Source organism: bacterium Scap17, from assembly GCA_013376735.1.
Lineage (GTDB): Bacteria > Pseudomonadota > Gammaproteobacteria > Pseudomonadales > Halomonadaceae > Cobetia.
On the sequence record VINJ01000001.1, the window covers coordinates 3,395,414 to 3,453,084 of the forward strand.

At 63.1% G+C, this 57,671-nt stretch carries 50 protein-coding genes and 14 pseudogenes (2 of these 64 running past the window's edge); 10 read left to right on the forward strand and 54 right to left on the reverse strand.

Features of this window, described 5'->3' with window-relative positions; all coding sequences use genetic code 11:
* The 18 genes and pseudogenes from FLM52_14375 to FLM52_14460 form a co-directional block, all read right to left on the reverse strand.
* Positions 1-223, reverse strand: a pseudogene (locus FLM52_14375) (hypothetical protein); it reaches 428 nt to the left of the window's first position.
* A 63-nt stretch (positions 224-286) separates the two neighbouring features.
* Positions 287-937, reverse strand: a pseudogene (locus tag FLM52_14380) (hypothetical protein).
* A 63-nt stretch (positions 938-1,000) separates the two neighbouring features.
* A pseudogene (locus tag FLM52_14385) lies at positions 1,001-1,651 on the reverse strand (hypothetical protein).
* 63 nt (positions 1,652-1,714) lie between these two features.
* Positions 1,715-2,365, reverse strand: a pseudogene (locus FLM52_14390) (hypothetical protein).
* 63 nt (positions 2,366-2,428) lie between these two features.
* Positions 2,429-3,079, reverse strand: a pseudogene (locus tag FLM52_14395) (hypothetical protein).
* A gap of 63 nt (positions 3,080-3,142) precedes the next feature.
* Positions 3,143-3,793: pseudogene (locus tag FLM52_14400) on the reverse strand (hypothetical protein).
* Positions 3,794-3,856: 63 nt separating this feature from the next.
* Positions 3,857-4,507: pseudogene (locus FLM52_14405) on the reverse strand (hypothetical protein).
* A 63-nt stretch (positions 4,508-4,570) separates the two neighbouring features.
* A pseudogene (locus FLM52_14410) lies at positions 4,571-5,221 on the reverse strand (hypothetical protein).
* A gap of 63 nt (positions 5,222-5,284) precedes the next feature.
* Positions 5,285-5,935 (reverse strand): annotated as a pseudogene (locus FLM52_14415) (hypothetical protein).
* A 63-nt stretch (positions 5,936-5,998) separates the two neighbouring features.
* Positions 5,999-6,649, reverse strand: a pseudogene (locus FLM52_14420) (hypothetical protein).
* Between the two features lie 63 nt (positions 6,650-6,712).
* Positions 6,713-7,363 (reverse strand): annotated as a pseudogene (locus FLM52_14425) (hypothetical protein).
* Between the two features lie 63 nt (positions 7,364-7,426).
* Positions 7,427-8,077 (reverse strand): annotated as a pseudogene (locus FLM52_14430) (hypothetical protein).
* 63 nt (positions 8,078-8,140) lie between these two features.
* A pseudogene (locus tag FLM52_14435) lies at positions 8,141-8,974 on the reverse strand (adhesin).
* A gap of 825 nt (positions 8,975-9,799) precedes the next feature.
* Positions 9,800-12,985, reverse strand: a pseudogene (locus tag FLM52_14440) (adhesin).
* A 294-nt stretch (positions 12,986-13,279) separates the two neighbouring features.
* On the reverse strand, positions 13,280-15,367 hold the full coding sequence (locus tag FLM52_14445) for a DUF3488 domain-containing protein (protein ID NVN56941.1): 2,088 nt from the start codon (positions 15,365-15,367) through the stop codon (positions 13,280-13,282).
* Entirely contained in the window at positions 15,364-16,383 is a 1,020-nt protein-coding gene (locus FLM52_14450; GenBank protein ID NVN56942.1) for a DUF58 domain-containing protein, read from the reverse strand. The genes FLM52_14445 and FLM52_14450 overlap by 4 nt, the downstream gene beginning before the upstream one ends.
* The gene (locus tag FLM52_14455) at positions 16,380-17,309 is read right to left on the reverse strand and encodes an AAA family ATPase (GenBank protein ID NVN56943.1); all 930 of its coding nucleotides are present in this window, start codon (positions 17,307-17,309) and stop codon (positions 16,380-16,382) included. The genes FLM52_14450 and FLM52_14455 overlap by 4 nt, the downstream gene beginning before the upstream one ends.
* Before the next feature lie 118 nt (positions 17,310-17,427).
* Complete coding sequence (locus tag FLM52_14460; protein NVN56944.1) at positions 17,428-17,868, reverse strand: NUDIX domain-containing protein; 441 nt, start codon at positions 17,866-17,868, stop codon at positions 17,428-17,430.
* A gap of 394 nt (positions 17,869-18,262) precedes the next feature.
* Here FLM52_14460 and FLM52_14465 point away from each other — a divergent pair, with 394 nt between their 5' ends.
* Positions 18,263-18,814, forward strand: a complete 552-nt coding sequence (locus FLM52_14465; protein ID NVN56945.1) for a copper chaperone PCu(A)C — start codon at positions 18,263-18,265, stop codon at positions 18,812-18,814.
* Positions 18,815-18,969: 155 nt separating this feature from the next.
* Here the strand turns inward: FLM52_14465 and FLM52_14470 are convergent, their stop codons facing one another.
* Positions 18,970-19,581 carry a LysE family translocator gene (locus tag FLM52_14470; GenBank protein NVN56946.1) on the reverse strand — a complete coding sequence of 204 codons (612 nt, stop codon included), beginning with the start codon at positions 19,579-19,581 and terminating at the stop codon, positions 18,970-18,972.
* A 938-nt stretch (positions 19,582-20,519) separates the two neighbouring features.
* On the opposite strand from FLM52_14470, the gene FLM52_14475 reads away from it, so the two are divergent.
* Positions 20,520-20,765 carry a hypothetical protein gene (locus FLM52_14475; GenBank protein NVN56947.1) on the forward strand — a complete coding sequence of 82 codons (246 nt, stop codon included), beginning with the start codon at positions 20,520-20,522 and terminating at the stop codon, positions 20,763-20,765.
* A 626-nt stretch (positions 20,766-21,391) separates the two neighbouring features.
* Here the strand turns inward: FLM52_14475 and FLM52_14480 are convergent.
* The 19 genes from FLM52_14480 to FLM52_14570 all read right to left on the reverse strand — a co-directional run bounded on the left by FLM52_14480 (position 21,392) and on the right by FLM52_14570 (position 43,738).
* Positions 21,392-21,613, reverse strand: coding sequence for a hypothetical protein (locus tag FLM52_14480; GenBank protein NVN56948.1), 222 nt, complete (start codon positions 21,611-21,613; stop codon positions 21,392-21,394).
* A gap of 42 nt (positions 21,614-21,655) precedes the next feature.
* Positions 21,656-23,740 (reverse strand): hypothetical protein, encoded by a 2,085-nt coding sequence (locus FLM52_14485; protein NVN56949.1) that lies wholly within the window; start codon positions 23,738-23,740, stop codon positions 21,656-21,658.
* Positions 23,741-23,748: 8 nt separating this feature from the next.
* Entirely contained in the window at positions 23,749-24,150 is a 402-nt protein-coding gene (locus FLM52_14490; GenBank protein NVN56950.1) for a hypothetical protein, read from the reverse strand.
* Positions 24,147-25,844: a hypothetical protein gene (locus FLM52_14495; GenBank protein NVN56951.1), complete on the reverse strand. Its 1,698-nt coding sequence runs from the start codon at positions 25,842-25,844 to the stop codon at positions 24,147-24,149. Before FLM52_14495 ends, FLM52_14490 begins: the two co-directional genes overlap by 4 nt.
* Positions 25,829-27,028 (reverse strand): hypothetical protein, encoded by a 1,200-nt coding sequence (locus tag FLM52_14500; protein NVN56952.1) that lies wholly within the window; start codon positions 27,026-27,028, stop codon positions 25,829-25,831. The genes FLM52_14495 and FLM52_14500 overlap by 16 nt, the downstream gene beginning before the upstream one ends.
* A gap of 76 nt (positions 27,029-27,104) precedes the next feature.
* Positions 27,105-30,482, reverse strand: a complete 3,378-nt coding sequence (locus tag FLM52_14505) for a hypothetical protein (GenBank protein NVN56953.1) — start codon at positions 30,480-30,482, stop codon at positions 27,105-27,107.
* A 29-nt stretch (positions 30,483-30,511) separates the two neighbouring features.
* Positions 30,512-30,910, reverse strand: a complete 399-nt coding sequence (locus FLM52_14510; GenBank protein NVN56954.1) for a hypothetical protein — start codon at positions 30,908-30,910, stop codon at positions 30,512-30,514.
* A gap of 32 nt (positions 30,911-30,942) precedes the next feature.
* On the reverse strand, positions 30,943-34,425 hold the full coding sequence (locus FLM52_14515; protein NVN56955.1) for a hypothetical protein: 3,483 nt from the start codon (positions 34,423-34,425) through the stop codon (positions 30,943-30,945).
* Positions 34,426-34,552: 127 nt separating this feature from the next.
* Entirely contained in the window at positions 34,553-35,305 is a 753-nt protein-coding gene (locus FLM52_14520; protein NVN56956.1) for a hypothetical protein, read from the reverse strand.
* Between the two features lie 52 nt (positions 35,306-35,357).
* The gene (locus FLM52_14525) at positions 35,358-35,852 is read right to left on the reverse strand and encodes a hypothetical protein (GenBank protein NVN56957.1); all 495 of its coding nucleotides are present in this window, start codon (positions 35,850-35,852) and stop codon (positions 35,358-35,360) included.
* A 21-nt stretch (positions 35,853-35,873) separates the two neighbouring features.
* Complete coding sequence (locus FLM52_14530; protein NVN56958.1) at positions 35,874-36,482, reverse strand: hypothetical protein; 609 nt, start codon at positions 36,480-36,482, stop codon at positions 35,874-35,876.
* 2 nt (positions 36,483-36,484) lie between these two features.
* Positions 36,485-36,802, reverse strand: a complete 318-nt coding sequence (locus tag FLM52_14535; protein NVN56959.1) for a hypothetical protein — start codon at positions 36,800-36,802, stop codon at positions 36,485-36,487.
* 4 nt (positions 36,803-36,806) lie between these two features.
* The gene (locus FLM52_14540; protein NVN56960.1) at positions 36,807-37,802 is read right to left on the reverse strand and encodes a major capsid protein; all 996 of its coding nucleotides are present in this window, start codon (positions 37,800-37,802) and stop codon (positions 36,807-36,809) included.
* Between the two features lie 109 nt (positions 37,803-37,911).
* A complete protein-coding gene (locus FLM52_14545; GenBank protein NVN56961.1) occupies positions 37,912-38,322 on the reverse strand; it encodes a head decoration protein in 411 nt (136 codons plus the stop codon).
* Between the two features lie 21 nt (positions 38,323-38,343).
* Positions 38,344-39,402, reverse strand: coding sequence for a Clp protease ClpP (locus tag FLM52_14550; GenBank protein ID NVN56962.1), 1,059 nt, complete (start codon positions 39,400-39,402; stop codon positions 38,344-38,346).
* Positions 39,403-39,411: 9 nt separating this feature from the next.
* Complete coding sequence (locus tag FLM52_14555) at positions 39,412-40,878, reverse strand: phage portal protein (GenBank protein ID NVN56963.1); 1,467 nt, start codon at positions 40,876-40,878, stop codon at positions 39,412-39,414.
* A 31-nt stretch (positions 40,879-40,909) separates the two neighbouring features.
* Complete coding sequence (locus FLM52_14560) at positions 40,910-41,149, reverse strand: phage tail protein (protein ID NVN56964.1); 240 nt, start codon at positions 41,147-41,149, stop codon at positions 40,910-40,912.
* A 32-nt stretch (positions 41,150-41,181) separates the two neighbouring features.
* Complete coding sequence (locus FLM52_14565) at positions 41,182-43,245, reverse strand: phage terminase large subunit family protein (GenBank protein ID NVN56965.1); 2,064 nt, start codon at positions 43,243-43,245, stop codon at positions 41,182-41,184.
* A complete protein-coding gene (locus FLM52_14570) occupies positions 43,238-43,738 on the reverse strand; it encodes a DUF1441 family protein (GenBank protein NVN56966.1) in 501 nt (166 codons plus the stop codon). Before FLM52_14570 ends, FLM52_14565 begins: the two co-directional genes overlap by 8 nt.
* A 388-nt stretch (positions 43,739-44,126) precedes the next feature.
* On the opposite strand from FLM52_14570, the gene FLM52_14575 reads away from it, so the two are divergent.
* Positions 44,127-44,348 carry a DUF2188 domain-containing protein gene (locus FLM52_14575; protein NVN56967.1) on the forward strand — a complete coding sequence of 74 codons (222 nt, stop codon included), beginning with the start codon at positions 44,127-44,129 and terminating at the stop codon, positions 44,346-44,348.
* A gap of 17 nt (positions 44,349-44,365) precedes the next feature.
* Here the strand turns inward: FLM52_14575 and FLM52_14580 are convergent, their stop codons facing one another.
* The 16 genes from FLM52_14580 to FLM52_14655 form a co-directional block, all read right to left on the reverse strand.
* Complete coding sequence (locus tag FLM52_14580) at positions 44,366-44,860, reverse strand: DNA-binding protein (protein ID NVN56968.1); 495 nt, start codon at positions 44,858-44,860, stop codon at positions 44,366-44,368.
* A gap of 178 nt (positions 44,861-45,038) precedes the next feature.
* Entirely contained in the window at positions 45,039-45,347 is a 309-nt protein-coding gene (locus FLM52_14585) for a hypothetical protein (protein ID NVN56969.1), read from the reverse strand.
* Positions 45,250-45,675, reverse strand: a complete 426-nt coding sequence (locus FLM52_14590; GenBank protein ID NVN56970.1) for a hypothetical protein — start codon at positions 45,673-45,675, stop codon at positions 45,250-45,252. The genes FLM52_14585 and FLM52_14590 overlap by 98 nt, the downstream gene beginning before the upstream one ends.
* On the reverse strand, positions 45,663-46,016 hold the full coding sequence (locus tag FLM52_14595; protein NVN56971.1) for a phage holin, lambda family: 354 nt from the start codon (positions 46,014-46,016) through the stop codon (positions 45,663-45,665). The genes FLM52_14590 and FLM52_14595 overlap by 13 nt, the downstream gene beginning before the upstream one ends.
* A gap of 44 nt (positions 46,017-46,060) precedes the next feature.
* Complete coding sequence (locus FLM52_14600; protein NVN56972.1) at positions 46,061-46,591, reverse strand: glycoside hydrolase; 531 nt, start codon at positions 46,589-46,591, stop codon at positions 46,061-46,063.
* A 286-nt stretch (positions 46,592-46,877) separates the two neighbouring features.
* Positions 46,878-47,156, reverse strand: a complete 279-nt coding sequence (locus FLM52_14605; GenBank protein NVN56973.1) for a hypothetical protein — start codon at positions 47,154-47,156, stop codon at positions 46,878-46,880.
* Between the two features lie 231 nt (positions 47,157-47,387).
* Positions 47,388-47,945 carry a hypothetical protein gene (locus FLM52_14610; protein ID NVN56974.1) on the reverse strand — a complete coding sequence of 186 codons (558 nt, stop codon included), beginning with the start codon at positions 47,943-47,945 and terminating at the stop codon, positions 47,388-47,390.
* Positions 47,946-47,980: 35 nt separating this feature from the next.
* Positions 47,981-48,517, reverse strand: coding sequence for a VRR-NUC domain-containing protein (locus FLM52_14615; protein NVN56975.1), 537 nt, complete (start codon positions 48,515-48,517; stop codon positions 47,981-47,983).
* A complete protein-coding gene (locus FLM52_14620) occupies positions 48,514-48,762 on the reverse strand; it encodes a hypothetical protein (protein ID NVN56976.1) in 249 nt (82 codons plus the stop codon). Before FLM52_14620 ends, FLM52_14615 begins: the two co-directional genes overlap by 4 nt.
* Before the next feature lie 232 nt (positions 48,763-48,994).
* Complete coding sequence (locus FLM52_14625; protein ID NVN56977.1) at positions 48,995-49,270, reverse strand: hypothetical protein; 276 nt, start codon at positions 49,268-49,270, stop codon at positions 48,995-48,997.
* Positions 49,271-49,343: 73 nt separating this feature from the next.
* Positions 49,344-50,087, reverse strand: coding sequence for a hypothetical protein (locus tag FLM52_14630; protein ID NVN56978.1), 744 nt, complete (start codon positions 50,085-50,087; stop codon positions 49,344-49,346).
* Complete coding sequence (locus FLM52_14635) at positions 50,029-51,009, reverse strand: hypothetical protein (GenBank protein ID NVN56979.1); 981 nt, start codon at positions 51,007-51,009, stop codon at positions 50,029-50,031. The genes FLM52_14630 and FLM52_14635 overlap by 59 nt, the downstream gene beginning before the upstream one ends.
* 52 nt (positions 51,010-51,061) lie before the next feature.
* The gene (locus tag FLM52_14640) at positions 51,062-51,277 is read right to left on the reverse strand and encodes a hypothetical protein (protein ID NVN56980.1); all 216 of its coding nucleotides are present in this window, start codon (positions 51,275-51,277) and stop codon (positions 51,062-51,064) included.
* Positions 51,278-51,318: 41 nt separating this feature from the next.
* Positions 51,319-51,639 (reverse strand): hypothetical protein, encoded by a 321-nt coding sequence (locus FLM52_14645; GenBank protein ID NVN56981.1) that lies wholly within the window; start codon positions 51,637-51,639, stop codon positions 51,319-51,321.
* 81 nt (positions 51,640-51,720) lie between these two features.
* Positions 51,721-52,215: a tellurite resistance TerB family protein gene (locus FLM52_14650; GenBank protein ID NVN56982.1), complete on the reverse strand. Its 495-nt coding sequence runs from the start codon at positions 52,213-52,215 to the stop codon at positions 51,721-51,723.
* Positions 52,216-52,277: 62 nt separating this feature from the next.
* A complete protein-coding gene (locus FLM52_14655) occupies positions 52,278-52,625 on the reverse strand; it encodes a helix-turn-helix domain-containing protein (protein NVN56983.1) in 348 nt (115 codons plus the stop codon).
* A 20-nt stretch (positions 52,626-52,645) separates the two neighbouring features.
* Here FLM52_14655 and FLM52_14660 point away from each other — a divergent pair, with 20 nt between their 5' ends.
* The 7 genes from FLM52_14660 to FLM52_14690 form a co-directional block, all read left to right on the forward strand.
* Positions 52,646-53,341 (forward strand): helix-turn-helix transcriptional regulator, encoded by a 696-nt coding sequence (locus FLM52_14660; protein ID NVN56984.1) that lies wholly within the window; start codon positions 52,646-52,648, stop codon positions 53,339-53,341.
* A gap of 170 nt (positions 53,342-53,511) precedes the next feature.
* The gene (locus tag FLM52_14665) at positions 53,512-53,979 is read left to right on the forward strand and encodes a hypothetical protein (GenBank protein ID NVN56985.1); all 468 of its coding nucleotides are present in this window, start codon (positions 53,512-53,514) and stop codon (positions 53,977-53,979) included.
* A 186-nt stretch (positions 53,980-54,165) separates the two neighbouring features.
* Entirely contained in the window at positions 54,166-54,441 is a 276-nt protein-coding gene (locus FLM52_14670; protein NVN56986.1) for a hypothetical protein, read from the forward strand.
* Positions 54,442-55,167: 726 nt separating this feature from the next.
* On the forward strand, positions 55,168-56,082 hold the full coding sequence (locus tag FLM52_14675; protein NVN56987.1) for a recombination-associated protein RdgC: 915 nt from the start codon (positions 55,168-55,170) through the stop codon (positions 56,080-56,082).
* A 17-nt stretch (positions 56,083-56,099) separates the two neighbouring features.
* Positions 56,100-56,387 (forward strand): hypothetical protein, encoded by a 288-nt coding sequence (locus FLM52_14680; protein ID NVN56988.1) that lies wholly within the window; start codon positions 56,100-56,102, stop codon positions 56,385-56,387.
* A gap of 25 nt (positions 56,388-56,412) precedes the next feature.
* Entirely contained in the window at positions 56,413-56,658 is a 246-nt protein-coding gene (locus tag FLM52_14685; protein NVN56989.1) for a hypothetical protein, read from the forward strand.
* A gap of 130 nt (positions 56,659-56,788) precedes the next feature.
* Positions 56,789-57,671 carry the 5' portion of a hypothetical protein gene (locus FLM52_14690; GenBank protein NVN56990.1) on the forward strand. The gene runs 629 nt beyond the window's last position, so 883 of the gene's 1,512 nt are visible here — the first part of the coding sequence; it begins with the start codon at positions 56,789-56,791; its stop codon lies off the right edge, out of view.

A 57,671-nucleotide genomic window follows, 5' to 3' on the forward strand; every position in this document is an offset into this window, starting at 1 on the left:
TATCCAGGCTGTCAGTGCTGCTCTGCCCGGTGATATCGGTGACCACGACGGTGAAGCTGTCGGTGATGTCGCCGGCAGTGTGATTCTCGGTCTCGCCATCCTCGACGTAGCTATAGGTCACGGTGCCCGTGTCGGCGTCATAGCCGGTCACGGTCAGGGTGCCTTCGTCGGTGGTGATCTCGACCGGCGTGGTGCTGGCGTCGGTGATGTCGATGCCACCGATGGTGACAGCGGCAACGCCGGCGGTGGCCGCGACCGTGAAGGTGTCGGTGACGGTGCCGCCGGTGGCTTCGGTGACCGACTGATCATCCAGTGAGGAGATCGTCGGTGCGCCATCGGTGGCGCCGTCGACGGTGATGGTCAGCGTGGTGCTGGAGGTATCGCCATCGGCATCAGTGATGGTGTAGCTGAAGACGTCGGTCAGTGACTCACCGTCGTCCAGCGACTGCACGGCCGGATTGGCATTGTCGAGCACGTAGCTGTAGCTGCCGTCGGCTTCGAGCGTCAGCGTGCCGTAGCTGCCGGTGACGACCGCAGCGGCATCTGCCGTGACGGCACTGCCGTCGACGTCAGTGACCGTGGTGGCATCCGCGCCAATGGTGTCGGCGGTGTCGTTGGCGCCGTCGATGACGTTGCCGTCGAGGGCCGTGGTGGTGTCTTCGCCGATGTTGCGCGCGTCAGCCTTGGCCTCCGGCGCGGTATCGAGGATCGCGATATCCAGGCTGTCAGTGCTGCTCTGCCCGGTGATATCGGTGACCACGACGGTGAAGCTGTCGGTGATGTCGCCGGCAGTGTGATTCTCGGTCTCGCCATCCTCGACGTAGCTATAGGTCACGGTGCCCGTGTCGGCGTCATAGCCGGTCACGGTCAGGGTGCCTTCGTCGGTGGTGATCTCGACCGGCGTGGTGCTGGCGTCGGTGATGTCGATGCCACCGATGGTGACAGCGGCAACGCCGGCGGTGGCCGCGACCGTGAAGGTGTCGGTGACGGTGCCGCCGGTGGCTTCGGTGACCGACTGATCATCCAGTGAGGAGATCGTCGGTGCGCCATCGGTGGCGCCGTCGACGGTGATGGTCAGCGTGGTGCTGGAGGTATCGCCATCGGCATCAGTGATGGTGTAGCTGAAGACGTCGGTCAGTGACTCACCGTCGTCCAGCGACTGCACGGCCGGATTGGCATTGTCGAGCACGTAGCTGTAGCTGCCGTCGGCTTCGAGCGTCAGCGTGCCGTAGCTGCCGGTGACGACCGCAGCGGCATCTGCCGTGACGGCACTGCCGTCGACGTCAGTGACCGTGGTGGCATCCGCGCCAATGGTGTCGGCGGTGTCGTTGGCGCCGTCGATGACGTTGCCGTCGAGGGCCGTGGTGGTGTCTTCGCCGATGTTGCGCGCGTCAGCCTTGGCCTCCGGCGCGGTATCGAGGATCGCGATATCCAGGCTGTCAGTGCTGCTCTGCCCGGTGATATCGGTGACCACGACGGTGAAGCTGTCGGTGATGTCGCCGGCAGTGTGATTCTCGGTCTCGCCATCCTCGACGTAGCTATAGGTCACGGTGCCCGTGTCGGCGTCATAGCCGGTCACGGTCAGGGTGCCTTCGTCGGTGGTGATCTCGACCGGCGTGGTGCTGGCGTCGGTGATGTCGATGCCACCGATGGTGACAGCGGCAACGCCGGCGGTGGCCGCGACCGTGAAGGTGTCGGTGACGGTGCCGCCGGTGGCTTCGGTGACCGACTGATCATCCAGTGAGGAGATCGTCGGTGCGCCATCGGTGGCGCCGTCGACGGTGATGGTCAGCGTGGTGCTGGAGGTATCGCCATCGGCATCAGTGATGGTGTAGCTGAAGACGTCGGTCAGTGACTCACCGTCGTCCAGCGACTGCACGGCCGGATTGGCATTGTCGAGCACGTAGCTGTAGCTGCCGTCGGCTTCGAGCGTCAGCGTGCCGTAGCTGCCGGTGACGACCGCAGCGGCATCTGCCGTGACGGCACTGCCGTCGACGTCAGTGACCGTGGTGGCATCCGCGCCAATGGTGTCGGCGGTGTCGTTGGCGCCGTCGATGACGTTGCCGTCGAGGGCCGTGGTGGTGTCTTCGCCGATGTTGCGCGCGTCAGCCTTGGCCTCCGGCGCGGTATCGAGGATCGCGATATCCAGGCTGTCAGTGCTGCTCTGCCCGGTGATATCGGTGACCACGACGGTGAAGCTGTCGGTGATGTCGCCGGCAGTGTGATTCTCGGTCTCGCCATCCTCGACGTAGCTATAGGTCACGGTGCCCGTGTCGGCGTCATAGCCGGTCACGGTCAGGGTGCCTTCGTCGGTGGTGATCTCGACCGGCGTGGTGCTGGCGTCGGTGATGTCGATGCCACCGATGGTGACAGCGGCAACGCCGGCGGTGGCCGCGACCGTGAAGGTGTCGGTGACGGTGCCGCCGGTGGCTTCGGTGACCGACTGATCATCCAGTGAGGAGATCGTCGGTGCGCCATCGGTGGCGCCGTCGACGGTGATGGTCAGCGTGGTGCTGGAGGTATCGCCATCGGCATCAGTGATGGTGTAGCTGAAGACGTCGGTCAGTGACTCACCGTCGTCCAGCGACTGCACGGCCGGATTGGCATTGTCGAGCACGTAGCTGTAGCTGCCGTCGGCTTCGAGCGTCAGCGTGCCGTAGCTGCCGGTGACGACCGCAGCGGCATCTGCCGTGACGGCACTGCCGTCGACGTCAGTGACCGTGGTGGCATCCGCGCCAATGGTGTCGGCGGTGTCGTTGGCGCCGTCGATGACGTTGCCGTCGAGGGCCGTGGTGGTGTCTTCGCCGATGTTGCGCGCGTCAGCCTTGGCCTCCGGCGCGGTATCGAGGATCGCGATATCCAGGCTGTCAGTGCTGCTCTGCCCGGTGATATCGGTGACCACGACGGTGAAGCTGTCGGTGATGTCGCCGGCAGTGTGATTCTCGGTCTCGCCATCCTCGACGTAGCTATAGGTCACGGTGCCCGTGTCGGCGTCATAGCCGGTCACGGTCAGGGTGCCTTCGTCGGTGGTGATCTCGACCGGCGTGGTGCTGGCGTCGGTGATGTCGATGCCACCGATGGTGACAGCGGCAACGCCGGCGGTGGCCGCGACCGTGAAGGTGTCGGTGACGGTGCCGCCGGTGGCTTCGGTGACCGACTGATCATCCAGTGAGGAGATCGTCGGTGCGCCATCGGTGGCGCCGTCGACGGTGATGGTCAGCGTGGTGCTGGAGGTATCGCCATCGGCATCAGTGATGGTGTAGCTGAAGACGTCGGTCAGTGACTCACCGTCGTCCAGCGACTGCACGGCCGGATTGGCATTGTCGAGCACGTAGCTGTAGCTGCCGTCGGCTTCGAGCGTCAGCGTGCCGTAGCTGCCGGTGACGACCGCAGCGGCATCTGCCGTGACGGCACTGCCGTCGACGTCAGTGACCGTGGTGGCATCCGCGCCAATGGTGTCGGCGGTGTCGTTGGCGCCGTCGATGACGTTGCCGTCGAGGGCCGTGGTGGTGTCTTCGCCGATGTTGCGCGCGTCAGCCTTGGCCTCCGGCGCGGTATCGAGGATCGCGATATCCAGGCTGTCAGTGCTGCTCTGCCCGGTGATATCGGTGACCACGACGGTGAAGCTGTCGGTGATGTCGCCGGCAGTGTGATTCTCGGTCTCGCCATCCTCGACGTAGCTATAGGTCACGGTGCCCGTGTCGGCGTCATAGCCGGTCACGGTCAGGGTGCCTTCGTCGGTGGTGATCTCGACCGGCGTGGTGCTGGCGTCGGTGATGTCGATGCCACCGATGGTGACAGCGGCAACGCCGGCGGTGGCCGCGACCGTGAAGGTGTCGGTGACGGTGCCGCCGGTGGCTTCGGTGACCGACTGATCATCCAGTGAGGAGATCGTCGGTGCGCCATCGGTGGCGCCGTCGACGGTGATGGTCAGCGTGGTGCTGGAGGTATCGCCATCGGCATCAGTGATGGTGTAGCTGAAGACGTCGGTCAGTGACTCACCGTCGTCCAGCGACTGCACGGCCGGATTGGCATTGTCGAGCACGTAGCTGTAGCTGCCGTCGGCTTCGAGCGTCAGCGTGCCGTAGCTGCCGGTGACGACCGCAGCGGCATCTGCCGTGACGGCACTGCCGTCGACGTCAGTGACCGTGGTGGCATCCGCGCCAATGGTGTCGGCGGTGTCGTTGGCGCCGTCGATGACGTTGCCGTCGAGGGCCGTGGTGGTGTCTTCGCCGATGTTGCGCGCGTCAGCCTTGGCCTCCGGCGCGGTATCGAGGATCGCGATATCCAGGCTGTCAGTGCTGCTCTGCCCGGTGATATCGGTGACCACGACGGTGAAGCTGTCGGTGATGTCGCCGGCAGTGTGATTCTCGGTCTCGCCATCCTCGACGTAGCTATAGGTCACGGTGCCCGTGTCGGCGTCATAGCCGGTCACGGTCAGGGTGCCTTCGTCGGTGGTGATCTCGACCGGCGTGGTGCTGGCGTCGGTGATGTCGATGCCACCGATGGTGACAGCGGCAACGCCGGCGGTGGCCGCGACCGTGAAGGTGTCGGTGACGGTGCCGCCGGTGGCTTCGGTGACCGACTGATCATCCAGTGAGGAGATCGTCGGTGCGCCATCGGTGGCGCCGTCGACGGTGATGGTCAGCGTGGTGCTGGAGGTATCGCCATCGGCATCAGTGATGGTGTAGCTGAAGACGTCGGTCAGTGACTCACCGTCGTCCAGCGACTGCACGGCCGGATTGGCATTGTCGAGCACGTAGCTGTAGCTGCCGTCGGCTTCGAGCGTCAGCGTGCCGTAGCTGCCGGTGACGACCGCAGCGGCATCTGCCGTGACGGCACTGCCGTCGACGTCAGTGACCGTGGTGGCATCCGCGCCAATGGTGTCGGCGGTGTCGTTGGCGCCGTCGATGACGTTGCCGTCGAGGGCCGTGGTGGTGTCTTCGCCGATGTTGCGCGCGTCAGCCTTGGCCTCCGGCGCGGTATCGAGGATCGCGATATCCAGGCTGTCAGTGCTGCTCTGCCCGGTGATATCGGTGACCACGACGGTGAAGCTGTCGGTGATGTCGCCGGCAGTGTGATTCTCGGTCTCGCCATCCTCGACGTAGCTATAGGTCACGGTGCCCGTGTCGGCGTCATAGCCGGTCACGGTCAGGGTGCCTTCGTCGGTGGTGATCTCGACCGGCGTGGTGCTGGCGTCGGTGATGTCGATGCCACCGATGGTGACAGCGGCAACGCCGGCGGTGGCCGCGACCGTGAAGGTGTCGGTGACGGTGCCGCCGGTGGCTTCGGTGACCGACTGATCATCCAGTGAGGAGATCGTCGGTGCGCCATCGGTGGCGCCGTCGACGGTGATGGTCAGCGTGGTGCTGGAGGTATCGCCATCGGCATCAGTGATGGTGTAGCTGAAGACGTCGGTCAGTGACTCACCGTCGTCCAGCGACTGCACGGCCGGATTGGCATTGTCGAGCACGTAGCTGTAGCTGCCGTCGGCTTCGAGCGTCAGCGTGCCGTAGCTGCCGGTGACGACCGCAGCGGCATCTGCCGTGACGGCACTGCCGTCGACGTCAGTGACCGTGGTGGCATCCGCGCCAATGGTGTCGGCGGTGTCGTTGGCGCCGTCGATGACGTTGCCGTCGAGGGCCGTGGTGGTGTCTTCGCCGATGTTGCGCGCGTCAGCCTTGGCCTCCGGCGCGGTATCGAGGATCGCGATATCCAGGCTGTCAGTGCTGCTCTGCCCGGTGATATCGGTGACCACGACGGTGAAGCTGTCGGTGATGTCGCCGGCAGTGTGATTCTCGGTCTCGCCATCCTCGACGTAGCTATAGGTCACGGTGCCCGTGTCGGCGTCATAGCCGGTCACGGTCAGGGTGCCTTCGTCGGTGGTGATCTCGACCGGCGTGGTGCTGGCGTCGGTGATGTCGATGCCACCGATGGTGACAGCGGCAACGCCGGCGGTGGCCGCGACCGTGAAGGTGTCGGTGACGGTGCCGCCGGTGGCTTCGGTGACCGACTGATCATCCAGTGAGGAGATCGTCGGTGCGCCATCGGTGGCGCCGTCGACGGTGATGGTCAGCGTGGTGCTGGAGGTATCGCCATCGGCATCAGTGATGGTGTAGCTGAAGACGTCGGTCAGTGACTCACCGTCGTCCAGCGACTGCACGGCCGGATTGGCATTGTCGAGCACGTAGCTGTAGCTGCCGTCGGCTTCGAGCGTCAGCGTGCCGTAGCTGCCGGTGACGACCGCAGCGGCATCTGCCGTGACGGCACTGCCGTCGACGTCAGTGACCGTGGTGGCATCCGCGCCAATGGTGTCGGCGGTGTCGTTGGCGCCGTCGATGACGTTGCCGTCGAGGGCCGTGGTGGTGTCTTCGCCGATGTTGCGCGCGTCAGCCTTGGCCTCCGGCGCGGTATCGAGGATCGCGATATCCAGGCTGTCAGTGCTGCTCTGCCCGGTGATATCGGTGACCACGACGGTGAAGCTGTCGGTGATGTCGCCGGCAGTGTGATTCTCGGTCTCGCCATCCTCGACGTAGCTATAGGTCACGGTGCCCGTGTCGGCGTCATAGCCGGTCACGGTCAGGGTGCCTTCGTCGGTGGTGATCTCGACCGGCGTGGTGCTGGCGTCGGTGATGTCGATGCCACCGATGGTGACAGCGGCAACGCCGGCGGTGGCCGCGACCGTGAAGGTGTCGGTGACGGTGCCGCCGGTGGCTTCGGTGACCGACTGATCATCCAGTGAGGAGATCGTCGGTGCGCCATCGGTGGCGCCGTCGACGGTGATGGTCAGCGTGGTGCTGGAGGTATCGCCATCGGCATCAGTGATGGTGTAGCTGAAGACGTCGGTCAGTGACTCACCGTCGTCCAGCGACTGCACGGCCGGATTGGCATTGTCGAGCACGTAGCTGTAGCTGCCGTCGGCTTCGAGCGTCAGCGTGCCGTAGCTGCCGGTGACGACCGCAGCGGCATCTGCCGTGACGGCACTGCCGTCGACGTCAGTGACCGTGGTGGCATCCGCGCCAATGGTGTCGGCGGTGTCGTTGGCGCCGTCGATGACGTTGCCGTCGAGGGCCGTGGTGGTGTCTTCGCCGATGTTGCGCGCGTCAGCCTTGGCCTCCGGCGCGGTATCGAGGATCGCGATATCCAGGCTGTCAGTGCTGCTCTGCCCGGTGATATCGGTGACCACGACGGTGAAGCTGTCGGTGATGTCGCCGGCAGTGTGATTCTCGGTCTCGCCATCCTCGACGTAGCTATAGGTCACGGTGCCCGTGTCGGCGTCATAGCCGGTCACGGTCAGGGTGCCTTCGTCGGTGGTGATCTCGACCGGCGTGGTGCTGGCGTCGGTGATGTCGATGCCACCGATGGTGACAGCGGCAACGCCGGCGGTGGCCGCGACCGTGAAGGTGTCGGTGACGGTGCCGCCGGTGGCTTCGGTGACCGACTGATCATCCAGTGAGGAGATCGTCGGTGCGCCATCGGTGGCGCCGTCGACGGTGATGGTCAGCGTGGTGCTGGAGGTATCGCCATCGGCATCAGTGATGGTGTAGCTGAAGACGTCGGTCAGTGACTCACCGTCGTCCAGCGACTGCACGGCCGGATTGGCATTGTCGAGCACGTAGCTGTAGCTGCCGTCGGCTTCGAGCGTCAGCGTGCCGTAGCTGCCGGTGACGACCGCAGCGGCATCTGCCGTGACGGCACTGCCGTCGACGTCAGTGACCGTGGTGGCATCCGCGCCAATGGTGTCGGCGGTGTCGTTGGCGCCGTCGATGACGTTGCCGTCGAGGGCCGTGGTGGTGTCTTCGCCGATGTTGCGCGCGTCAGCCTTGGCCTCCGGCGCGGTATCGAGGATCGCGATATCCAGGCTGTCAGTGCTGCTCTGCCCGGTGATATCGGTGACCACGACGGTGAAGCTGTCGGTGATGTCGCCGGCAGTGTGATTCTCGGTCTCGCCATCCTCGACGTAGCTATAGGTCACGGTGCCCGTGTCGGCGTCATAGCCGGTCACGGTCAGGGTGCCTTCGTCGGTGGTGATCTCGACCGGCGTGGTGCTGGCGTCGGTGATGTCGATGCCACCGATGGTGACAGCGGCAACGCCGGCGGTGGCCGCGACCGTGAAGGTGTCGGTGACGGTGCCGCCGGTGGCTTCGGTGACCGACTGATCATCCAGTGAGGAGATCGTCGGTGCGCCATCGGTGGCGCCGTCGACGGTGATGGTCAGCGTGGTGCTGGAGGTATCGCCATCGGCATCAGTGATGGTGTAGCTGAAGACGTCGGTCAGTGACTCACCGTCGTCCAGCGACTGCACGGCCGGATTGGCATTGTCGAGCACGTAGCTGTAGCTGCCGTCGGCTTCGAGCGTCAGCGTGCCGTAGCTGCCGGTGACGACCGCAGCGGCATCTGCCGTGACGGCACTGCCGTCGACGTCAGTGACCGTGGTGGCATCCGCGCCAATGGTGTCGGCGGTGTCGTTGGCGCCGTCGATGACGTTGCCGTCGAGGGCCGTGGTGGTGTCTTCGCCGATGTTGCGCGCGTCAGCCTTGGCCTCCGGCGCGGTATCGAGGATCGCGATGTCCAGGCTGTCAGTGCTGCTCTGCCCGGTGATATCGGTGACCACGACGGTGAAGCTGTCGGTGATGTCGCCGGCAGTGTGATTCTCGGTCTCGCCATCCTCGGCGTAGGTGTAGGTCACGGTGCCCGTGCCGGCGTCATAGCCGGTCACGTTCAGGACACCTTCATCGGTGGTGATCTCGACCGGATCGGCCTCGGTCGCGCCGGTGATGTCCGTGCCATTCACGGTGACGCTGGCGATGCCGGTATCCGCCTTCACCTGGAAGGTGTCAGTGACGGTGCCGCCGGTCGCCTCAGTGACCGACTGGTCATCCAGCGAGGTGATCGCCGGGACGCCGTCGGTGGACCCCACGACGGTGATGGTCAGCGTGGCAGTATCACTGTCGCCATCGGCGTCGGTGATCACGTAGGTGAACGTGTCTTCTTTCGTCTCGCCATCATTCAGCGACTGGACCGCCGGGCTGGTGGTGTCGAGCACATAGCTGTAGCTGCCGTCACTGTTGAGTGTCAGCGTGCCGTACGTGCCTTCGACCACGGCAGCGTCATCGGCCGTGACGGCATTGCCGTCAACACCGGTGACCGTCGTGGCATCCGCGCCCAGGGTATCGGCAGTATCGTTGTCGCCACTGATGACGTTGCCGTAGAGTGCCGTGGTGGTGTCTTCGTCGATGTTGCGCGCATCGTCATTGGCCGTCGGCGCGGTGTCGACGATCGCGATGTCCAGGCTGTCGCTGGTGCTCTGCCCGGTGATGTCGGTGACCACGACCGCGAAGCTGTCGGTGATGTCGCCGCCCGAGTGATCCTCGGTCTCGCCATCCTCGACGTAGCGGTACGTTACGGTGCCCGTATCGGCGTCATAGCCGGTCACGCTCAGGGTGCCTTCGCTCCCCTCGATGACCACCGGATCGGCCTCGGTCGCACCCGTGATGTCGACCGACGCATCCGCATCGACGCCAGCAATGGTGACCGTGGCAATCCCGGCAGTGGCGGCGACCGTGAAGCTGCCGGTGACGGTGTCGCCGGTGGCTTCGGTGACGCTGTTGTCGTCCGTGCCGCTGATGCCGCTGATGGTCGGCACGCCATCGGGCATACCGGTGATCAGGATGTCGACCGTGGTGGTCGAACCATCACTGAGCTCGACCACGAACGCCTGGCTGACAGTGTCACCTTCATTCAACCCCTGAACGACAGCGGCTTCGTTATTGAGGATGTAGGTCCACTCGCCAGCCTCGTTGACGCTAAAAGTGCCGTAATCATCGCTTTGCGTGCTAGCGACAACATCAGTACTTTCGACATCGACAAGCGCGCCGGAAGCTTCGGTAACGCCATCCTCCGTTACCTCTCCAGAATCGCCGCCAATCAGGGCGCCCACGTCGTTGCTGGTCGCGGTATTGCCGGCCGGATCGGTGACCGAGGCCTCAACGCTGTACTCGCCTTCGCTCAGCGGCGTCTCGGCGTCAACCGTATAGGTGCCGTTCTCGACGGTGGCGGTGACGGTCTGTTCGTTGCCGTCGCTGTCAGTGATGACCAGCGTGACGGTGCTGCCGTCTTCGGCATCGGTAGTGCCGACGATGGTCGGCGTGGTGTCGGAGGTCAGTGCCGGAGCATCGACGGTCAGCGCCGGCGCGCTTGCGTCGATCTCGCCCACGTCATTGCTGGTCGCGGTGTTGCCGGCCGGATCGGTGACCGAGGCCTCGACGCTGTATTCGCCTTCGCTCAGCGGTGTCTCGGCGTCAACCGTATAGGTGCCGTTCTCGACGGTGGCGGTGACGGTCTGTTCGTTGCCGTCGCTGTCAGTGATGACCAGGGTGACGGTGCTGCCGTCTTCGGCATCGGTAGTGCCGACGATGGTCGGCGTGGTGTCGGAGGTCAGCGCGGGGGCATCGACGGTCAGTGCCGGGGCGCTTGCGTCGATCTCGCCCACGTCATTGCTGGTCGCGGTGTTGCCGGCCGGATCGGTGACCGAGGCCTCAACGCTGTACTCGCCTTCGCTCAGCGGCGTTTCAGCGTCAACCGTATAGGTGCCGTTCTCGACGGTGGCGGTGACGGTCTGTTCGTTGCCGTCGCTGTCAGTGATGACCAGCGTGACGGTGCTGCCGTCTTCGGCATCGGTAGTGCCGACGATGGTCGGCGTGGTGTCGGAGGTCAGTGCCGGAGCATCGACGGTCAGCGCCGGCGCGCTTGCGTCGATCTCGCCCACGTCATTGCTGGTCGCGGTGTTGCCGGCCGGATCGGTAACCGAGGCCTCGACGCTGTATTCGCCTTCGCTCAGCGGTGTCTCGGCGTCAACCGTATAGGTGCCGTTCTCGACGGTGGCGGTGACGGTCTGTTCGTTGCCGTCGCTGTCAGTGATGACCAGGGTGACGGTGCTGCCGTCTTCGGCATCGGTAGTGCCGACGATGGTCGGCGTGGTGTCGGAGGTCAGCGCGGGGGCATCGACGGTCAGCGCCGGCGCGCTTGCGTCGATCTCGCCCACGTCATTGCTGGTCGCGGTGTTGCCGGCTGGGTCGCTGACCGAGGCCTCGACGCTGTACTCGCCTTCGCTCAGCGGTGTCTCGGCGTCAACCACGTAGGTGCCGTTCTCGACGGTGGTGGTGACGGTCTGTTCGTTGCCATCGCTGTCGGTGATGATCAGGGTGACGGTGCTGCCGTCTTCAGCATCGGTGGTACCGACGATGGTCGGCGTGGTGTCGGAGGTCAGTGCCGGAGCATCGACGGTCAGCGCCGGCGCGCTTGCGTCGATCTCGCCCACGTCGTTGCTGGTCGCGGTATTGCCGGCCGGATCGGTGACCGAGGCCTCGACGCTGTATTCGCCTTCGCTCAGCGGCGTTTCAGCGTCAACCGTATAGGTGCCATTCTCGACGGTGGCGGTGACGGTCTGCTCGTTGCCGTCGCTGTCAGTGATGACCAGGGTGACGGTGCTACCATCTTCGGCATCGGTGGTGCCGACGATGGTCGGCGTGGTGTCGGAGGTCAGAGCCGGAGCATCGACGGTCAGCGGCGTTTCCGCATCGATGGAATAGGTGCCATCTTCGACGGTGGCGGTGACGGTCTGTTCGTTGCCGTCGCTGTCAGTGATGACCAGCGTGACGGTGCTGCCGTCTTCGACATCGGTAGTGCCGACGATGGTCGGCGTGGTGTCGGAGGTCAGTGCCGGAGCATCGACGGTCAGCGCCGGCGCGCTTGCGTCGATCTCGCCCACGTCGTTGCTGGTCGCGGTATTGCCGGCCGGATCGGTGACCGAGGCCTCAACGCTGTACTCGCCTTCGCTCAGCGGCGTCTCGGCGTCAACCGTATAGGTGCCGTTCTCGACGGTGGCGGTGACGGTCTGTTCGTTGCCGTCGCTGTCAGTGATGACCAGCGTGACGGTGCTGCCGTCTTCGGCATCGGTAGTGCCGACGATGGTCGGCGTGGTGTCGGAGGTCAGTGCCGGAGCATCGACGGTCAGCGCCGGCGCGCTTGCGTCGATCTCGCCCACGTCATTGCTGGTCGCGGTGTTGCCGGCCGGATCGGTGACCGAGGCCTCGACGCTGTATTCGCCTTCGCTCAGCGGTGTCTCGGCGTCAACCGTATAGGTGCCGTTCTCGACGGTGGCGGTGACGGTCTGTTCGTTGCCGTCGCTGTCAGTGATGACCAGGGTGACGGTGCTGCCGTCTTCGGCATCGGTAGTGCCGACGATGGTCGGCGTGGTGTCGGAGGTCAGCGCGGGGGCATCGACGGTCAGTGCCGGGGCGCTTGCGTCGATCTCGCCCACGTCATTGCTGGTCGCGGTGTTGCCGGCCGGATCGGTGACCGAGGCCTCAACGCTGTACTCGCCTTCGCTCAGCGGCGTTTCAGCGTCAACCGTATAGGTGCCATTCTCGACGGTGGCGGTGACGGTCTGTTCGTTGCCGTCGCTGTCAGTGATGACCAGCGTGACGGTGCTGCCGTCTTCGGCATCGGTAGTGCCGACGATGGTCGGCGTGGTGTCGGAGGTCAGTGCCGGCGCGTCGACCGACAAGGACAGCACGACCTCTGTCGGCAGTGTCGGATCAAGATCCAGCCCCAGACCATCTTCGTCCTCATCATTGAATTCCGGGTCGGTAAAGCCGCCCTCATATTCATAGGAGGTCCGTTCGACACGCCCTTCGCGCCCCACCCCAGAGGCATCCAGGAAACCACTACGACTGCTGCCTGGCGCACCGCCACTCTCACCCGCTGCGGGAGCTTCCTGAATCGCGGTCGGGTCTTCGCCACGAGCGATCGCTTCGCGCAACGCTTCCACTGTCGGGTCAACAGGCGCTTCCCCACGCGACTCGGCCAACAAGACCTCAACGCCGATCGGTGCCCCCTGCGGCACCACAAGCTGGGTGCCGTCTTCCAGCACCACGACCGCGCCCTGCGGTGCGACCAGAGTGGCTGTCGGTTCAAGCGTCATTCCATTGACGACACGCTGCGCCTCGTTAGTGGAGGAAACAACAAGTACTGTGCCTTCTGTGCGGATGACCTGGACCATGGGGGCATACTCCTGCTGGGGAAAGGTGCTGCATCATGCTGCGAAGGGGACAATGGCATGATCGAAAAGAACGGATATTTACATTTTGATACACAAAATCACTTACTGCAACTTAGCAATTTTCAGTAGTGGCATCGCGCCATGATGATTAGATGTCTAATCACAAAAAACCTCTATCAATCAGTTACTCACACTCATGAAGGTCGTCGTTGCGCTTCAGCGAATCTTGCGAGACTGAACAGACCACTGCCGCAGGATACTACGCAAGGGCGGTGATTGATCATGAGATCTCGCTAATACCGTAGCATCGTTGTAGAGCCATTGTTCAATCAGATCTGCCAAATGTAACAATACTTTTACATTCTGCGGCTGCTGCTGAGCAATACGACGCAAGTGGCTGCCGGGCGCCTCGCCCACGTGAGGGCCATGGCCCGTACGCTCCAGCCGCTTCACCAACCTGCGGTAGGCCCGCACACCTGCGTGCGCTGACACCTCACGGCCAGACAACAACACCAGTGCCACGCCTGCCAGCACCACACTGGCCAGCAGCCCGAGCACACCCCAGACAAGCCACTCCCAGCGGAAGTCACCAAACAGTCGCTTCCAGAGATTTCGCTGCTCGTCGAGACGGAACCCCACCACGCTACGTTGCCAGCGGTATTCGAAACGCTCCCACTGCCGCCTCAGATCACTGAGCAACGAATTATTCAGCGTGAAGGCACGCAAGCCAGCATCGGCCATGAAGCCCGGCTGCCCCTGCAGGCTCAGCGCCCCCTGCGAGATTCGCTCGGGAGCCACCGCCGCAGTGGGATCAAATCGATGCCAGCGGCCGGCATAGAACACCTCGACCCAGGCGTGGGCGTCATACTGGCGAATGCTCAATTCCTGCGGCCCACCGATGCCATCGCCTTGTGCCTCGCCGCCCAGATACCCCGCAACCATCCGCGCCGGCAACCCGGCAGCACGCGCCAGAAAAACGCTGGTAGAGGCGTAATGCGTGCAATAGCCCCGCAAGCTGTCGAACAGGAAATCATCGACACGGCTGAGCCCCTCGAGACGCGGTGGCGTCAAGGTGTAGTGGAAAGGCTGGCGATTGAAATACTGGAAAAGGCGTTGCAGGAAGATCTGCGGATCTCCTCCCGACTCCCGCATCAGATCGCGAGCGAACTCACGGGCACGCGGATTGCCATCATCGGGCAATAGCTGATCAAGGCGCTGCATCCATTGCGGAGCCGTTGTCGGTGGCGCACCGGAGGAAGACATCTCCAGCAGCTCGCGGGTATTGAGTGACGCCAGCCCCTCAAGGGTGCCGTCGATCAGGTACCGGACCTCGCGACTGGTCGTCAGTGGCGTGCCGAGGCTCGGCCGCCAAGGGCGCGGATCCGGCTCCAGCAGCAGCTCATAGCGATGACGCGCGACTTCCCCCTCCCTACGCGTCCCGCGCTGAACGTAGCGCTCGGCTGGCCCGCCCAGCGCCTCCTGAAGACGCTCCGGCGTGGCGCGCGACCAGCGCACGCCATCAAACAGGCTCAGGGTATACACACGCCAGTAGCGCTGGGAGGCCGCAGGCAGTCCGGTGTCGAAACGCGCCCGAAACGCCAGGGCATCACTGCGACCCAGAGCGGCGATATCACCGGGAGAGACACTGTCGGTAAGCCCCGTGGTGGCCTCGTTGAGCTGCGGCACGTTCCATAGCGGCGGCAAGCGGGGAAAGAGCACGAACAAGCCCAGCATCAGCGGCAGGGACAGCCCCATCAGCCAGGCCGTCTCCCGCATGGCCTCGCGACGTTCGCGTGCACCGGCGATCAACACCAGCCCGCCGACCAGCCACGCCGCGGCCATGACCGAGGCCGCCGCCATCAAGGGCCCCTGGTCATGCAGGAAGGCCGCCGCCAGCACCACGAAACCCAGCCCGCAGACCACGCGACCATCGCGCAGGCTGTCCGTCTCCAGCAGCTTGAGCAGATAGATGCCGACCAGCAGGCCGATCATTGCCTCCAGGCGCAGCATCTGGCCGTATTCGAGAAACAGGCCCGCCGCGACCATGGCCACCGCCGCCAGCCGCAACAGGATGCCAGCGCGCGGAACTCGCGCCCGGAGTTGCTGAAAGCGCCACAACGCCGCCAGCAAGGCCGGCAGGGCAAGCCATACCGGCATCCACAGCACATGCAGCGCCAGCACCAGACACTGGCCGATGAACAGGTGGCGCAGCTCCAGCCAGCCCAATGCCTGATCAGGCGTCAGCGGTTTGCGCTGCCACCAGTGTCGTCTGGCACCAGAGGAGCTGGCTTTCGACAAGGTCATACGCCGCCCTCCTGGCTCAAGGGACGACTCGCGCCGGCTCGCTCGGCGGCCTCACTGGCCGCGAGCTGGGCGGACCATGGCAACCTTCCCTCGCCGCCGAACAGCGTCAATGCCTCAAGCACTCGACGGCGATGCGCCCCACCACTGGCGATGGCCAATGTCTGGCCCGGCAGCCGCAGACCATAGGTCGCCTGGGCGCCTTCCGCCGCCAGCACGCGCGCCGTGAGCTCCGAGAGCCGCTGCTCCATGTCGCCACGACAGGCCTCGTAATCCAGCCACAGCGAGGGACGCGCAGGCGTCTCGAAGCGCTTGGTGACCAGCTCGCCGCTGCGCCCCCAGTGCTTCCAGGCGATATGCGCTGGCGCATCACCCGGTACATAGCGGCGCAGTCCGGCGAAATCGCCCTGCTCTATCTGCTCGAGCGTGCGACGACTGCCCTGCGGGGTGGAGGGAAGCTCTGGCTGTGGATAGACGAGGACCGGCGTGTCGATCGCGATCCAGGCCCACAGGCGCACCAGTCCCAATGGCCAGCGCGACTCCAGCGTCAGTGTCGGCAATGAGAACTGGCCACGCTGAAAGGCCGCCAGCTCCAGCGGCGCACTGCCTTCGCCGTCATGGATCTCGAGTCGCTGGCGCGCCTCTCCCAGCCGAACATCGATGGCATGCGAGCGAGCCCGACCGGTGAGGCGCACCATGACGCGCAACGTATTGCCCGCAAACGCCTCGCCATCGGCGATCAGCTGCACTCGCACGCCCGCCAGATTGCGCCAGCTGCGAAAGATGCTGACCACTGCCACGGCGAACAGCCAGAAGGACAGACCATGCGCCAGCGAGTTCTCGTAATTGATCCCCAACAGCAGCAGCAGAATCACCAGCACTGCCCAGAACAACCCGAAGGGCGTCGGCAAGATCATCAAGCGCGCGTGATGAAGCGCCTCACCTCCGCCAGTCGACATCTTGCGCAGCATGCGGGCTTTCACGCGCGTCCATGCCCCGGGCTTCGCCATCTGGGTCATGCAGGCACCACCGCCACCTGCCCGAGCAGATGGCGCGCCACGGCCTCACCTTCGACAACACTGCCTTCACTGAGACGGTGCCCCACGACGGGCGCCCAGACCGCTTGCACATCCTCCGGCAGCACATAGTCACGTCCTGCCAGCAGTGCCCAGCCACGCGCAGCACTGGCCAGCGCCAGCACCCCGCGCGTCGAGAGACCATAGGCCACTTCCGGCGAGCTGCGCGTCGCCGCCACCAGCGCCTGCAGATAATCCAGCAGCGGGTCAGACAGACGCACACGGTCCACGGCGGCCTGCCACTCCTTGAGCACCGAGACGGGCAACAAGGGTCGCAGCGCCTCGATATGCTGACGCCCGGCATTGCCCTTGAGAATCTCGCGCTCGGCTGCGGGTTCCGGGTAGCCCAATGACAGCCGCATCAGGAAGCGGTCCAGCTGGGACTCCGGCAGCGGGAAGGTGCCGGATTGCTGGAGCGGATTCTGGGTCGCGATCACGAAGAACGGTTCTGGCAGGCGACGGGTCTCGCCCTCCACCGTGACCTGACGCTCCTCCATCGCCTCCAGCAACGCGCTCTGCGTCTTGGGCGTGGCACGGTTGATCTCGTCCGCCAGCACCAGCGAGTGGAACACCGGGCCGGGGTGGAAGCGGAAGTTGCCCTCACGCGGATCAAATACCGACACGCCCAGAATGTCTGCCGGCAATAGATCGCTGGTGAACTGCACCCGCTGCATGTCCGCTCCGATCAGACGCGCCAGCCCCTGGGCGAGGGTCGTCTTGCCCAGCCCGGGCAAATCCTCGACCAGGACATGACCACGACACAGCAGACAACAGAGCGCCAGACGGATCTGGCGCGGCTTGCCCGCCAGCACCGCCGACAATGCGACTTCCACCTCTTCCAGCTGCTGTGGCAATACCTTGGCATTCATGCAAAGACTCCAGAACAAAGTGGGGAGGAGGAGATGCGGCCATCACGATGGGCAGCACACGCCAGATGACGCAAGGCCAGCGGCGTTGCTGCCCAGGCTCGACAAGGAAAAGCGAAGATCATCGGCCCAGGCTCTCACTCAGAAAGCCTTCACGAATCAGGCGCTCAAGGGCCATACGGCTATCAGGGGTTGAAGGATGCAACGCAAGCGCATCAGCAGGCGTGACCCAGAAGGCATCTGCCACTTCTTCAGCCTGCAGGGTCAGCGGGCCATCGTAATGCACCAGAAATGCACTGCCGAAGACATGGTTGGTCGCGTCTGTGTAGCAGAAATCGAAACAATGCTTGAGCGGCGCACCGCGCACGCCAATCTCTTCCTCCAGCTCGCGACGGGCAGCCACCTGCACGGCCTCACCGGCCCCGACAACCCCCCCGCTGGCAAGATCGAAATAGCCGGGGAACACTTCCTTGCTCAGGGTACGCTTCTGGATGCACAGCTCACCGCGGCCATTGAGCACGAAGGCATAGGTCGCACGGTGCCAATAGCGGTAGCGACGCATCAAGCGACGCGGTGCCGTGCCACAAGGGCGATTCTGCGCATCGACCAGCTGAATGATTTCGTCCTGGATCACCGTTCCCTGTTCCTTGCCTGTCCTTGAATCACTTCGATAGCTACCCGCGACGACCTACACCGCCGGATAGCATCGACCAATGCGTCCCACGGTAGCAGAATGCGACGAGGCTGCCTTCAACTGCGGCCCGGACACCTGCCTTCACCCCCTGGAACAGGTGACGCTCACATTCGGGCAAACCACCTAAAACAGAACCCTCTGCACCAGCCTCTGCACTAGCCTCTACACTAGAGGCCATCGCCGTCAGAAAACACCACGCTGGCATCATGGACCGGCCCCAGGGTCATTCTCTTTACACGCCGATACAGGAGATGCGCACGGCATGAGGCAACCTCATAAGGGACATGGCGCGCCGCGACGCGCCGGACAGATATCGGCAGGCCTGACCGCCCTTCGCACCATCGCCACTACTGCCAGCAGATGGCTGGCGACGCTGGCCCTGCTCTCCCTTGCCACGGTTCACGCCACTGCGCAGGAGCCCCCATCCGCCATCCCCCATGTCGAGCAAGCCTTTGCGCTACCGACACCACCGAGTGCCACGACCGGGGCCGCCTACCTGACACTCTCGATCGCAAAGGGCGATGCCGTGCTGACAGGCGCCAGCACGCCGATGGCCGCCACGGTCGAATTGCACAGCATGCAAGTCACGCAAGAGCGCATGCAGATGCACAGAATCGAGCAACTGGCGATTTCCTCTGACGCGCCGCTGACGATGGCTCCCGGCGGCGGCCCCCATCTGATGCTGATCGGGCTGACGCAGCCACTCACTGCAGGCGACAGGCTGCCGCTGACGCTGCATTTCCTGGCGAGACCTGACACGAGTCTTGAGGTCTCGATCAAGGACTACGCCGAGATGATGTCGCTCAGTGAGTGACGCCATCGGTGCATACGCCTCTATCGACAAACACCTCTATCGACAAGCGACCCAACCCGCGAAACGCGCATGCAAAACAGCCCTGACACAAGGTGCCAGGGCCGTTTTCTACCAGATAACGAATCACCAGATCCTCACCGGGCTGACAGGCTGTCTCAAAGCCCCCAGACCACCCGCAACGCCAGCCCCAGCAACACCACGCCCGTCAGACGATTGATCCACATCGCGCGCGCCTGCAACCAGGGCAGCACCCGCGAATGCGACAGCACCAGTGCCACCAGCACATACCAGAGCCCGTCGATACCCATGGCCGTCACGACGACCAGCCACTTGCCCATCTCGCTCATCTCCGGCGTGATCAACTGACTGAGTAGCGCCACGAAGAACAGGATCAACTTGGGGTTGGCCAGCGCCACCATGAAACCATCGCGAATCGCCATGGAGCGGGACGTCGTGACGGCCTGCGCCTCCAGCGCTCCACCGCGGCCCGCCCGCAGCGCCTTGACCCCCAACCAGGCCAGGTAGGCTGCACCCAGCAGCATGACCGTCTGGAAGACGCCCGGATAATGAACGATCAAGGCGCCGAGCCCCCAGGCAGTCAGCGCGGCGTACAACCCGACTCCCAGCGCATGACTGATACCGGCGGCGACCCCCGCACTCCTCCCGCCGCCCAGGGTATGGCGCAGCACCATCGCCAGACTCGGCCCGGGCGACATCGCCCCCATCGCGCATAGCGCAACCAGTGACAACCACAGATTCAGCGGCATCCAATGCATGAAGGTCATTGCATGTTCCAGTCAATTGGTGAAAGCGACACTGCGCCGGCCTCGGACAACCACCTGGGGGCATCAAATGACAGAAGCCCGGCGCTCGCGATGGGGCCCGCCCTCCCCATCCTGCGTTGCAGATGGGATGCGAGTATCGGGCACATACGACTCCCACCAAGTCTTCAGGCAGACGCAGTCGAGTGTATCAAGCGCCGTGCTGATGCGGCAGCAGGCCATATGGACGACCTGGACATGCCCCTCACGATGGGTGTCACACGGGCTGGACAGTCCGCACTCGAAGGCGGCCGTCGTGCATGGATTTATATGAGAACATAATAAAGTACAGAATTTTACACATTCGAAAACTTGTGCAACAAATTAGGCGTTGTATAAGTTTGTGATAACCAGTAACGTCTCTACCGCTGCTCAGGAAGAGCGGCAGGTTCAGCGTAGTGACAGGCCAAGTGCACAGGAAGTGCAGCCAGGGACAGGCCCTGTCAAAGGATGACGCGCAGGCTTGGGGACTTCGCTCCTTAGCCAGGAAAATTCGTAAGCCTGAGCGGGTAGGTTTACGAATCTTCATGACTGGCAAGCCTGCGAGCTCAGGGAAAGAGAGCACTACGCTGAATGACACCGAATTCAGTCAGTTTCTGAAAGGTGTACAAGATTCTTGCGGGTCAGTAGCGCCCGATCGCTGCTCAGGAAGAGCGGCAGGTTCAGCGTAGTGACGGGCCAAGTGCACAGGAAGTGCAGCCAGGGACAGGCCCTGTCAGAGGATGACGCGCAAGCATGGAAGCTTCACTCCCGGCTAGCAAGATCCATGAGTCTGAGCGATTGATTCATGGGCCTTGATGGCTGGCAGGTTTGCGAACTCAAGGAAAGAGACCACTACGCTGAACCTCACCAGATTCAGTCAATTGCTGAGAAGGAGAGGAGACATGGAAGGGAAAGCTCAAGCCGCACTGTGTTGTCCGGCATGCTCCGGCCTGAAGATGGAGTATCAGTACCACACCCCATCGGCCGACCACCTGGTGCACTGCCAGGATTGCCATGAATACGTCGGCATGTGGTTTACCCTGCGCCAGGAACTCGCGATCCAGAACACCCGCATCGCACTTCTCGACCCCTCCATCGCCAGCAACAGCCTCTATCGACGCGTAACGAGCGTTCCACATCAGGCGTGAGCCGCCGTCTGGAAGCACGAGACACAGGAAAGCCCCGACATTCGTTCGGGGCTTTCCTGTGTCTGGGCCCCTGCCGTCACTTACAGAGCAAAGACAAGCAGCTGCCAGCGCCATGACAGGCAAGCGTAAAGAGATAAGCAAGGACAGGTATTCGGGACAGAGGTAGAGACAGACTGAGCGCGAGCGAAGAACCACGAGGAAGAAGAATCGGTGGGAGCCAGAAACGCAAAAAGCCGCTCGAAAGCGACTTTTTCAATTCTGGTGCCGGTGGTCGGACTCGAACCGACACGCCTATTAAGCGGCGGATTTTGAATCCGCCCAGAGCAAAATCGCAGCCACGCTTGCCACGGGCTTTTGCACTAAAATCATGCACTTACATCATTGCACCTAGCACACTGCGCGCACTCAGACGCCACAGAACGCGGCGAAAACGCGGCGAAACGCGGCGAGAACGCGGCGAGAATATCGAGGCAACGCGGCGAGAACGCGGCCGCCAGGGTCCAGCAGAGACGGACAATGCATCGAGCATGAGACGCCCACACCGCTGCCCGCATTGTTTGCATATCGGCAACATAGACCACCGGCCCAGACTGAGCACCGGCGATCAAATGCCCATCAAACAAACCTCACACCTCGACCACCACCACCGGCAGGCTAGGAGCCACGCCAGTGATCTGGTCCCCCTCCACGTAGACCATGCCACCCACCTGGGCATCGCCCTGGCAGGTGCGCACCCCACCCCCTACCAGATCCACGCGAACGCGCGAGCCGCTGACGCTGATCACCTCGCCTACCTGGCGCGGCGTGGTCGGCAGCAACGCCAGCAGGCGGCGATATGGATTGGCCATGCTATCTCCCTCCTTTGCTTGAACTGATACCACACGACGCCATCACAGATGGAATCTCTGCAGCTCGATAGACTGGCGCACGCTCAGGGCACGCCCCTGCAGGCTTGCGCTGACGCTCACGCCACGCGAGACACCACGCCAGCCATCGCACTCGATCATCATGCCAGGCAGCAGCAGGCCGCCCAGAGAGGCCGCCAGGGGCATCTGCAGGCTCTCGGTGCTCTGGCGCAGGGTAGCGGCCAGCTCAGCGATCCCGCGCGACAGGGCCGGTGCCTGATCGGTGATCAGGGCATCCACCACGGTGGGTGCGAGCTGATCGCCTGCGGTGCCCTGCCGGATGATCTGGGCCTGGATGCCGCCGGTGTCGCCATGCAGCCAGACGGCATTGCGGGCATCACCTGGCTGCTGATCGCTGCCCAGCTGGGTGATGATGTCGCGGGGCACCGCCAGATCGACCTCGCCCTCAGCCCAGCGCCAGGGCGCTGCCTCGAAGCGGGGCGCGACGATGATGGTCTGATCCTGCTGATGGGCCTGCACATAGCCGCCGGCCGCCTGAGCGATCCGCGAGATGGCGTCGATGGGTGCGAGGCTGTCATAACTCCACGCACCGGCGGGCACCACCCAGTCAGTCATGCGCCAATCCAGTGACCAGCCCTCTGGCAGCTCAGCGCGGGCGAGCTGCGAGGCGGTGGCCTGGCTGTCCTCGGTGTAGCTGCGCGCGGTGGCGTAGGGCGCACCCAGGTACGCCGCGAGCGAGCGGCCGCTGATGGTCACGCTATGACTCTGCCAGCTCTCAGAGCGTCGCCAGCCATCCACCAGGCACCGCCACTGCTCGCCATTGATCTCGGCCATCACCTCCACCGGCTGGCCATCGGTGCCAGTCACCAGCGCTTGAGCGTCACGCCCTGCCAGGCCGGCAGAGAATGACCATGCCCAGCTGTCAGCGTCGATGCTGAGCGTCATCTGGGTGGCCGGCAGCTCCAGGCCATCGGAGAGGCGCACCAGGCGCGCGGAGTTTTGCACGATATAGAGCCTTTTGACGGGAATGGTCGGGGTGGGTATCTCACACGTCAGACCGAACTGCAGCACCCACGGGGCGCTCGGCATGGCGTGGCAGAATTGCAGGGTCGTGCCACCCTCCACCGGCTCGAGCACCGGCGGCTCAGGCGGATCTGGCGGCAAGTCGAGGCCAGGCGGTGGCCGGCGGGCCTCCTCCCAGGGCACGCGCCAATCGTCGCCAGCGGCGCGCCCTTGCTGATAGGGCACACCCATCGTCACCGGCTCGAGGGTGCGGGCCTCCTCATAGCGCGAGTGCCGGCGGGCATCATTGCGGGGCGGGTGCTGGTAGCCGCTCGAGCGAGCCGCGGCGATTCCCTGCCCCTGCTCCCATACCGGCCGAGATCCGCGGCGGACACGCGGCAGCTGCAGCCACTGGCTGCCACTGAGGGTGCCCAGGATGCGCTCGGCCTGCTCCCACCGCGAGCCACTGATGGCGTCGGTGCGGGGGCGTGCCGACCACTGGCCGCCCTGGCTGGCCGCAAGCGTCGCGCCCTGCTCGAAGCCTGACGCGGTGGCACCATAGGGGCGAGCCGGCGGCTCCCAGCGGGTGCCGGCCTGAGCCTCGAGCGGGACCGCGTTCTCGAAACGGGCACCGGCACTATCTGATGGCCCTCGAAAGACATTAATCTCGCGGGTCAGCGCGACATCGACCACCGCCGGCGCACCCAGCGTGGCCACCAGCGAAAGGCTGACACCATGCTCGACGCGGATCTCTGCCGTCACCGGCGGCGCGCTCGCCTCCAGGCTGAGCGACTGGATCAGCTCGAGCTGCGCACGCACGGTGGCTGCTGGCACCACCAGGCTGGCCGCGATCTCGATGGCTCCACCCTGGGCGAGTCGAGCATCGACTGATGGCGGCGTCAGCTGGGCATCGAGCACCAGCTCGCGCGGCAGCTCCACCGCCTCAGTGGCACCGCCGAAGCCAAGCACGACATTGCCACCCGCCGGCGGTACATAGTCACCGGCAAACAGCAGCAACAAACCAGGATCACCACCCAGGCGCAGCTCGAGGGCGCGCGCGCTCCAGGGCGCTAGCCCCTGGACAAACTGCAGCCTGATCTCTCTCACGGAGCCCCCTAGCCCTCAGCGAATACCATGCGGCTGATCCGCGTCAGTATCCCGCGATAAATCGTCGTCGAGCTGATGGTCACGTCAGCGCCTGATCCCTCGATGCCGACATCCAGATCCATCACCCAGGCACCCTCGCCATCGACCAGGCGCGCCCAGGTGGCCTCGCCATCGGCGTCGGCCATCACCTCCTCGAAGCCCGCCCCCGTCAGGACGCCACCGGAGAGATCCGCGGCGAATGGCTGGGGCACCCCCAGCGTGGCCAGCGCTACCTGATCGGTGACGGCAGCCCCAGGCGATGGGCGGGTGCCGGAGTACACAACGAATGACGCCGGCGAATCGCCGGCATCTATCGCGCCGGCGATGGCCGCAAGGCGCGCATCTTTCACGCTTGTCGAGAAGCTGATCACGGGGCGTCCTCCACCTCAGAATGCACATTGTCCGACACGACAGCGTTTTGCTGCAGGGTGTGATCGAAGGCCATCACGTAGAACGCGCGGCGCGGGTCGAGGTCCGTAAAGCGGTATTTGCCATCGGCATCACTCCACGTCTCGCGCACGATGCGGCCAGTGGCGCGCTCATGCACCCGCACCCGCCGACTGACGGGCTGGGCCTGGATGTCCAGCACGGTGCCAGCAATGACGCCCATGCGCGCCGGATCTGAGACGCCGCCAGTGGCCGTGCCATTGGCACCGCTGCCGTCGATCTGATCGAAGTGGGCGGGGTGGCGGCGCTGGTGCGGCACCCCAATAACAGCGCTTTGCCCACTCACGCCAATGGCGCGAGGATTCGGCACCGGCAGCGGGCTGGGATTCCAGCCATGCACAGGGGGCGCATCGCCCCTAACGGCCCCATGAATCCGGTAGGGGAAAGGTGGTGAAAATACAGCGCCGCCAGTGGAGTAAATGCCCTGCAATTCGTCAGTATTTAAGGCTCGATTATAAATCGCAAGATCATCAAACCCAGCGCGTAAGTAGCGCTCTCTCGAATTAGTATACTGCCCAATGTAGAGTCCATATGTGCCGATTGAAACATCAGCAGCAGAGTCAGCGTATAGCTCGCCATTAAGGTATAGTTTAAAGTTATTACCCTCCCTAACTATAGCTATATTAGCCCACCCTGCCCCCCTTAAATCCGGCCCTACCAAAATCTCACCAAAATCACTTGCCCAAAGTCGAGACTGACTACTCGCCCCCCCGTATGAAGTCATTGTGTAGAGCACCAGTCCTACACCATCGCTACCATACTGATGCAGTAGCACATCATCAGTATCGTTTGCATTGCCAGATATTCCAGCAGGCACATTTACAAAGGCCGTGATAGTAAAGTCGCTTTTAGCTGGGACCAATGCGGGGAAGCCTATATACTGCGCCCCTGTAAACTCAACAGCATTTCCTGAATTACGGGAAATAGGCGACAAGTTGCCATGTATATTCCCAGGCGCACTACCCTTTTCATCTGAAACTGGCCCAGATAGCGGAAAGTCTGGGTAGTAATGGGACAATCCCTCGGTTGAGCTACTTGCGGCAAGCTCGCCAAAGTCAACGCTCACCGACAACTGCTGCACATTATCGTCAGGCAAAGAATAATTGAAGACGCGAAGATCTATAACCTCGCCCTCATATCCACTGCCGGCCAAATAGACAACGCCCGCACCAGGTAAAAATGCACCTTCATGCTCGATGATCACGACACCATCTAAAAACACTTTACTGATGGTGTCGTCATATTTGACGGCAATGTGATGATGATAGCCAATCGCCAGCGATTCATCAGACACGGCCACATCATCGCCCACCTGCAACGTCAAGCGGCTGGATTCATCAATCGTCAGCCGGTGGCTATCACCCACCCTGATCACGGAGCACCCCACCGACTTGGGCATCATCCACAGAGACAGGGTAAAGCCTGACGCCTCGACGCCTACGCTAAAGGAAAGCTCATCACCTGGCGTCAGCAGAGCGGCATGCCGACCATCGTGCAGCGCTGTCATCCCCCAGGCGGAAACGCTGCCAGCCCCATCTATACCGCCCACATAGTCCGCCAGTCGTCCATTGAATGAGTAATGATGCGATTCTATTGCCATGATCAGACCCCCCGCCATTCATCAAGACGAAAGGCGACCAGATGCCCCTGAGAATCATCCTCCTCATTGGCCACCAGGCACGAAAGAACAGGCACCCCCTCGAGGCCAGGCAGGTTATCTATGATCACCTTGTCGTAAACGGGCGATGTCTGTAGTGGCTGCAATATGCCTGGCAGGTATCCACGCAATGACTGCTCTGCTCGAATTGAGGATGTGTCGCCGCTCGGCCCTTCTCGGATCAACAATCGGCCCAGCGAGACATAATATCCATTGTCCGAAGCATTGGGATAACCAATCGTTTCCCCCATTCTTTCCCCTATCCCCAGCAAGCTGGCATGAGCATCACCAGGCAGCTGGTTATAGCTCCTGCAGATCTGGAGATAAGAGGTATTGCCAAAATTCATTGAGGCGGGATAAGGGGCGTCATTGAATGTCCAAGAGGCAGATGCACTGATGCCATTTGATATACAGTTAAATGCATCGCCTGGGCGCACACTGTCAAAATCACCTGAGATAATTAAGCCTCGAGCGGCAGGGTCTGCGTACCTATTGATATAATACAGCCCTAGTGCATCAGCAATAAATAGCCACTCAGCATCCCTATTTGTTTCGTTATTTGAGTAAGGCCAATAACGACCTAACTCAACTGTATAGGTATCGAGATCAATAAAGTCAGAGGCCCACAATACTGATGCCAACTTAGCGCTCGATGGCGTAGAGCTATAGTAATCCTTGGGGTCGCCATTCTTGACGATAAGCGTCAGAGCCGTGGCACGCGGGTCGGTGCGACGAAAAGCAATGCGGTATGTTTCGGCGTCCTCGGCCGCCACCTCCCAGCCTTCTACGGGTGCCGCCTTGATCTCGATCAGATCGCCGGTCGCCTCAGTGGCAGCGGGCGCGGTATCGAGCGCGAAGCGCACCCAGTCGCTGCCGATGGCGGTCACGCGATGCTCGCCATTGTAGCCAGCCTGATCTGCCCCACTGATGGCGATCACCTGCCATTTGAGATAGCCGTGACCACTGCCCACGCTCGCGGTGGCTTGCTGGATGGCGCTGTCATACGTCAGCGAGGCGACAGGCTTGGTATTGAAGCCGGTCACCAGGCAGGCTTTTAGCAGCTCGATCAGCGCGCCATATTGGTCGCCATTCTCGGGACTGCCGCCCATGTCACTGCTGAACCACTTCACCGGAAAATCGGCCATCGTAATGACTCCTGAAACGAATTCGCCCGGCAGGTGCCGGGCGTAGAGAATGAAACTTGAGAGCTGATGTGTGGCGTCAGGCGTTGGCGTTGCCACGGATCTGCAGGCGGAAAGAATCTTGCTGGCCGCTGGCCGGCCCCTGCAGGATCACGCGCGCCAGCCACATCGGGAAGCTCGCGCCGATGGTCGAGAAGCGGATCACGTTGCCATTCACCCAGCCGGCCCCGAAGCCGCCCGCCTTGAGCGTCCAATAGGGTACGCCCTGATTCGGGTTGGTAGGCGACGTATCCTCATTGGTGCTACCCACGCCGATCTCGCCCACGGTGCGGCCGATGATGCGGAACGTGCTCGAGCTGGTGAAGATCAGCGCCCAGTCCTCAGTGATGGCCCCGCGATTGGTGATGATCGGCGGGTAGGTGGTCACGTTGTACTCGGCCAGGGTGCCATCTGCGCCATCGTTGTCGTCTTTGCTCCAGTCTCGATCCCAGCTCGAGAGATCGAAGAAGTCAGCCACGCGCGCTTGCAGATCGCCGGCCACCATCGCGGCGCTGACCAGCGTATCGCCGGCGGGATAGTCGTGGCTCAAATTGCCCTTGAGCGTCAGCGCCCCCGATAGATCCACGTCACCCACCAGCAGCATGTCCTCGACACGGTGCAGGGCGTACCAGGGTTCGGGGTGGGTGGCCGTGTCAGGCGCGGCGAGCTGCACGGTGCCGGCATCGAGGTCTGCACTGTACTGGGTGGCGGGCACCTCCTCGCCGGTGGCGTCCTCCACCACCAGACTGGCCAGCCGCGAGCGGCCGACATCCAGCGTGGTGCCGCCACCGATCCCCAGCGGGAACGGAGCGCGGCCGGTGTGATGCACCACCACCACGCCGCCGGCGCGATAGATAGGCACGCGGCCATCGCTGGGCAGGCGCACAGGGTCGATGCCGATCAGCTCAGCCTCGAGCGGCAGCGTGGTCAGAATGACGGCATTGAAACGGGCGGTGCTCGGGATCACCTGGGTGGGCCGCCAGATCATGCCGGCGTCATCCACGGCGGTGGCGTCGTACCAGGATTCGGCGCGCTCGGCAGCGCTCAGGCTGTCATTGCTGACCAGCTTGCCGAAGGTCACGCGCACCACCCCCGTCTCGAAGCTCACGCTGCCTGACATCTCGTCACCCTCGATCTCGCCAGAGAGTGCCGCTTGGCCGGTGATCGAGCGGCCGTCGAGCGTCGTGGCCTGGATCAGCAGACCACCCACCTGCAGCGGCGAGCCTGGCGTGCGGAAAAACGCCTCATCGAGCGTCCAGGTGCCGAAGGTGCTCACCAGGGTTTTGACGGTGATGGTGGCGCTGGTGCCGCTCGGCCAGTCAGTGATGCGGGCATCGCCGGTGCCATAGTCGATGGTGCCCGCGAGAACGCCGGCCCCGTTGCTGGTCACGCTGCGATAGAGACTGCCCTGGCGGTCGATGAACGTATCGCCTCGGAAGATGAACGACAGCGTGCCAGGCACGACGCTATCTTGCAGCAGGGGCATCAGCTCGACATCGAGCGGGGCGAGATCCTGGGTGATGGTGTGGGTGGTCGGGGCGGCGCTGTCCAGCTGGCTGGTCAGCCAGACGCTCGAACCATTCTCGAAAACGTCGCGCTTTTCTTTGCTTCCCCATTCGCGGTGCGTGGCGTCGCCATCATCCCACTCGCTGACCTCGCGGACCTTCTCGACCTCGAAGGTCACCGCGCCGGTGGCGTAGTCAATGCTCCCCTCCCATCCACCATTGAAGCCGCCACGGCCATCATCGGTGATGGTGTAGGTGACATCGGCCTCGCCGCCATTCTGCTCGACAGTCTCCCAGGTGCCGGTGCGCGGGCTGCTGCGCGACTCGCTCTCGCTGCTCGACCAGGTGCGCACCACCGACCAGGTGATGGCCACGCTACCAGGACGCACCGGCGCATCGCTGATGCTGAGGCTGACCAGGCCGGCCCCGTTGGCAGACGGCAGGAATTGCTCGGTTTTCGGTGCCCCATAGTCATATTCGATTTCGACCTGGGTGCTGGCATCTGGGAAGGCGTCGCCATTGAACTCGACATATGCCTCGCCTGGCTGGGGCGCGCCACTGCCGTCGGCATAGCCATAAACCACGCGGCCGGTGGCTGCGCCGCTGAGGCTCCCCAGGCCATCATCGGTGGCCGTCTTCTCGCTGCCGCCAGAGATCCAGCGCACGGTAACGCTGCCAGGCATCACGCCGGCGTGATCGAGCACGAACGTCATCCAGGGTTTGTCGATGGTGGCCTGGCCGGCGCGATCCTCATAGTGGGCCGGCGTGCCCCAGCTGAACAGCACCGAACTGCCGACATCCGGCAGGCCGCCCAGCGTCACGCTGACAGATCCGGTGGCATAGTCCACGCGCCCCGCCCCGCTGCCGCTCAGATCGCCATTCGCGTCATCGTCGCGCAGCTCATACCACTTGCCCAGCGAGCGATAAGCGATCACCACGCTGCCAGGTGCCGGCAGCGGGTCCAGGCGGCTGACATAGGTGAAGCCGCGGTTATTCAGCTCGATAGCGATCTGGGTGGTGCTGGCGATCTGCGCCACCTCGAAGGTCGAGCCACCGCTGCTGACGCTGATGGTGGCCGTGCCGCCCACCTGCACATCGGTCACCGCCTGCTCGGTGGTGGTGGCCGGCACAAGCGGCGCATAGGTGCTGGCCACGGTGACGCTATTGGCCCCGAAGGTGGCCGGCTGGGTCAGGGTGCTGACGCCATAGTAACGGGCGGCATCGGTGCTCTGCCCCTCGCGGATCACGGTATCGGGATTGAGGGTGCCAGGCTTGGGCTGCACGCCATAGACGCGCTGGCGCAGCGCAGTGGATAGCCCCAGCGTCAGCACGCGGCGCTCGAACGTCTGCACGTTGCTGCCGTTCTCATACTCAAATGTGCGGATCTCGTGGTCGATCTCAGAGATGCGCACATATTGGACCTCGCCGGCGGCATCGCCCTGCTCGGTCATCAACGCCAGCACATCGCCCAGATCGGGCAGCGTGGCCTCTGGCATCTGAAACGTGATGATGCTGCGCTGGCCGGCCAGCTGATCGCCCAGCAGCGTCATGCGCGAGGTCGCGCCGGCGGTCACATAGCTCTCGACGTAATCGCGGGATTCGGCACGCTCATCAGATGGCGAGCCGGTATCGAACATCACCACGCTGACATTTGGATCAGCCGGCACCTGGTCAATGATCGCGTGCGCGCCAAAATATTGGGCGGTGTTGTCGGTCAGCACGCCGGCCCCGACCTTGCGCAGCGAGGTGCGCCCCGCTGCGCGATCAAGATCAGAGATGTCATCAAAGATGTCATTGCTCGCGCCATCGGTCACGGGGCGGCCAGTCAGCCGGCCACCGCCATCGGCGTTGTCGGTCATACGCTCGGACTGCAGGATGCGGATGTCGCCGCTATGGATTGTTTCGTCGGCCATTGGGCTGGCTCCAGCAAGGTGATGGGGTGTCAGACGGTGATCAGGCGCAGGGTGATGGTGTAGGGGTGATCGGCATCCTGGCTGCCGGCCGCAAGGCGCAGCACCTCAGACGCTGACACTGCCTCGCCGCCGGCGTGATCGAATACGCAATCGAAGGTCCGGCCATCACCCCACACCAGCACCATCGGGGTGTCAGCAGGGCGTGGCGTGGCGGCCAGCTCGGAGAGCGCCAGCACAGTGGAGCGCGTCACCCAGGCACCGCCACCACTGGCCAGCGTGATGGATCTGCCGGCCGCCTGGGCGCTCTCCTCGACCACCAGCGCGCCGGTCAGTGTCGGGGTCTGCACTTGCCCCACCCCATGGCTGACCATCTCATCAGTCCACTGAATATCAGCAGGCAGGGCGATGCCCTCTAGTGTCACCGGCATGGGTGTCTCTCTCGGTTATGGGTGATGCGGTATCAGCGGATAGCGGTGCGCGAGGCGCGCGAGAGGGTTTCGAGCAGGGCGTCAGCCTCGCTCTCGTCCACCCCGTTGAGCGTCACCTGCTGATTGCCGATATTGAGATCCACCGCGACGCGGCGCTGGGCCTGCAGCGAGGTGGTCAGCTGGGTGGTGCGGCCTTGGGCGGCCGCATTGTTCTCGCGCTGGGTGACCTCGCCGGCCTGCACCTGACGCTGCAGATCCGCCTCAGCCTGCAGCGCCTCCTGGCGTTCCTGCTCGCTCTGGGCCTGGATGTCCGCGAGGCGTAGGTCGTGGGCCTGCTCGGCCAGCCTCAGCGCCTCCTGGGCCTGGCTGATGGTCTGGGCATCGCCCAGGGCGCGGGCCTTGTCCAGCGTCTGCTGCAGCTCGAGCTGCTGCTCCTGATAGCGCAGCGCCTCGACCTGGGTGCTATCACCCTGCAGGCTGGCCAGCTCAGAGCGCAGGCTCGCCAGCGTGTCGCTCACGCTGTCAGAGAGTGAGTCCACCTGGCTGCGCACTGACTGGATGGCACCCTCGAGGCTCGATAGCGAGGCGTCATCGAGCAGGTCGAACTGCCGGCGCAGATCCTCGCTCGACATCCTCAGCAGCTGGGTGGCGCTGACAGCCTGGCCGGAGTCGGCCGCCAGGTTGCGCAGGCCAGCACCTGGGTCGCTGCTGGATACCTTGCCCAACGCCTCGACCAGCTCAGTGGCCGCAAGCTGCTGCTTGCGGAACTCCAGCTCGACTAGCCCGCTATTGGCCGCCACCTTGGCCAGATACTTATTGACACCCATCGGGTCCGCGCGGGTTTTCCATGCCACAAAGGCATTGCCCACGGATTCCTCGAGCTGAGCGATCTTGTCGCGCAGCAGATCCACGGTGCCGGTGACGCCGCTGCTGCCGGTCATGGCTGATTTAAAGGCGGTGCCGGCGCGAGCGCTCAGCGCCTGGGTGGCATTGGCCGCCTTGTTGTAGACGGCCGCCAGACCGCCCCCGATGGCACTGGCTCGCGCCTCCACATTGCTGATGGCTGACTGGGTGGCTGCCTCCTCCTCGGCCTGGGCCTCTCTGCGCGCATTCTGGATGATGCGCAGATTCTTGATCGCCTCGGCCTGGGTGGCAGCCTCCTGGGCGCGCTGCTCCTCGAGCGCGCTGGTGGTGTCGTCAATGCTGGCCTTGTACTCGGTCCAGACGCTGCGCAGCGCACCGGCCCCAGTGACGCCATCTGACACCAGGCCGGTCAGCTTCTCGCGGATCGCGTCGAGCGCTTCGTCACCCTCGAGCTGCGATAGCGCCTCACCGAACGCGGTGCGCAGCTGCTCGCCGGTCAGATCGCCCTGGCGCGCCAGCGTGTCGAATGCCTCGATCACGTCCGCCTCGGCCTTGCTGATGCCGGTGGTCAGATCCCGCAGCGACAGCCCCAGGGTGTCAGCGGCTGCCTTGCCGCTGGCCTTGAGATGCTTCTCGAGCAGATCCGCCCCAGCGACACCAGACTCGACCAGCTCCTCGAGCAGCGCGCGGAAGGCGGCCAGCCCTTTCTCTGAGCTGATCTCGTCTTGCGCCTTCTCGAAGGCGGCCGCGACTTGCTCGGCACTGACCTGGCCGTTATTGGCGAGCCGGTCGAATGCGTCGATTGCCTCAGCCTCGCCGGCCTCGATACCGCTGCTCAGCTCCTCCAGCGAGGTGCCCAGATCCTCGGCCGCCTGGGCCGCTGCCTTGCCCTGGGCGCGAGTGGCGTCAGCCTGCCGGCGTTGAGTCTCGGCCAGTGACAGCATCTTGCCATCGACCACATCGGCACCATCGGCCAGCTTGTCGAGCTGATCAGCGGTAATGCCGGTCGCCTTGGCCTGCTCCTCCACCGCCTCGGTGGAGTTATCAAAGGCGTTGGCCGCTGCCTTGCCGGCCTCCATGGCCTGATCAAAGTAGCGCTTGGCATCCTTGTTGAGATCATAGAGCGTCTGCTCTGCCGCCTTGGCCTTGGCCTGGGCGTTGGCGACCTCCTTATCAGATGCAATGCCTACCTTATTCAGCAGCTCGAGCGACTTGGCATTGAGCTGCAGAATGCCAGTGCCCAGCGACGCGACGCCTGCGGTCACGCCGGCAGCGGCTGACTGCACCAGACGAAACGCCGCCACCAGGCCATTACCCATCATCTGGCCGACATCGACCAGCGACTGCATCGAATCCGCGATCTGATCGCGGTTGTCGATAAAGCTGCGCACCCAGTCAGTGCCGATCTTGATCAGCCCACTGATCGCGGTGGCCAGCTCATCGACTAGCTTGGGGTTGTCTTTCAGCGCGTCATCGAAGGCATCGGCGGCACCTTCCACCGCCGGCGAGAGCTTGGAAAACAGTTGAGTGGCAATCCCCTGCAGGCGGGTCTGCACCCCGTTGATCGCCTCCTCAGTCTTGAGCAGGTTGGCGATCTGCTCGGGCGACATGATCAGACCCATCTCGCTGGCCTGATCACCTAGCTGGCGCAACAGTGCCGCGTTGTTTTCCAGCAGCGGCTGCAGGCGCGAGGCGTTGCTCGCCAGCCCCTCGAGGAAATTGATCTGGCTCGCCTGGGGCAGATCCTGCATCGCGTCGGCCAGGCGCAGGAACATCTGATCAGGGGCGAGATTGATCAGCTCCTTAGCCTCGATGCCCAGCCCCTCGAGCGCATCCATGGCATCGCCGCCACCATTCTCGAAGGCATCCCCGATCTTGTCGGCCACATCCTGGAAGATGTCACCGGCCTCGTCGGCATCCAGCCCCGCGCGCTCGAATGCGTAGCGGTACTTTTGCAGCGCGACGATACCCACGCCGGTGCGCTTGCTGACGTTATCCAGCTCGCGCGCCAGATCCGCCTGCTCTGAGGTCATGCGCGCCGCGAAGCCTGCGACCAATGCACCACCCGCGACAGCGGCACCGGCGGCCGCCTTGCTCCAATCGTTGAGCGCCTGGCGGGCACGCTGCAGCCCCGTGCTGCCCTCCTCTGCCTGATTGCCTGCCTGGGCGGCTGAGCTGCCCATGCCGTCGAGCGCGTTCTGGGCCTCGCGCGCCTCGCGCGCCAGGCGCAGCTGCTCCTCGGAGAGATTGCCAGTATCAATGCCGGCATCGGTCAGGCTCTGGCCCAGCTGGGCCGCCTGGGCTGCCTGCTGCTGATAGGCATCACCGGCGCGGGCGGCAACGGCACGCGCTTCGTTGAGGCGGTTCTGCTGGGCGATGCTCGCCTGGCCACTGGCCTCGATCTCCTGCTCGAGCGCGCGCACCTTGTCGGTGGCCTTGTCCCACTCCTTTTGCGCCTTGCCGGTGGCAGTGGTGGCCTGCTGGAAGGCGCGCACCAGGGCGCGCTGATCCTCGAGCTGATCCAGGTTGCTGCGCAGCTCCTCGGCATTGGCCGATAAGTCGCTGACACTATCGGCGGCCGCCTCAGTGCTCGGAGAAATCAGGTTTTTGGCCTTGAGCACCAGCTCGACGGCGCGATCTGTCAGAGCCATGGCGGCATCTCCAGGCAGAAAAACACCCGCTCGGGGGCGGGTGTGGATAACTCAGGGGCGGCCGGATCTCCAGCCGCCTGGAATAAGCCCCAGCAGCTGAGCCGCTGGGGTGGTAGTGCGGTGAGGCTTAGCGCGCCATGGCCACTTTGAAGTAACGGGACACGCCGGCACCGACCTTGCTGGAATCGACCAGCAGGCTGCCATCGAGTGCCAGCTCGCCAAAGTCGTCACCGATCAGGCTCAGGCCAGTGGTCGGGCTGAACTTGACGCGGTGCGCGGTGACGGTCACGGGGCGGTCGCTCTCGGCTTCGTTCAAACCATCGAACACCAATTCGTATTCGTCGCCGCTGCCGGTCATGGCCTCGATCACATCAGCCGCTGCGCTGGTGTAGTCGATGGCGACCACATCGCCCTCAGAGATAGCGCCGCCCTCGGTCACGTAGACGCCCGCGCCGGTGATCTCGTAATCGACATCCTCGATGGCTGCATCACCCGCGCCATCGGGGTCGATGGTGACAGTGATGCTCTCGGTGCGGTCAGGCGTTTTGCTGAGCGCCAGCAGGGTGCCAGGGTAGGCGGTGTGACGCTCGCCAGTGACGGGCGCGCTCTGCACCTCGGAGCGAGTACCGCGCAGCGCCATCGCCACATTGTCGGGGCGCAGCTCCAGCATGGTGATGCTCGCGCCCACACTGCTGACGCGCTGGATCTCGTTAGCATTGCCGCCACCGGCCTGGGTGTAGTCGGATTGGGTCAGAGTATCCGTCTCGACAGAGAACTCGAGGGCGGAGCAGTTGCCCACTTGCTTGAGGCCGCCACCGCTTGAGCGGTTGCGCAGGTAAACCATGCCTTTGCCAAGGTAGCTATAGGTTTTTGTGGCCATGTTGTGGCTCTCCAGATATGCGGGGTGGTGGGTGTCGTGCAGTGATGCGCGGTCAGGTGTAGTGCTCGACGCACTCCATAGTCACTGGCATGGATGCCAGGGCGTAGCGGGAATCCTCAGCCAGCGCGTACTCGGCCGCGCCCAGGGTCACGCCGTTGTGCTTGAGCACGCGCGTCAGATCATCGCTCTGGTCCATCAGCAGGCACCGGCGCAGATCGGCCAGCCCTGCCTCGATTGCCGTCTCGCCGGCGGTCGCATCGTCCTCACTGCGCGGCAGTGCATCGACCACCAGCACCAGGCGCGCGTCAGTGCTGAGCTTGGCGCGATTTTGCCGCGTGTCGGTGGGGCGCTCGGTATCGGACTGCAGCGCCAAAATCGGCACATGCTGGCGAGCACCCAGCGCCAGAATCCAGAATCCCCGCCAGACGCTCAGGCCGAGATCGGTGTGATAGCCATTGGCGCGCGTGATGCTGGCCAGTCTGGCCTGCAGTGCGCGCATGGCTTGCGTGGTGATCGGCAGCTCAGGCGCTGCCAGTGAGTCGGGCATGGTGACCTCTCAGAGAATGGGTCAGCTCAGGCGATCAAACTGCCTGATGAACTCATCAGCGGCATGCTGCATGGCCTGGGGCGCGACAGTCGCACGCACGTCAGACCACACCTGGTACACGCTGGGGCCGTGCATCACGCGGTAATCGCTCGGACCATCGCCGGTGCGCTCTGCCGGTGCCCACTGGCCACTCCCAGCAAGACGCACCCAGAATGCGCCCTCGATCCGCTTGGTGCCGCCGCCAGTCTTCACCCTGACGCCCTTCACGCCTGCCGCCTTGCGACCTGCTGCGATGCCCCGTGCTGGGTCACCCTTGAGGCCGCGCCGGCTGCTGGCCTTAACGGTGCGCATCTTGGCCCCGTAGCGCGTCAGCAGCACCGCGCGAGGATTGGCCGCAATCCGCGTCGAGAGATCCGTCGAGGTGGCGAAGGTACGCACCTTGAGATTGTCATTCACATAGCCGGCAGAAAGTGCCACCTGCTGGCGTATCGCGGCGCTGCCCAGAGTACGGGCACGCCGCGCGGCAGAATTGAGCGCGAGCTGCGCCGCCTTGGCCGCCGCCTTGGGTGCCAGGCGGTAGGCATCAGCGACGCCCTCGAGGTCGCGCAGATCCAGGCTTGTCGCTGCCATTGTCAGTACCTCGAGGCTGTCCAGCGCTGCTCGAATCCGTCATCGCCAATTGGCTCGAGCAGCGTCCAGCGGTCATCGGGTTTGCCGGTGTCGATCAGCGTGCCCCGATCCACCCGCCCCACCTCCTCAGTGAGCACACCGATCTCACACCGCGATTCCAGCACGATGCCAAAATCGTCAGTAATGGTGGCGTCACGGTCGATGATGATGCGGGTGGGGATGGGCGCGCCGCCACGCGGGGTAACGGTGGCGAGCACGCTGAGGCCGCCGACACCGAACAGCCGCCGGTTAGCGGCTGCCTCGATCTCGTCGATGCTCATTGGCTCAGGCCGTCTCGACCAAACGAATGCACGCGCCTGGGCGAGTGTTGAGAATGATCGGGTTCGACTGGGCCTCCAGCTCCACGCCCTTGCCATGCTTGAGGCGGTCGGTGCTGGAGTAGAACGGCAGGCCAATCGTGTTGACAGCCTCGACGTAATCGGCCGGCGCATAGTGCGCGATGAACATGTCGGGCACGCCCATCGGGATCACGATAGCCTCGCCGGTAGCGACAAAGGGCTGGCCGGCGACATTGCCCACGGCGCGCTCCCAGGTGATGCCACCAAACTCGAAGGAGTCGCGGCCATCGCCGCGCAGCTTCTCGCTCTGCTGATTGAGATACGCCTCGCGCACGCTCGGATGGCTGATCAGCTTGCGCCAGTAGCTGCGCCCACAGAACGCATGCGCGCCGGTAAACGGCAGCATCTTGAGCGCATCCTCGATGCCCTCGAGCACGTCCAGCGCCTTGGACTGCACGCTGGTGGTGTCAGTGTTGAGCGCCATCTTGACGGTGGTTTGCTGGATGCCGAAGGCGCTATAGAGATCCGTCAGCACGGTGCTGCCGTCAGCGTCCAGAATCTTTCCTTTCAGCGCGCCCATGCGCTGCCACTCGAGGGTGGCGTCGATACGGCGAGCCATCCGGCCCAGCTTCGTATCAACCACCTGCTGCACGCCCTCGAGCTGGTCCTCGCTGCCGAAGGCGCGCACGTTCTGCACTTCATCCGCGAGGATGGTGTCAGTCACCGGCAGGTGAACGGCATTGAAGGTGACGCCGGTGCGCTTGTTGCGCTTGAGCGGGTCTGCCGGCGCGCCACGCTCGCCAGCCGGCACCAGCGCCAGGGTGTCGCCATCCTTCTCGACGGTGGCGGTGGTAGTGGCAATGCCGGTTTCTTCAAAGATGCCCAGCTGGCCCAGGCGGGACGGCACGTAATCGGCTTCATTGATCGAGGCCGTCAGGCTGCCGATAGAGAAGATGTCAGAGGAGAAAATATCAGCGGGCATGTCGCCCTCCTTGAGATGTCGGGTGCGGTCGGGGTCGTGCGCTAGAAACGACAGCGCCGCCCAGTGGGCGGCGCATCAGACGGTGTGAGAGGTTGGGGCACGGTGCCTATCAGGCGGGGTCTTCAACGGCGAGCACGCCCGCCGGCAGCTCGACACCGCGCAGGATGATGCCGGCTTGCATGAGCGCGGCATTCATCGCGCCCAGCTGGCCATCGGTCATATCGGCCGCCCAGGTGACGCCGGTGCCATTCACCTCGCAATCGCGCACATGCGCGACAGCCGGCACCGGCCCATCAGTGGCATCTGCCGGTCCATAGAGGATGCCAGCAGCGATCTCGGTGCCATCGCTGGCAGTCGGGTCATGCGCCACAAAAGTGCCGTCAGTAGTCATGGCCAGCACGGTGCCGGCCGCCAGTACGCCAGACGCGACCACAATGGCCTCGCGCGAGCGAGAGCCGGCAGCCTCTGAGAGTACGTGCTCGCCGGTACGGGCCGGCTCGGTGTGTTGAATCGGGGTCATGATGCTCTCCAGGTGGTGCGGTTAGGATGCGCTGCGAGCGCGGCGGCGGGCATAGATGCCCTGGGTGTCGATGCCGGCACGCTGGCCACCCTCGGGCGAGTGGCTGGAATGCACGCCGGCGCTCGAGGCAGCGGCCACGTCGAAAACGTATTCGCGGGCGGTATCGGTCTGCATGTCGCTGGCGACCAGCTTGGCGAGCAGCTGGTGCTGGCCGGTGGTGGTGCAGGTGTCGATGATGGCGACCACGCGCTCACGCTCAGCCGCGACAGCCTCGCGCTGCAGGGCAGCGGTATCAGCCGCCGGCGCGTTTACCGGCTTGTCACGCCAGGCGAGGATCTGATCGCCCAGCTCAGCGGCGCGGGCCTCGGCCTGGGCCGGCTCGATGTCGAAGGCCAGCGCCAGGGCGTCGGCGGCGCTCATGGCGCTGGGTGCCGGCTGCGCCGGTGCGCGTTGCTGCTCGAGATGATGCTGGGCAGAGCGGCCGGCAGCGGCCAGGGCGCGGGAGTAATCGCCAATCGAGGCGGCCGCCTTGAGGTCAGTATCCACGGCGTCGATCAGTCCCAACGCCATGGCGTCCTCGCCGGTCATCCAGGTTTCTGCGCGCATCGCCTCCTGAATCTCGACGCGGCGCGGCTCGCCGGCACGCGCGACGAATAGCTCGAGGATGCCATTGCGGATGGTGTCGAGATCATCCGCGAGCTTGCGCATCTCGGTGGCGTTGCCCATGGCGACGGTCCACGGGTCGTGGATCATCAGCAGCGAGCCGGTGGCCATCTCGCGGCGGTCACCGCCCATGGCGATGGTCGCGGCGATAGAGGCAGCGATGCCCTCCACCCGCGTGGTTACCTGGGCCTTATGGCCGCGCAGATAGTTGGCGATGGCGATGCCATCGGCCACGTCGCCGCCTGGCGAGTTGATATGCACGGTCAGTGCCTCGACATCGCCCAGCGACGCGATGGCGTTGATAAACGCGCTGGCCGTGGTGCCGTCACCGCTCCACCAGTCGATGCCGATCTGGTCATTGATCCACACGTCAGCGTGACGGCCATCGGCGGCCGCCTGTACTTCAAACCATTTCATGGTGATTCCTCATTGGTCGGGGTCGGCGTCAGGGTCTGGGTCGTTCGCTTGCGCGGTGCCATTCTTGGCCACGCGGCGCGGGTCAGAATCGAGCACCAGCCCCTGGTCATCTGCGCTCACGTTGCCGCGCGCGATCTCCTTGTCGAGCTGATCGAGCGACCAGCCCCGCTCTGCTGCCGCCTCGCCGCGAGGCTTGAAGCCGGCGCGCACTTCCATCAGATCGGCGGTGACCTCCTTCACGGGGTCCACCCACTGCCATTTAGGCGCGATCCAGTCGATGGCCAGCAGATCCGCGCGGCGGCGTGCGTAGTCGGGAATGACCAGCGCCCCGCCGCTGACGGCGGTATCGAGCCACTTGGCCGCGATAGGCCGGCACCACTTGTGGATCACCAGGTCGGCCTGCAGCATCTCAGCCCGCCGGCGGAACTCCAGCAGCCCCGCACGGATCGAGGAATAATTGACGCCCTGCAGATCGCCGGTCAGCTGCTCATGCGTCAGGCCGGCACCGCGCGCCACCGCGTGCATCTCGGTGCGCAGCCAGTTGGTGTAGCTGCTGCCAATATCGGGCGGGTCGGAGAATGTCACCTCCTCGCCATCCTCCAGGTAGTGGATGCCGCCAGGCTCGAATGCATCAATGCCCTCGCCGCCCTCGCCATCCTCGACATGGGTGCCATGGGTGCCAAAGAATGGCCCTTCATCCTCGGGGTCGGCATCGGCCTTGCGCTTGACGAATGCCCCGAACAGCTGCGCCAGTTTCTGGCGCGCGAGGGTGGCATCCTGCATGGCGTCGATTTCATAGAGCCTGACGATCACGCTGGTCAGCTCGGGCACCCCGCGCAGCTGGCCAGGGCGGGTGCGCCGGAACAGGTGCAGCACCTGGTCGGCCGGCACCGGCACCCGCGTATTGATCTGCGCGGTCAGTTTCTCGGCAGGGTGGTAGCGCCAGAGATGGTAGGCGCGGCGCTGGCCGATGCCGTCCATCTCGATGCCCATTTTGATCACGCGGTCGCTGAGGGTGGTGGAGTGGCTGGCGTCCAGGTGGTCGGCCTCGATCACCTGGATCTGCAGCGGCACGCTCAGGCCATCGCTGATGCGGCGATAGCGGAAACGCCCCAGCACCTCGCCGGCCTCGAATTGACTGCCAATCGCCAGCGCCTGCAGGCCATAGAAGCTGTCCAGGCCATCGGCGTCGGCCTCGCCTGCCCAGCGGTCCCACAGCGCCTGGATCTCAGGATCTGACCACTGGGGTCTGATGCCGGTGCCCACCAGGTTGGCCACGTAGCTCTCGCGCGCGCCGCTGGCATAGGCGTTATTGCGCACTGCATGGCGACTGCGAGACTTGAGCAGCGGCAGCGAGTGAGCAATGGCGGCATTGGGGCCGGTGGTGGTCACACCCCGCCCTGCCATGCGTCGGCCCTGGCTTGCCCCTTCATAGGCGCTCGCCTTGATCCCCAGCCGCGAGGCGGCACGGCGCATACCCCGCGAGAGGGTGCTGATCACGCCCATATCACAGCCCCTTTGATGTCGTGGTGTAGCGGGTGCGGGATCTCAGCCGGCGGCCGATATGCGAGGCGCTGGCCACTTGTGCCGCGATGGTGCGCTCCAGCTCGCGCAGCTTGTCGATGTCGGCATCTGCATAGCTCAGCGTTTTGCCGTTGGCCGTGCGAAACGATGTCACCCGCTGGCCGGTGGCCAGATCGAGCACCGCCTGGCGAACGCGGGCGAGATCATCAGCGGTATATGCCATGGGGTAGGCTCCAAAGGTTGGCCGGCCACGCCCTATAGGCGCGACTTGACCACCCGCCGGCGCTTGCGCGCGGCCGGTGGCTTGGGTTGAGTGACGGCGGGGGCGGCGTCTGGCGACTGCGAGATCAGTGCGTTGTCATCCCAGGCAGCCGCCCAGGGCGGCGGCGCGTTCCAGTCGATGCGCTCGCCTTTCATCAGGATGAACAGCGCCAGGTTGTACACGCACAGATCAAACGCCTCATTGGGTCGCTTGCCTGGCTTGCGCCATTTGCCGCTCGCGGGGTCGCGGATCTCATACGTCAATTCGTCATACCACCAGCGCCCCAGCCAGCTGGGTGTGTGCAGGTAGCCCGCGCCGGCGTTGTCGCGGTCCATCATCGCGGCAACGGCGTCTTTCAGCAGATCGGTGCCCAGCAGGTAGAGCAGCACGTCACCGCGCGCAGTGGATTGGCGAGACTTGCGGCCGGTGTTGTCCGGCCACGTCTTGCGCACCCGCGAGCTGCCGCGCGTGCTCGAGCCTTTGACCAGGAAGGCGCGCGACTGCAGGCCATCGCGGCGCAGCCGGCGGTGCCAGTCATATGCCTGGCTGGTCACGCTCTCCTCGCCCTCGCCCTCGCCGCCGGTATCCACCGCGATGGATGCCACCGGCATGCGGCGGCCGCTGCCGTCCTCGAGCTTGTAGCTGCGCAGCAGCACGTCACGGGTCAGCAGGTCCCAGTCCTCTGGCTGGGTGGCCGGCGAGATGGGGCGCGGCTCCTGGTCATTGTCAGGGCCGCGGTCCTCCTTGATGTTGAAACGGTCGATCACCCAGCACTCGCGGTGCGCGCCCCAGCCCTGGATCTGCACGACAAAGCGGCGATCCTTGCCGCCCTGTACATCCACGGCAGCGGTCAGGAACCGCACGCCCTGGGGTACGGTGCGGCGCTGGTAATCCTCGGAGCGATCAGCCAGCCGCTCGCTCGAGCGTTGCGTGGCTGCGCGGCGGCGCAGATAGGGCCGGCCCCAATCGGTGTTTATCACCGCCTTGAGCGTTTCCTGGCTGTCGGTCTGCTGGTAAGTCTCCTCGGCACGCCTGAGCTTTTCATTCAGCGACGCCCAGGACTGGAAGGCCGCGGCCGGCCCCTCCATCCAGAATGAGGCGATGCGCGATCGCCGCGGGGTGCCGGTCATCTCGCCGGCCTCATCGAGCTGGGCACCCTCGGGCACCCAGCGGCCAGCCAGGTTGAGCTGACGCTTTGCCGCGGGGTCGATCTCGGTGCCGCAATGCGGGCAGAACACGCACCCCGCCTGCCGTGAGAAATTGTCCATCACCGGCGGGAACCACTGCCGGCAGTGCGCCTCGGGGCACTGCCAGTACCAGAGCCGCCGGTCGCCGGCGTTGAACAGATCCAGAATGCCGGTGGTGGGCGGTGCCATATGCGGGGCATCGTCGGGTCGCCGCCAGTCGGGATCGGTGATCTCGCGCCCTGGCGAGGACTCGGCCAGCGTCATGCCGGTTGAGCCAAATGTCTGGGTTCGCTTGCTGGCGAGCAGGAACGCGCTACCCTCGCCATCCACGTCATCGGGCAGGCGGTCGAAATCGGTGATCAGGACAAACTGATAATCGCTTGAGGCAAGGACGTTCTTTGACGGCCATTTGATGCCCAGGTAGTTGCCGGCGCGAAAGGTCTTGTCATGCACGTTGTTGTCGTGCCCGCGCGGACTCATGCGCCCGACCAGGCGAGGCGAGTTGACCAGCATGCGGTCAATGCGTTTCTTGCTGAACTCGCGCGCCTTCTCCTCGCTGATCTGCACGATCAGGCCATCGCCTGGGTCACACTCGATCTTGTAGGCGACATAACCATCCACTAGAGCATTGGTCTTGCCGGTACGCGCGGGGCCGACAAAGATCACGGCGTCATAGAGCCGCGATCCCATGCAATCCAGCGGCTCGCGCATATACGGGGTGGTGTCTGCGCTCCAGTCGCGCACGGTGCCATCACCGCTGACCACCTTCATGACCTCGGCCGCTGACTCGCTGGGCTGGATGCGTCGAGGCGGCCGGATCAGCTCGGCCACGTCGCGCCGGATAGAGGCGGCACTGGCGGTGCTAGTCATCGGCGCTCTCTCCATCATCCGCGATTATTGCCTGGTACATCTGTTCGCGCAGCGCGTCGGTCACCTGCTCCACTAGCTGGATGCTCTCGGGAGCCAGGCCGGCGTCGCGCTCCAGCATGTCGGCCAGCGAATCCAGGCCACTGGCCACCGCCTTGGCCAGCCGGCTCATCTCGCGGTGCGCATCCTCCACCGGCACCAGCAGGCGCAGCTGCTGCTCGAGCTTCACGCGCTCGGTTTCGGACTGATACCACGCCTTGCGATCCTGGGGCGGCAGATCATCAGGATCACCGCCGGCGGTCCCGATCATGTCGGAGTACAGCGCGGGGCCGACATCCGCCAGGGCATAAACGCTGGTACTGCCACGCTGGCCGGCCGGTACTACACCAGCGGCGCGCAGCCGCTTGCGCACGGTGTCGCGGTGTAATCCGAAGGCGTCAGCAATGCGCGTGATATTCCAGTGGTACGCCTCTTTTAACGCGCTGATGTCTGCCATGCGCTGGCCACCTCTGCTGATCACGTCACTGCCGAAGCATCGGCACCATCGGCACCTCGAAAGTCAATAGCTATGCGGGATTACGCACGGTGCCGCTGCCGACGCTAGAAACCCGAAAAAATGCCGAGATCCGCGAGTCTGCGCCCCCGTGGTTGCTCCACCCCTAGCCAGAAGGACCCGCGATTTTTCTGCATGCCGCGTGGTTGCTGGGATACAGACCGATCACGGCCTACCAGGCATTACCGCGATGTGAGTAACTTTTCATTTGGTATCCACCCCGAGAGGCAGTCGTCTTGCCCCCCCACACATAGGCGCCCGGCATGAGTGCGGCGGTTTGATAGGCACAGACCTTCTCCTCTACTACGTTGAGAGTTGCGCATACACGAACATGCAGGGGCACCGATCAAAGGAGGCAGTCATGATGCTCGAGCTATATCTCTATCGCTGCACTGACGGCTGGGCAGTACGTCGTGAGCTCGAGGATATGCCGCACAAGACATTCAAGCAGGAAGCCGAAGCCCGCGAGTACGCTGAGACTCTCGCCCATATCCAAGGCTACAAGCTCTATGTCATCCACGATGGTGGGAACGGACGAGATCGTGTGCTGTGACTGAGGCAAGGGAGTGATCATGAGTCGATGGGCAGCGCCATCTGAAGCTCTTGTCGCCAGTAGTCAGCACGAGACTCCAGTGCCGGCTTGACCCATCGATGGCTGGCCAGTTCGCGACCGGCAAGGCTCCCCTTGGCATTCTGGTCATCCAGTGCGCGGCAGGCCTTTTCAAACTCTTGCATAGCGCTCAGCTCGCCCCGCATGAATGCGTCGATTCTAAGGTCACACCATACTGCGAACCGGACATCCAGCCATTGGGCGAACCGGACTCCGAGCTTGGGGTGCAGCCATGTGCCACTGTCATAACGACCACGGCGGGTTTTTAAAAGTGACTCAGGATCACAATTAAGTGCCGCGGCAAACTCTCGAAGATACGCCCGCGTTTCGTCTTGCTTAAGCCAATCCACAGGGCGCTTATGAAAGCGCTTGGCAATGTCGGTGGCATTGATCCAGCCATCTGTGTTGAAGCGGATGGACTGGCCTTCGTAGTCGAACGGAATAACGTTTGTCATCGGTAGAGCCTTTTAGAGATAGAGCCTGTCACCCAGGAGTCGCCAACCCAGAGAGGCCCGATGAAGCCATCGGCGCTCCTCAGGCTCTATCCTGAAAGGCTCTGGTAAGTGCCGGGCGCGGGTGAAGCGCCCACAAAAAAGCCCCACCGGATGGCAGGGCTTTTCAATTCTTGTGGTGTTACTCAGCAGTCGTCTGCTCGGCCCCATCAGGGCCATCGGCCAGGCGCTCGAGGATCGAGGCCGTCGCCGTGCGGTCAGCATTGAAGCGACGGCGCTGCGACTCATAGTCAGCCAGCAGGCTGAGCAGATCACGGTTGGATGTCACTGGCCTATCAGGCGCAGGCAGTGGATTGAGCAGGTAGCTCGGCACCTCAGGTGTGCACTGCCACTCAGTGGGCATCACCACTGGCTGGCGCTCGAAGGCGCTGCAGCCACTCAGCAGCAGCATCAGGCACAGGCCGGTCAGCCCAATCCCCAGTCGGCGCATCGTCGTTCTCCATTCGGCGAGCAGCTGCTCGAGCAGCCATGATTGAACGGTCATCCAGGGCGCGACTAGCCTCGCGTGCCTCCAATGCGACGGACAATCGCTTCATCTGATTGCCGTAGTGCAGCGCCATCATCTCGAGCCCGCGGTTGACCGCCTTCTCGGTGGATAGCTCAGCCTTGAGGTCATTGGCATGCTGCTCGGCCTTGGTCGCCTCATAGGTCTTCATCGCACCCCAGCCCAGCACCACTGCCATCAGGACGACCTCGATCTTCACGCCTGATATCAGCTTGCGGCCCCATGCCCACGCGGTCGTGATCAGTGCAGCCATCGTCCCAGCACCTTATCGAAGATGGCGTCAGACTTGGCACGCAGCCACTCGACACCGAGGAAAGCGATCGCAGCCCCGATGGCCACGGCCATATCCTGATCCAAGCCGCCCCAGTCCAGCAGCGGCTTGAGCGCCAATGTCAGGCCCCCCACCAGGGTCGCCTCGAGCAATGACTTGTAGAAGCGGCCTCCGGCATGCAGGCCGCGCAGCAGCGCGATCACGAATGACAGCCCCGCTGCATAGAGGTTGGCTTGATACGGCTGTAGCCACTCCAGCAGCATCTGCCATGTCGATGGATCGCGGTGTGGCATATCGGCGGGCTCGTGGTCGTCGTCATGCATATGGCCTCCTGAGTCGGTAGGCCCTGCGTAGTTCGTCGTTATCGTTATGCGATGTGGCCGCCAGCACGCACGTACACGCCCAGCAGCTCATCGGTATCAAGCTCACGCTGGCCGTACCCTGCCCCCGGCAGGCTCGCCCAGATGCGCCGACAGGCGTGGATGGCCTCAGCGATGCGCCCGTCATACACCAGCCCCAGTGCCCGACACTGGCGGATCAACTGCTTGGCCGCCTCATCCTGCGAGGCTGGCGAGAAGTCCGGCAGGTGGAAGCGCTTGGCCAGGTCATCCCAGGTACGGATCAGAAATTGATAGCGGCCAGCTGCCGTCGAGTGAATGCCCAGATTCGGCAGCCATACCGACTGGCGGGGATGATCATCGAAGCCGTCGAAGGTCTTGCCGCCCACCAGCACGTCATAGCCCTCGATCGAGCTGAAGCGCGGCGTGCCCTCGGCATAGGCAATGGTGTCCAGGAAGGCCGCCAGATTGCTGGCATCATCAGCCGCCGGATCAACAGGCGCATCGAAGCCCACCAGCTCGACCTCATCGAGCCAGTGCGCGGGGGCATGTGCAGGCATGGGCATCACCGGGGGGCAGATACGAAAAAGCCCCGCCGGATGGCAGGGCTCGGAAATCACATGGAACACACTAAGAATATCGTCTGCGGGAACGACCGTGCTTCAGTGCTGCCTCAGCTACGTTATGAGTGAGCAGCGTAAATTCACATTCCTCGACGACAACATCCAAGTCTATCCCCATGTCGTCACACACAATGCATAGAGACTCACCAAGAGGCCTGAGCTCTCCTCTCTTGGCCATCTCCACATGAGTCACACAAATGATGTCATCGAGCATAGACGCACTCTAAAAAGGCGGATGGTTTGAAAAAGCGGTTATTTCTGCGTCACGCTCAAGGTATGAATGTCTCAGCGCCCTGCGTGCCTCAAAGCGCTTTTTCCTTGAACGCGCCTCGTTACAGGCCTTCACAGCCAGCTCGCGAGTCAGCCCTAGATGCTGGTACTGATCAACCACCTCACGAATGGTGTAATGCTCTGCTTCGATAACCAGATTTAACGCTTTTCCTAGATCGTAAAGATTACCACCCGCACCTCTTGCGACCAATTCTTGGGTGATTATTCTCATGAACTCTGTATCCATTTGGTAATTTTTGTAAGCAAGATATCGACACTGCTTCGTTTATGCTTCAACGAAATGGATATAAAGAATCTGTTGACTTAACGCGACCTTCATGAACATGCAACAAAAAGCCCCGCCAGATGGCAGGGCTTTGAAATGAGCGGTGATCCAGAGACGCAAGAATCACACAATAGCTGGATCGTACCCTCTCGCGGCCGCTTTTGCAACATGTGGTAGTCAGGCCGCCATTTCAGCCTGATAAAGCACCATATACAGTAGTGAGTCACGCCCGCGCGCTGCTGCTTTTCGAAGCGACGTAGATGACTTGAACGGCGCCACCTTCACCGCCCCGGGCACCCACCCCAGCCGCGCCAGAATCGCCACCTGCGCCGCCACGGCCTGCGATTGGGTCATCATGCGCGGCGACTGGCAATGCTGGACCGGCGGGATGGCATAGGCCGCCAGCAGTACCGCCATACGCTGTCGATCACTCAGGCGTGACAGCAGCGCCGCCGCCATCGTTCGCCACTGGCTTTCCTGCTGATAGCGCTCTGCCGCCTTACCGACGTGATCCACCAGGCCCGTGCACTCACCACGCCCTTCCCCCATGCCGCCCACCGATGACACCTGATGCCACCCGGCATTCTGATGGCGTAGCCCGGTGCGATACTCGATCTCTTCCTCGAGCAGCTCATCCAGAGCATGCGCCAACGCCTGCTGACGCCTCACGCCCTCCGGCAGCTTCTCGATCAGGCGGAAGGTCTCCGCCAGCCCCATATCCTCGATCCGCTGCATGTCCTGCCCTCCTGCTCCGGGTTACTACGTGAGCACTATGCCGATGCCTTGCGCCACTCACTGCCATGCGGCATCACTTCTGGTTCACCGGCCACCACCGTCTCGGGCCAGCTCGCATAGGCCACCAGCACCGCCTTGGCCTCATCCACGCCCTTGGCCAGCACTGCCAGATAGCCATTGCCCTCCATCTTCTCCAGCCACTCACGCTGAGACTTCGCCAGGGCGGCATCATGTGGCGGGGCCGCTTTGAACTCGATGTAGAGGCCGTGATACCCACCGCGGGCCGTGGCCACCACCAGATCACTTACCCCAGCCCGCACGCCCTGCATCTTCAGGTCTGCTGCCGTCTTCTTGTTGCGCTGGCCACCATTGGGGACGTGGAAGGTCACACCGTGCAATAGCTGCCCCACCTGCATACCATTCTGCTGCTGAGCGTACAGCCAGCGAATCAGCACCTTCTGCTCCAACCCTTCACGGTCGATGCGTGGTGCCGACTTGCGGGCTTGGCCGGCGGTACGGTTCGGCGACTTGCGGGCCGCCACCTTGGCGGAAGGATGTGTTGCCCAGCTCATGACGATGCCCTCACCTGATTGGATTGCCAGCGGCGATAGTTGGTGATGATACGGCGCAGCATGTGCGCCGCCCTCGGCTCGTGATCAATCTCGGCCCGACTCTCCACCCCGCAGGCCGTGCGAATGAAGTCCACCGCGTCTTCCTCCTTGTGCGTACCATCCGGCAGCACATTGGTATCGATGCCGTGTCGAGCCCGGCGTGCCTGATCCAGATAGCGATGGAATCCCTCGGCCTGGCACAGCATCGCGGCCTTGCGGGCCAGTGGACCGCCAGCGAGCTTGGGTGTGGTCTCAGTCACGCCTGCCCCCTCAGTCGCTCACCATTGGCATTGAAGCGGGGAGCGCCCAGGGCAATGCAGCGCTTGCACGTCCCCAGGCAGGCCGCCAGCTGATGGATGGCCACTCGCCTGCCGCAAGCAAAGCAGCGGCGCAGGGCTGAGCGATTCGGGCGCTTGAATCTGCCAGCGGGGCGATAGCTCACTGCAGCACCCCCAACATATCCGGCTGACGCTTTACCGGTGCCAAGCGGATCAGGCGGTATTCATGTGCGGCACTGTCTCCACGTCGGCGGCTCTCCACGATCAACCCATGCTGGCGCCGCAGATCTCGCAGGCGGGCACTGATGGCTGCCTCACTATCCAGTCGATCGAAGCGCTTGCGGATTTCGGCAGCCAGCTCATGCAACATCAGCCATGAGCGCGATTCACTGAGCGCCAGATAGGTACGGCCCAGCTGACTTGCGGGATTGTCCAACGTCGCACGTCGTGGCCGTGGGGTTCTGCCAACATTGGCACCGCCCGTGGTTATGAATGCATGATGCTCATGATTACCCATGTGCTAACCCTCCCCGCATAATCTTCAGTGCTTGAGTCGGTGTGATGCCTACCAGATCCCCCGCTGCTTGGCGTGCTTTGTCTTCCCCCACCATGGCGGCACGCTCTGCCGGTGACAGCTGGCCGTCATGTCCAATCGCTGCTTGCGGCTTGAGGTCATCACCCCGGGCGTATCGCTCCACCACCTGCTGGTAATACACACGGAAGGCGCGTTCGTGCTTGTCCATGCGCTGATAGCTGGCAGAGGCCATGCCATGAAGATCCATGTGCTCGCCCGCGGCGGCGATGGCCTCATGCGGGTACGGCTTGCCGGTGAAGGCGTGGTCCTGCAATGCCTGCCAGGCGGTATCGAAGTCCGGCAGGCCCAGCCCCTCGGGTGTCATCTGGCATAGCTCAGCGAACTGCATGGCGCTGTCCGGCGGGAAGGCGTTGCCACGCTGCTGGAGTGACTTGGCCGTGCGGGCCTTCTCGGCCTGCAAACCACAGCGCAGGTGCTGGGTGCTCAGGTGGCTCAGGGCTGCCAGCCACTCACCTTCCACGTCACAGCTCACCCACTGGCCATTCTCCTCAGTGCCCCAACCCATCTCACGGCAACGGCGATGCCAGTGGGCGCCATGCAGCTGGGCCAAGCGATCGAACAACGCATCCACCGCCTTCTGGCTCACCCGTGGCAGGTCATCACAACCACTCGCCATCGATGATGTCGCCGGACGGCGGCTGGCCTTCGGCTTGCTCACGGCGGCGCTGTTCAATGAGTGCACGCCCTTCAGCGGCTGAGAGTTTCGAGTTACGGATTGGACCAGTTGAGCGACGGCTTCCATGGGTGCCTCCAGCGTTGCGTGCAGTGTTGTTCGATGTGTTGGCGTTCTGGCTCATGCGGGCCTGGCGGGCCGCCTCTCGCTTGCGGTTATCACTCACCCAGCGCACGAACTTGGCGCACCAGGCATGATGCGAGTACGTCCGGCCCGGCTGATCCGCGAAGTGCGCGGTGAAGTCCGCCAGCTCGCCCTGATCCCATGTCAGGCTCGGGTCGCCTCGGCGCATCGTCTCCGCCTGCCAGTGCGTGGCATCCGGCTGCCATTCCAACGTCATCGGTACCTGACGGGTGCCGGCAGTCACTTGCGGCTGGCCGTTGTCTGCCTGCTGGGCCGTTCGTTCGAAGATGCTCGGCTCGCCCGCGCTAGAGAGAGAGGGGGGAGAATCATTGGAACCCTGATTCGTCGGAGATTTTTCCGACCCTGGCTCGGATATTTTTCCGACCCGGCTCGGAGATTCCTCCGAGGTCGGATTTTTTTCCGACCCTTGAGAATCAGGCGCCGAGGGACAGATCGGAGATTTTTCCGCCCCTGCCGAGCGGTTCCAGGTCACACCCTTCTCGGTTAGGCGCATGTACGTCCGGTTGTCGCAACTGGTCATCACGATCAGGTCGAGCTTGGCCAGCTGCTTCATGAGCCGGTAGGCGGTGTCGTGCTTATCAGTCAGCATCGGGAGCTCTTCGCAGATCTTCCCCTTGCCGATGTTGTAGTAGGTGTGGCCATCGATCTGACGCGCATTTGCCCAGGTCGGCACCTGATGCAGAAACGCAAACAGCATCGCCTGCTGAGCATTGAGCCCCCACTCGACGGCCTTGACTTGGTTGATAGCAACGAGGTACTGCATCAGAGATATCCCCGCATCGCGCATTGGCGGCTCGTTTGTGATCGATGCAGAGTCATGCCTCACCTCCTGCCAGTGTCAGATACTTGGCAGCGCGGGCCTGATGCCACTGCATGCTGCCCAGATCGCCGTCCTTGTCGCCGCGACGGGCCGCCAGCAACGCATTGCACTGGTGCCAGACGGCATAGGCCGAGTGATATTCGCCGGTGTGGCGCGGCTGGTCTGGCAGCAGCTCCTTCAGCTTGGCGATCTTGCGGCCAGCACGAGACATCTCTATCTCAAGGCGTGCTGAACTCATTCGTGCCGTGATACTCATGCCGATACCTCATCGCCCTTGGCGGCCATACCCAGCGAAAGACGCTCGAAACGCCCTGCCTCGCTCATGTGATGGTCGATCGACAGAGTGCGGCGGGCATCCGCCTGCGCCGTCTCACCCTGCCCCTTGCCGCATTCCAGCAGGGCCACTACGGCCAGGTGGTGCTGCATGCTCATGCGCAGGTCAATCACGCCACCCACTCGCTCACGCTTCTCGATCATCACCGCCAGCCGATAGGTCTCGGCCTTGAGGGATTCACAGCTCCAACCCCGATAGCTGGTCAACATCTGCCTGGCTTCACTCGTCTTGATCGTCATGCCATACTTCCTTGGCGTTTTGAGATGCTTCCCCCGTACTGGTTTGGACGCCTTCGGGGGATTTTTGTATCTGGTGCCCGATTATCGGCTCACCACCTTCAGCGGCTTGCGCATCGCCTGCAGCTGGCCCATCAGAGTGCTCATCTGCTGCTCGATGGCCTTGTGCTGCGCTTCAAGCTGCGCCGCCTCTTTGTCATCTATCTCGCCATCCGCAATCGCCGCCTGAATCAGCGCTGCCATCTCGCCCTGCCCCTGCTGGGCATCCAGCACTGACGCGAACACGTCACCACGGCTCACCTCGCCCTTCTCGCAGCGCGGCACCGCCACCATGCCCAGGTGATCGAGAAACGGAGCGATCAGACGCAGCTGGTGCTCGCGGTCCACGTTCCAGAAGATCCCCACCACGTCGATCAGTCGCAGCGGCATGGGGTCGTCCTCGGCCACCCGGCGGTAAAGCGACTTCACCGACATGCCGATATCGCTTGCCAGCACCTTCGGGCAGCACTCGAAAACCACGTCGTGTACCGCGTCCAGATAGGCATCCATGTCACGTTCAGGGGCTGTATGGCTGTCCATGGTGAATCTCTCCGTGTTCGTTCCGTTTAAGCCGATATGGGCGGCGGGCTATGCTGTGGGTGTCAGGCGGTGTTTGCAGGCAGGAAAATATCTGGCCTCAGATCATTCGCACTCACAGCGCCATGAGTAGCCGATACGACACTCCTCACCTGATGAACTGGAACCCTCCCAGCAGCAATCCATTGGTGAACGGCCTGCTGAGAAACATTGCAAGACCGCGCCAAGGCGCTTTGGCTGCCTACGACCTTGATCGCTTTCTCAAGGGCCTTGCTTGATTTCATCCGGCTTCCTCCAAGAATTTCTTGTAAGCGAGGATAATCACGTGACCGCCGATTTACAAGCCATTCTTGTTTTACCTTCCACAAGCTCGCCTTGTAGGCTTGCGACGGGGCTCCATGAGCCAACCGCATGCCCTCAAGCAGGTAGTCAGATGGAATTTAAGGATCGACTCAAAAAGGCGAGAGAGCGCCGTGGTCTGAACCAGACTCAGCTCGGGGAGACGCTTGGCGTCTCAGCCCAAACCGTTCAGCAATGGGAATCTGGAAAGACAATGCCCAGGCACAAACGGATTGAGGCGCTAGCCAGTAAGCTGGACGTCAGACCTCAATGGCTGCTACTGGGGCAAGGCGAAATGCAGGAAAAGCGGGGCAATGAGCTGATCTTCCATGAGACTGAAATCGTGGATGGCGACGCGCCACTTGCTGAGGATGAGGTGGAAATCCCCTACTTTCGCGAAGTCGAGATGGCGGCGGGCGATGGCCGCACTCAGGTCATCGAGAACCATGGGGCCTACATGCGCTTCAGTCTTCCTCGCCTGGCGCGTGCCGGGGTAGACCCCAAGCAGGCCGCCTGTGCCACTGTCTCTGGGGATTCCATGGAGCCAGCCATCTTTGACGGCTCCCCCATCGGCATCGACAAGAGTTGCCGTCACATCATCGACGGCAGGGTGTACGCCTTGGATCACGGCGGCATGCTGCGCGTGAAGCGCCTCTACCGCTTGCCGCTGGGACGCATGCGGGTGGTCAGTGACAACCACATCGAGTATCCGGAGGAGGTCTACACCCTGGGCGATCCGGATGCCCCGAAGATCATCGGTCGTGTCTTCTGGTGGGAAACCTTTGCCTGAGAAATCCTCGTGCGCACGCGTAACCAGAGAGAGTGGTTCAAATAGGTAGGTTCTGGGGGTAGCACTGGTGCGACCCTCCCCGTAGCACTGGTGACACCCTCCCCCAGATTCAAACAGTGCTAACCTTGGCAGACCTCATCACTCCACATGACTCGCAAGGAGGCGAACTCATGGGAACAACCATCATCGTCCTGCTGATCGTTCAACTGTACTTCCTGCCGTGGTTTGCAGTGATTCACGCTGCGTACTACAAGGGCGTCGATGTGCCTTCAGCGGCTGCGGTCGGCCTCATCGGCACCCCGATGCTGGGGTTTCTGTATGTCATCGCTATGCCGGCAGACCCGGTGAAACTCAAGCGCCGCCGACTGCGTAGCGCCAAGGCCACTGACAAGGAATGCCCGCACTGCCTCTCACTGATCCCCAAGCAAGCCACCATCTGCCATCACTGCGGCCGCAATAGCGCCCTGACCGCCAGCCAGCCCGCACGCGGGGCGAAATCACCTACCCCGCCCCCAACCCCACCCCAGCCACCAACGCGGGAGCCAGCCCCATTCCGGCCGGCAGCTTCGAATATGCCGAACACGGCGGCACAGACACTCAGGCCGCCGAAGCGTACAAGCGCCGCATCGAGAACGTAGACCGCTAAGCCTCCCGCAGGCCACCTGACCCGCCCATCGTGGCGGGTTTTTATTGCCTGCATCCAGCACGCTACAAGCAAAAAAGGAATATCCAAAAGTTTTACTTGTATGAACAAGCAAAACTTGTAGACTGATTCCCATCGACACGGCACATCGCCATCGTCACTGAGTGGATTGGAGCAGCCCATGACCGACACAGCCCGCAAGCATCGTTCAGCCATCACCCTCGCCGTCATCGTCGGCGGTCTGGTCACGCTCGCCAGCCTCACCCAGCAGACCGATGGCCCACGCCAGCTGACCGCCAGCGAAGCCGAATACTGCGAGATGACCGCCATGTGGCAGGAAGACGCCAAGGCCGGTTTCGCCGAATCACAGCGCCGCGGCTGGCCGGACTTCCACGGCAATGCCGCCAGCCTCTGCTCCCCTCAGATTACGCATGGTCAGCAGCTCGCCAGTCGCTGATCGGACCTCGCCCCACGGCCAGCAGGTGGTGCCAGTGGGATTGCGAGCATAACCACCCGCAGGTAAGGCGCCGATTCCTCCCTTGCGCTAGCGGCCTTACCCCCGACACCTGGGCAAGTGGTGTGACAGCTGGAGAGACAGCGCTTATCAGAGGGCATCGGCACTGCCGGTATCGCCTGATGAGTCCCGAACCGCCGGGCAATGCGGCTGCTCTTTAACAATCAGATATGCCCAGCCCGCCCGTAGCGCTAGACACGCGAGAGGCCGCTGGGAGTACGCCGCCCAGGGCTGTCGAAATACTGGGAATACGACCTCGCCGGCCGTGCCTCCATCACTTGTGCACCGGGCTGCACCACCGGCGTTGTAATGGCCCTGAGAATCTCGACGATGCGATTAAGCCGAGAGGAGGGAAGCCCATGCCAAACCACAAAGGAACCGGATCATCTGGTATCGCAGCTGGATGAAATGGCGCTGCCCTGGGCGAGATCAGGGCATCCAAGAAAGGCTATCAGCAAGCCATCGCTCTATGCGCCGGCTTACCCATGCCCTTTCCCTGCAGTGCCTGTGCTTCCTCGCCATGTCCCTGGCGGGGTCTTTTGGCACCACCCTTTTCATCGTGTCTCTCGGCGCACCTTGCCCGCCCCAACCGGCGGGCCTTTTTGTGCTCACACGCCAGTCTCTTCTGGGGGCTGACCTGTGCGTTCAACCATCCATGAGGAAGCCTCCATGTGGTTCAAGAATCTACAGCTCTACCGTCTGCACGACAGCACACCGCTTGATGATGGCCGCCTGGCTGAATGCCTGCCGGAGCATCGTTTCCGCCCAGTCTCGGGTGTCGAGGCGCGGCGCATTGGATGGGTGCCGCCCACTGCCGGCGGTGACGCCCTGGCGCATGAGGTGATGGGTCAGCACCTGGTCACCGCGAAGGTGCAGGAAAAGCTGCTCCCCGCCGGCGTAGTAGCGGAGGAGCTGGCAGAGCGAGTGAGTCAGCGCGAAGCCGTCGAAGGCCGGCCACTACGCCGCCGCGAGCGGCTGACGATGAAAGAACAGATATTCGAGGAGCTGCTGCCGCGAGCCTTCACCCAGTCACAGCGCACTGATCTCTGGTGGAGTCGGCCGGCCGGCATGATCGTGGTCAATGCCAGCAGCGCATCGAAGGCAGAGCAGGTGCTCGACCTGCTGCGCCAGACGCTGGGCAGCTTGAAGGTGACACCCATCGCGGTCCAGCGGCCACCCAGCCAGGTGATGGGCGAATGGTTGGCGCGGCCAGAGACGCGGCCGGATGGGCTGATCATTGGCGATGCCGTCACGCTGGCAGCGCCTGATGACGAGGATGGCGTCTTACGTGCTCGCCTATTCGACCTCGATGGCGAAGAGATCCAGACGGCGCTGAGCCTGGGCCGGATACCCACCAGCCTGGCCATCGAGATCGACGGGCGCGTGGCCTTCACCCTGGGCGATGACCTCTCGATCAAAGGGCTGCGATTCGCTGATGCGGTGATCGAGGAGGCCAACGCCACAGAGCATGAGGACGCCGCGGCGCGCATCGAGGCTGATTTCCTACTGATGGCCGGCGTGCTCGAGGACGCGCTGACGCATCTGATCCACTGGATGGGCGGCGAGGTCCAGCCCACCGCATAGGCAAAAGGAGAAAACGCATGGAACTGGGACTGCAGAGCATCGTCACCATCGACGGCATCACCGCCCCGCTGATCGAGCATGCTGCTGCGCGCGGCATCATGCGGGGCACGCTGCTGTCACGCATGACGCGCATCGGAAGATCCGACGCCCTCGCGCTACTGGGGCCGGCGACTCGATCCCGCAAGCCAGTGCCACCGCCTGCCCGCGAGGAGGTGATAACACACCTGCTGCGCACTCCCGCCGGCAGGCTCGCCACGGCCAAGCGCCTGGGCGATTACGCCTCGATTCACTACGGGGCTGCCTGATACCACCACCCAAGGACGCAACACCATGACGCGCGATGATCTGATAGAGAAGCTGGTGACCACCCTGCCGGCATGGCCGTCACCGGCCGACCACTGCAGCCAGCCGGCCGCCACTGCGGACGGCCACCGCGAGGGCTGGGAGAAAGGGCCGCGAGATAACCAATGGCATTACAGCCTGATAGCCGACCACGGGGGCCGCATCAGCGTCACCCGCGAGCAGTGGGAGCATGTCATAGAGAACCGCACGAAATACCAAAGAATTTGGTATTGACCGCTACACAAAATCATGCAGGTAATGTTTTAGAGTATGTCTCCATGATAGATCTAAAATATTGTCTATAGTAAAATTTTCGGTATTCTGTTAACCATCGACCACCAAGCAAAGCAAGAAGGGATGATCCATGCCGGATAAAGTAGAAGGGATTCGAGTCCACCAATGGCTAGATAGCTGGGATAAAATAAACTGGGACAAAAGTAGCTATAGAAGAGAACCGAGTCATGAGTTTTATTTATTTTCTATAAAAGCTTCCGAGTTAAAGAAACTCTCAGGTATATATCGCCGAAAGGCCAAAGAAGGCGAAAAGAGAACATTTGATACAGGAATTCAAAGAAGTCACGATGCCAAACGATCTAAAAAAATAAAAGAATTTGTTGAATATGGATACCCCTATTGCGATTTAAACGATAGCTTGCGAAATAGTGGTCAGCACGAATCACTTAGGAAACCTGGGTGGCTGCCTACCGGCATAGTAATCAATATTCTTACTAATGAAGATTGCAGAAATGGTAACTACATAGAAGAAAAAGATGCCATATCAATAGAAAGCCAAGATAGTAGCCGAGTGGTAGAGATGGTACTACCTGAAGGTTTTGAAAGCTCATCATGGACACCTGCCACTTTACCCCCTGTAGAGGTAATTGATGGTCAGCACCGACTATGGGCTTTTGATGATGATCTTGATAATGATTATGAAATGCCTGTGATAGCATTTTATGGTCTAGACATTAGCTGGCAAGCATATCTTTTTTGGTCTATAAACATCACCCCTGTTCGGATTAACAGAAGCTTAGCTTTTGATATGTACCCGCTTCTTAGAGCTGAGGATTGGGTAGATAAAATTGGCCATAAAGTGTATCAGGAGGCGCGCGCTCAGGAAGTGGTCGAAAGTTTATGGTCCCATAATTCCAGTCCATGGAAGAACAAAATAAATATGTTAGCAGAACCTAGAAGCCCCTATATAAGGCAGGCAACTTGGATTCGTGCTTTCATGAATTCATTTATTA

Bases quoted from the DNA above. Each gene is read 5' to 3' on its own strand.
- FLM52_14645 (NVN56981.1), bottom strand. From the start codon at position 51,639: ATGACGATCAAGACGAGTGAAGCCAGGCAGATGTTGACCAGCTATCGG.
- FLM52_14580 (NVN56968.1), bottom strand. From the start codon at position 44,860: ATGACAAACGTTATTCCGTTCGACTACGAAGGCCAGTCCATCCGCTTC.
- FLM52_14470 (NVN56946.1), bottom strand. From the start codon at position 19,581: ATGCCGCTGAATCTGTGGTTGTCACTGGTTGCGCTATGCGCGATGGGG.
- FLM52_14560 (NVN56964.1), bottom strand. From the start codon at position 41,149: ATGGCATATACCGCTGATGATCTCGCCCGCGTTCGCCAGGCGGTGCTC.
- FLM52_14620 (NVN56976.1), bottom strand. From the start codon at position 48,762: ATGCTGTGCCAGGCCGAGGGATTCCATCGCTATCTGGATCAGGCACGC.
- FLM52_14600 (NVN56972.1), bottom strand. From the start codon at position 46,591: ATGCCTGCACATGCCCCCGCGCACTGGCTCGATGAGGTCGAGCTGGTG.
- FLM52_14595 (NVN56971.1), bottom strand. From the start codon at position 46,016: ATGCATGACGACGACCACGAGCCCGCCGATATGCCACACCGCGATCCA.
- FLM52_14475 (NVN56947.1), top strand. From the start codon at position 20,520: ATGGAAGGGAAAGCTCAAGCCGCACTGTGTTGTCCGGCATGCTCCGGC.
- FLM52_14640 (NVN56980.1), bottom strand. From the start codon at position 51,277: ATGTCTCGTGCTGGCCGCAAGATCGCCAAGCTGAAGGAGCTGCTGCCA.
- FLM52_14605 (NVN56973.1), bottom strand. From the start codon at position 47,156: ATGAGAATAATCACCCAAGAATTGGTCGCAAGAGGTGCGGGTGGTAAT.
- FLM52_14515 (NVN56955.1), bottom strand. From the start codon at position 34,425: ATGGCTCTGACAGATCGCGCCGTCGAGCTGGTGCTCAAGGCCAAAAAC.
- FLM52_14525 (NVN56957.1), bottom strand. From the start codon at position 35,852: ATGCCCGACTCACTGGCAGCGCCTGAGCTGCCGATCACCACGCAAGCC.
- FLM52_14565 (NVN56965.1), bottom strand. From the start codon at position 43,245: ATGACTAGCACCGCCAGTGCCGCCTCTATCCGGCGCGACGTGGCCGAG.
- FLM52_14530 (NVN56958.1), bottom strand. From the start codon at position 36,482: ATGGCAGCGACAAGCCTGGATCTGCGCGACCTCGAGGGCGTCGCTGAT.
- FLM52_14550 (NVN56962.1), bottom strand. From the start codon at position 39,402: ATGAAATGGTTTGAAGTACAGGCGGCCGCCGATGGCCGTCACGCTGAC.
- FLM52_14610 (NVN56974.1), bottom strand. From the start codon at position 47,945: ATGCAGCGGATCGAGGATATGGGGCTGGCGGAGACCTTCCGCCTGATC.
- FLM52_14680 (NVN56988.1), top strand. From the start codon at position 56,100: ATGGAACTGGGACTGCAGAGCATCGTCACCATCGACGGCATCACCGCC.
- FLM52_14590 (NVN56970.1), bottom strand. From the start codon at position 45,675: ATGGCTGCACTGATCACGACCGCGTGGGCATGGGGCCGCAAGCTGATA.
- FLM52_14575 (NVN56967.1), top strand. From the start codon at position 44,127: ATGCAGGGGCACCGATCAAAGGAGGCAGTCATGATGCTCGAGCTATAT.
- FLM52_14465 (NVN56945.1), top strand. From the start codon at position 18,263: ATGAGGCAACCTCATAAGGGACATGGCGCGCCGCGACGCGCCGGACAG.
- FLM52_14635 (NVN56979.1), bottom strand. From the start codon at position 51,009: ATGCAGTACCTCGTTGCTATCAACCAAGTCAAGGCCGTCGAGTGGGGG.
- FLM52_14535 (NVN56959.1), bottom strand. From the start codon at position 36,802: ATGAGCATCGACGAGATCGAGGCAGCCGCTAACCGGCGGCTGTTCGGT.
- FLM52_14480 (NVN56948.1), bottom strand. From the start codon at position 21,613: ATGGCCAATCCATATCGCCGCCTGCTGGCGTTGCTGCCGACCACGCCG.
- FLM52_14570 (NVN56966.1), bottom strand. From the start codon at position 43,738: ATGGCAGACATCAGCGCGTTAAAAGAGGCGTACCACTGGAATATCACG.
- FLM52_14520 (NVN56956.1), bottom strand. From the start codon at position 35,305: ATGGCCACAAAAACCTATAGCTACCTTGGCAAAGGCATGGTTTACCTG.
- FLM52_14445 (NVN56941.1), bottom strand. From the start codon at position 15,367: ATGACCTTGTCGAAAGCCAGCTCCTCTGGTGCCAGACGACACTGGTGG.
- FLM52_14665 (NVN56985.1), top strand. From the start codon at position 53,512: ATGGGAACAACCATCATCGTCCTGCTGATCGTTCAACTGTACTTCCTG.
- FLM52_14455 (NVN56943.1), bottom strand. From the start codon at position 17,309: ATGAATGCCAAGGTATTGCCACAGCAGCTGGAAGAGGTGGAAGTCGCA.
- FLM52_14555 (NVN56963.1), bottom strand. From the start codon at position 40,878: ATGCGCCGTGCCGCCTCGCGGCTGGGGATCAAGGCGAGCGCCTATGAA.
- FLM52_14450 (NVN56942.1), bottom strand. From the start codon at position 16,383: ATGACCCAGATGGCGAAGCCCGGGGCATGGACGCGCGTGAAAGCCCGC.
- FLM52_14660 (NVN56984.1), top strand. From the start codon at position 52,646: ATGGAATTTAAGGATCGACTCAAAAAGGCGAGAGAGCGCCGTGGTCTG.
- FLM52_14670 (NVN56986.1), top strand. From the start codon at position 54,166: ATGACCGACACAGCCCGCAAGCATCGTTCAGCCATCACCCTCGCCGTC.
- FLM52_14675 (NVN56987.1), top strand. From the start codon at position 55,168: ATGTGGTTCAAGAATCTACAGCTCTACCGTCTGCACGACAGCACACCG.
- FLM52_14545 (NVN56961.1), bottom strand. From the start codon at position 38,322: ATGACCCCGATTCAACACACCGAGCCGGCCCGTACCGGCGAGCACGTA.
- FLM52_14540 (NVN56960.1), bottom strand. From the start codon at position 37,802: ATGCCCGCTGATATTTTCTCCTCTGACATCTTCTCTATCGGCAGCCTG.
- FLM52_14585 (NVN56969.1), bottom strand. From the start codon at position 45,347: ATGCGCCGACTGGGGATTGGGCTGACCGGCCTGTGCCTGATGCTGCTG.
- FLM52_14615 (NVN56975.1), bottom strand. From the start codon at position 48,517: ATGAGCTGGGCAACACATCCTTCCGCCAAGGTGGCGGCCCGCAAGTCG.
- FLM52_14500 (NVN56952.1), bottom strand. From the start codon at position 27,028: ATGGCCGATTTTCCGGTGAAGTGGTTCAGCAGTGACATGGGCGGCAGT.
- FLM52_14685 (NVN56989.1), top strand. From the start codon at position 56,413: ATGACGCGCGATGATCTGATAGAGAAGCTGGTGACCACCCTGCCGGCA.
- FLM52_14655 (NVN56983.1), bottom strand. From the start codon at position 52,625: ATGCGGTTGGCTCATGGAGCCCCGTCGCAAGCCTACAAGGCGAGCTTG.
- FLM52_14460 (NVN56944.1), bottom strand. From the start codon at position 17,868: ATGCGTCGCTACCGCTATTGGCACCGTGCGACCTATGCCTTCGTGCTC.
- FLM52_14510 (NVN56954.1), bottom strand. From the start codon at position 30,910: ATGCCGGTGACACTAGAGGGCATCGCCCTGCCTGCTGATATTCAGTGG.
- FLM52_14505 (NVN56953.1), bottom strand. From the start codon at position 30,482: ATGGCCGACGAAACAATCCATAGCGGCGACATCCGCATCCTGCAGTCC.
- FLM52_14495 (NVN56951.1), bottom strand. From the start codon at position 25,844: ATGGCGGGGGGTCTGATCATGGCAATAGAATCGCATCATTACTCATTC.
- FLM52_14650 (NVN56982.1), bottom strand. From the start codon at position 52,215: ATGGACAGCCATACAGCCCCTGAACGTGACATGGATGCCTATCTGGAC.